This window comes from Peribacillus cavernae (assembly GCF_003989135.1).
Lineage (GTDB): Bacteria > Bacillota > Bacilli > Bacillales > DSM-1321 > Peribacillus > Peribacillus cavernae.
This window is the reverse complement of sequence record NZ_RYZZ01000002.1, coordinates 1-57,671: the sequence shown is the minus strand read 5'-3', so window position 1 is coordinate 57,671 and position 57,671 is coordinate 1. Positions and strand designations below refer to the sequence as shown.

Sequence of the window (57,671 nt, the reverse complement as noted above, 5' to 3'; positions counted from 1 at the left end):
TGTTCACATTTAGCACCCCTGCCGGCAATCCAGCTTCATGCAACATCTCAGCTAAAAAATAAAGAGGTAAGCGGCGTTTGTGCTGCTGGTTTTAACACGACCGTATTGCCTGCTGCAATTGCAGGGCCTACTTTATGAGCAACGAGATTCGTCGGAAAATTAAACGGAGTAATGGCGGCAACCACCCCAAGTGGTTGTCGAATCGTAAAGGCAATCCGGTCTTCCTCCTCCAGGCGCAGCATCCATAGGAATCGTTTTCCCGTGAATGCGCCTTGCTTCTTCAGCAGCAAATTTGTAGGTCATTATAGTCCGGGCCACTTCTAATTTTGCCGTTTTCCAAGGCTTTGCTGCTTCTAGAGCAATCAGACGAGCACATTCATCTTCCTTTTCTTCCATTAGCTTGACTAGCTTTTCCAAAATGGTAGCTCGTTGATGTGCAGGCATTTTAGCCACGATAGACCTCGCTTTTTCTGCCGCATTAATTGCCAAATCTACCTCTTCATTATCTGCAAAGGCAATCTCTGCTATCTGTTCACCACTATAAGGGCTATGCAAATAACGATATTCTTTGGCCTCTACCCATTCTCCATTTATAAATAAGTGTTTTTCATCATTTTGCCTCCCTATCCATTTCAACTTTTATGTACAGAAAGGAACCTGTACGTATTCTCTACAAATCTCAACACTACTAATTTATTATGCAATTTTCATGCCAAGTTTTAAAAATAGGTACCCTACGTCATCTAATACTATAGTGTGATGTGTTTATTCAATTTTTGAATTTGATGTTATTCAAAATTGAATGAATGTTATTCAACATTAAATGATTTAAACTTGATGGAGATGGGTGCAATTTTTCCGGTCCCTTAGTTTCCCCAACTTAACTAGAAGCAAAATTTAACCCTATTTCAATGGCATTAAACGTCAAAACTCTCATCACAAATTTAAAAGAGATTATTTAAGAATGAAGCGCATCAGTTACCCCTATCCTTGACTATTCTCTCCGATGGAAACTAAATAAGGAAGAACATATTGGGGAACAAGAGGAGACAATGTATGCTCTAACTAATTTAAAATGGTACCTCATCTTTCTTGTGAGAACCTTCAAGTATATACCCAATCCAAAATCGATTCGGATTCATCTTAATAAATCGGTTAAATCAGAGAACTTCTTTTGTCGTTCCTTCCTAGCTTCGATAGCTTTATCCATAGTAACCGCTAAAAATCGGGAGGTGGCCGAAGGTCTGGATAGAGCGATCAAATCTAAGTCAGGACTAATAACCGTTCCGATCGTGACAAATCCCCCTCCAGTTGTCCCATCATTTAATAAAACGATGACCTCGGCAGTCTGACCCCTTTTCCCTTTAAAATGAATACTTTATTGTGTATAATAAAGGGAAATTAATCTTATTAAGGGGTGGTATAATGAGTATTCGCAAAGAAGACCTTCATCTACTTGTAGACCTTGTGACTGATAATGATGCAAAACTCGTGTATGATCTAATCAGGGTTGTTATTGATAAAGACGATGAAAAAGATATTATTGTTGAAGCTGATAACTCATTAACAGATCAAGAAAAGAAAATATTAAAACAAGCAGATATTGATATTAAAAATGATGATCTCGTTGATTGGGACGATCTCCATGCCTAAGTATGATGTGAAAATTAGAAAGCCTGCAATTAAGTATTATGAGAAGTTACCACCTAGGTTACAAAACAAAGTCAAAGAGGTCATTAGTCAGCTTCGTGAAAATCCATATGCTATTGCAAATGTAAAGCCTTTAGAGGGGTCCGATCATGATGATTTTCGAATTCGTATCGGATCCCTTCGGCTTTGTATCGAATAGAGAATGATAAGTTGATTATTATTGTATTAGACATTGGACCCTGTGGAGATATTTACAAATGATGATCTAAACGTCAGTTGAGATAAAATAATCCTTACAGGGGACTTAAAAATAGTGGCCCCATCATGATCAATCTTATTAATTCACACCCTCTCCGTCTCCTCAAACCTCCGATATTCTTTGTGAAAGGCAAGTTTCACCGTCCCAATCGGGCCATTCCTTTGCTTCGCCAGGATCACCTCAACGATATTGTCTTCTTCGGAATCCATATTGTAATAGTCATCTCTGTACAGGAAGGCGATGAGGTCGGCATCCTGTTCGATTTGACCGCTTTCGTGCAAGTTGATAGCATCGGCCGTTTATTTTGCCGGCTTTCGACGCTGCGGCTGAGCTGGGAAAGGGCAATTACTGATACATGCAACTCTCTTGCCATGTGCTTCAAACCTCGGCTGATTTCACTGATTTCCGTCTGGCGGTTCTGTTTGTGTTTCGCATCCCCGACAATTAGCTGAAGGTAGTCGATCACAACAAGTATTCTTCTTTCTTCACCATACTCCCTTCTCGCCTTCCGAACCTGGGACGAGATATAGGGCATGTCCATTCCAGCCTTGTCATAGATTTGCAGATTGGCTGTGGACAGTTTCCCCATGGCCCTCGATAACTTCATCCAGTCCTCATCCTCAAACGTTTTTCTTGGGTTTCTCATCTTTTGGGTACTGATGTCACCAAGGAAACTTGTCGCTAAGAGTTGCTTTTTGGCCATTTCCAAAGAAAAGACAAGGCATACATCCTTGTTGGAAGCGTAAGCCGCGATGTTCAAGGCAAAAGCTGTCTTCCCGACGCTGGGTCTGGCTCCAATTACGATAAAATCAGATTCCTGAAATCCCCCTGTTAGCATGTCGAGCTTGCTGAAGTCAACAGGAATGCCCGTTATGTCCGCATACTCCGTTTCACAATCATTGTATATTTCGGTCAGGCAGGGTATAATGCTTCCGCCATCTTCCTCGTTTCTATTTTGATCAATCTTTATGAGCTCCTGAATTCCCTGTTGGATGGTGCTGCCAATATCCTCTGTTTTTGCCTCTTCGATAATCCTGCCAGCAACCTCGACTGCCTTTCGCTTTTGAGAGTATTCGAGGACCATGTCTTGGTAAAAGTGAAAATTAGCAGTAGGAACGCTGCCTGCCAATTCCGTTATATAGCTAACGCCGCCAATCTTATCCAGATTTTGTGTGCCAATCTGCTCCATTACCAAGATCACGTCAATAGGCTTCCCTTTTTCATCCACCCGCTTCATGGCCCAGAGGATCCGCTTTAGCCTGTTATTATATAATTGTTCCGGCTGGAAAATGCATTCCTTGATTATACCTTCCTCCAAAAAAAGTGATCCCACCAACGCCTCTTCCGCTTCTTGATTAAACAACCCGATTCCTTCCATCGCCTTCAGGCCCTCCTGATCCCGAGTATGTTTCTCATATTTGCTAATTCTTGCTGAATGACTTTATTGGCTGCTGGCTTCTGATGGGTTTTCAGGATGACAACAGTCTCCTGGTAATCAGGAATGGCACGGGAAACGGCCGCTCCTGATCCAGCGAGATCCGAGACTTTTGGCGGAAAAGTTGACACAGAAACGAATGACAGCAGTCGTTCCTTCACTTTTTCAAACGAACAGGTTCGCAATACTTCATGCCTGGCATCCACTTTCTTTTGATCGATTTCAAATTGGTCATAATACACAATAATTAATTCGAATATTGTAAACAGTTCATTCTTCGTCATGTAAATCAAAATCCTCCCTCCGCCATTTTTTCTTAGGTGGCTTTTGGTTCAAATAGGATTCAAATTTCGTCCCGAATAACGTCTCCGGCCGAAGATACTTGCTCCAATGCGGATCATTCAGCCATTCCACTGTTTTAAGGTCAATGACATTCTTAAAATCATCCAGTATAAACCCTTCTCGATACCTGGCTCTGATTAGTTCCTTGTTTTTTCTGGTAGTCGGTTTGTAAGCGGAATTCTTTTTTTGGTTCAGGTATTGAATGATTTCACGAACAGGCCTCTTTTTTCTCTGTTGTAGTCTCTGTAGTACTCTCTGGTATTGCTTGACTCACGCTACTACCTTCTGAGGCTCGTTCTGCCTCCGATAACACATCATCCTGGCACTCTGACAGACCATCATGAACTTCTCGAAGTTCCTCCTCCAATTCTGCAAACTTTTCATAATCAATCGTATACCATTTCGTTTGATCCATCTGGCTATAGTTAAACCTGTCCGAGATCAAGTACCCCATACCCTCCAGTGCCCTGACCGTCCGCTTGACGGTGCTCACCGACCAAAACGGCATCTGTCTGTTCCATTCTTGATACGTGTTGTACACCCATTTTCTCCCGCCGATCCAATGCTGGCTTTTAGACAACCAATAGTGGACCTGTTGAAGCATGATGGCCTCATTCAATCCAATTTTCAACGCTAAAGACGGAAAAACCAAAACCGGGGTGCCATTCAGGATTAATTTATTCATTTTACCTACTCCTTCCCGAAAATGTGTCATAGCCGAAACCCCAAACAAAGTAACCGGAATACAACGTTCGATTGTTTCGTCCTTCACCCCTTATATAACTTCAAACGGGTCAAAAGTAGCAGGTCGGATAAACTTTTTTTGTGTTCTAGGAATCATCTTATAGCAACTGATATATCTCAAATAATTGATGTTACCCATCAACCATTTTTAAGAAAAATATTCTTGAAGACTATGAAGCAAACATCATACTTAAAAAGGTTGAGGAATATTCCCCAACCTCAATACCCACCATATTTTTTTAATCAATTAGTCCAAGGGAATTCAATCCATTATAAACTCCAGCGTTAAGAACGTCGGTTGTTTTATTTTTCGCATAAGAAAAAAGATCAGTGTGTGCGTTTCCCATGGCAAAGCTTTCTCCGGCAAAAGCTAGCATTTCTTTATCATTTAAGCCATCTCCAAAAGCAATTGAATTTTCACGTTGTAAACCCAAATACTCTAAAAATGTCTTTACACCAATACCCTTATTTACATTGTCTCTGATTCCCATCAAAACAGTGATTCATTCCTTGTACCTGTGATAAATGAATACTATCATCTATCTTATAATGGCTATCACCAATTTCCGAGTCAGTAATTATTGTCATCGCTAAAATGTTATCTATGACTGAAGGGGTAATTATCTCATTTTTATTCAACTGAAATTCTGCTACAAACTGTTTCATTGGCTCAGAGTCAAGTGTGGTAAGGATATTTTTCTCGCTCGTATACAAGACAAGTTCATGACGTTTTATAATAGCTGTATCTACAAAATATCGAACGCTTTTCCTGTTCATTGGTTCTTTAAATATATCTTTTTGATTATAGATACAATAGGCGCCGTTATACCCAATAAAAGATTTTACATGGAGTTCTTCAGCTATATTTGCAATTTCGTGCAGTGGTCTTCCAGTGGCCAAGACAACTTCAATCCCTTTTTGCTGGGCCTGGAAAACTGCTATTTTGGTAGATTGTTCAATTGTATTATCGGGCCTCATTATGGTCCCATCAATATCCAAAAATAAAAGTTTATATTTACACATGAAGATCCTCCTCACTAATTATTCCTTCCCTTTCAATATATTAAGACCGTTCGAAAATTCAGGGATGGTCCCATAGCTTTATGGTTATAAAGCATCTTTTTAAATTATAACGCAGCGATTAGGTTGGTCGATGCTTGGATACCCATATTATCAATCGCCCCATGGGTTGATGCTGCGCAATGTGAGCCTATAATCAAATTGTCTAGTTCAAGAAGTTCCTTTTGAACCGGTGGTTCTTGTTCGAAAACGTCAATTCCAGCACCCCAGATTTTATTTCCTTTTAAGGACCGATACAAGGCTTCTTCATCAATCAAACCACCCCGGGCAGTATTTACAATAACTGCTGTTTTTTTCATCATTTCGAATTCTCTATCACTAATGATATTTCGGGTCTTTTCAGTTAAAGGTAAGTGCATACTGATAAAATCGGATTCCCTAATAATCGTATCAAAATCAACATATTCAATACCATTGGCGGCAGTATAAGCTTCATCCTTAACCAAATCATAAGCGAGTACTTTCATATTGAATCCTTTTGCTCTTCCGGCAACACCTTTTCCAATATTACCCAAACCAATCAAACCTAGTGTCTTACTCCACATATCTATTGTGGTAATTTTACTCCAGTTTAATTTTCTGCACTCTTTGTCAATATGGGTTATTCTCCGAGAAACCCCTAACATTAAAGCTATTGAATAATCGGCAACAGCATCCTGATTTGCTCCCTGGGTAGTTGTAACTGGAATGCCTAATTCTCTAGCAAATCCCATATCAATATTGTCTGTCCCCACACCGTACTTTGATATCACCTTTAGCTTTTTTGCATGATGTAAAACCTCTTTATCTAAGGGGTCAACGCCCACAATTATACCGTTTGCATCCTTAATTAAAGTTATCATTTCCTCTTTTGATAATATTCTGTTATATGGGTTCATGACAATTTCATAACCCTGATCTTTCAATAAATTTAGAGGAACCGAACTATTTTTACCAAATGAACGGGGGGTTACAAAAACTTTTTGGGTCATATCTACTCACTTCCTCATTTAAAATAACTAAATTATTGCCATTTAGGATTATTTACTACAACAGGTTTCTCATCTTGTTCAGCTACAATTTTTCTGAAACCATTGCTTTCTATAGTTCCGTAATCATGCCCCGCATCTGCCCTGAAAACATAAAACGTAATTAATGGCTCATTCCCGGTATTAATGCTTCGATGAGCATAACGCCCAGGAACATAAACTGCTTTTCCCGGGGTGAATTCTTGAATATCGCAATCTCCTTCTGGGCTTTCCATGAGCATGTATCCCTTCCCGCCAATGCAGTAGTATACCTCGGATGTATCAAGAATTGTATGAAAATGACCTTTTGTCATATAATATTCATTACCTACTTTGCCAGGATAAACAATACTCGTTCCAAATGCCAGATTTCCTGGTTTTTCCGGCACACCTAGTTCATGGAATTCATAAACCAGAGAATCCCTGTCTTTCAACATAAGGTCAAACGCTTGGTCATCGTTATACATTCCTTTCATTTGGGACAAATATCTTTTTAATGAGGGTTTAGTATCCGATAACCCATTATTCAAGCTAAAGTAAACCGAAAAAGGTTTTAACAATTGAGTTAATGTTTCCACAATTTATCCTCCTCGTAAAAGTTATAAAAACTACACTTTATTAAATAACTCTGTTATTTTAGGTTCATTTACGTTCGATTCTCATGAGGCAATCCAAAAAAGTTAGCTTTCTCCCTTGCCCTTGGTTCAAAGGAATGGAGCAACCCTTTAGTGCTGCTGAAATCCGTGTGAAACCTCACTTTCACACGAATGCAAAAATGGTTTTTATATCAATGTACTTTAACATATCCATAATCCTAAAAAACGAGCACTATTTAACTTTCTCTAATCTCAAGTCCATAGCGATTTTTTCTAGCTTTGCAAAAACATCCTTTTTAATTTCTTTATGAAAAACTTCCGAAATAACTTGTGTCCATCCATGAATGAAGTATATCCAACCGTCTTCTACATGTAGGTTTTTCTCTACTTTTTGCTTTAATGCCTGATGCATAAAATCTAATTCACCACGGTAATTAAGTTCCCAAACCAAGCTATTTTTAGGGAATTCACATTCATCAGTTAAAGGTGATCCAGGGCGGTCTTTCCCCAATCCAGTAGCATTAATCACCAAAGAGTTAGGTTTTAGACTTTTTAAAATGGCATCGTTTTCTGCCGGATTAGGACACAAATGATATTCAAATTTAACTTTGGTATCAATTTTGCTAAGAAGTTTTTCAGCTGATTTTAATCTTGGTTCACTACGGTTGGTGATAATAATTTTGGAAGGTGTATTGTCACCGTGTTTTTTTTCTGTTAAGTACGAGCTAATAGCTAATGCACTTCCTCCAGCACCCATAATAAAAACTTCACCATTATGTTTCTTCCAATAGTTATCTGGTATGAATGATTCTATAGATAAACCGCTGGAAATTGGATCTTTGGCGTATCCTTCCAGCCTATTGTCATTCTTTGAAATGGAAGAGATCTCATCAAACATAGTCGCATAAGGGTCCAAGTAATCAAATAAGTCTTTTGTTGCATTATACAAATCAATTTTGTGGGTAGTAACCAATGCACCCAATGACAGTGGATCATTTTTAATAAAGTTTAAGCAATCGCGATATTTTTTAGATTCAGCATGAATCTCAATATCAATACCTTCAATAACAGTATCTTTAAGCCCAAGTTCACTTGCCCATAACGGAAATAACTTCATAATCGAAGATTGGGTTGTCGTTACACCTATAAAATACATAGTTGGTTGCGTTGCCTTTTGTGGAAGAACCATTTTTTTCTCTCCTCTCAAAATTTACTAATATGATTTATAATGCTTCTCCTAAATTATTAAACTTTACTTTGTAATTTGGTGCCCTAAAATTCGTGATTCATTAAAAATAAAAGAAACGTCCTTGAATGTGATGAATACTCTAAGAACTGCTAGAGTTACTCCAGGTGTTTGCCTATTAAAAAACATTCGAACTACCTGTCATCCTACTCAGACATTGTTAACATTGCAATAAAAGCGCTTAACTATTAATTTCTTCTTGTATTCAATAAACTCTCGTCAATCAGCACTGTATTTTCTGATAAATAGGCGTCAAACTTTCAAGAATTTCTTTATATGACTCAGCATATTGCTTGTAAAAATGGTGATTTTCAACTTTAGGAACATATCTTTTATTTTTCCGCACAATTCTATTCATCGTTTGCGGAATATCTTGATAAAAACCTATTCCATATCCAGCAATTACTGCATTAGCAACAATCGCTGTATCATTGTTGTTCAGGGTTGTATACGGCACATTCAGCACATCGGCTTTCACAGAATTAAACAGATCGCTCTTTGCACCTCCACCTACAACGTTTACATTCGTAAACTCTATGTCTTTTATTAATTCTTTAATAGTATCAAGATAACACTTATACTCATATGCTATTGATTCTAGTATTGACCTGTACATATGGAACTTGTTATGTGACCAATCTAAGCCAAGCCAAGAGCCTCTAAGCAATGGATTGTTAGGGCATACTCTCCCTGCGAAATGAGGAATAAAGAATAGTCCGTTACTCCCTTCTTTTACTTGAGCTGCACCTGCGTTTAGTTGATCGAAACCTATTTTCTTTTGTTCCGAGTGTTGTAAGTCTCTGAACCACGCTAAACATTGTCCTCCTCCATTTATATAAGCAAGAGGAGTCCATAAAGATGGTAATACGGAACGGGCATAAATTAAGGTTTTGGTTTCAATATCAGGTTTATACTCATCAACGCAACTACTTAATACTGACGCGGTTCCTGCAACATCAAGAATGGTCCCCTTGGATGTAACGCCCGCCCCTAAAATTGTTGCAGCTGTATCACCACAACCAGCAACAATAGGAATACCCTCAACCAACCCACACTTTTCCGCATATTGTTTTGTTAAATGTCCAATAATATCCCACGGGCTTACGATCTTCGGCATTTTATCTTTATTTACTTTTAATGTCTGAAGTAAATCTTCTGACCAGGTGTTATGTAACAAGTCTCCGAAACCCGAGAAATGCAAATGGGTATAGTCAATATATGCGTTCTCCGCATTGAGACCAGCTAAACGTCCTGCAACATAAGCAGTGGGTAAAATAAATTTATCTATTTTTTTATATACATCGGGTCTTTCATATTTCCACCATAAAATTTTAGGACCATGCGCATAAGTAACTGGACAGCCTGTAATTCTTATAAAATCCTCTTCGCCCCATTCTTTAATCATAGGCATATACTTTTCGCATCGGGTATCAAGCCACGAATCATACGGAGTAACCGCATTCCAGTCCTGATCTATCCCCATAATTCCAGCCATTTGTCCGTCCATTCCAAGAGCAAGGATCTTTCTGATATCGATATTGGAGCGATTTATTACATCTTTAATTCCATTAACGACTGAGGAGAACATTTCTTCCGGATTCTGTTCCACAATTCCATTTCCCTGTCGAATAAGATTAGACGATTGAAAAGAACTGGTTAGTATAACACCATGGTCATTAATCAAGGAAACCTTTGTTCCTTGGGTGCCTATATCAACGCCAATAAAATATTGATTTTGGGCCATGTAAAAGCCACCCTTTCAATTTCATATAATTAAAGCAAGACGACATTGCCTTCCTTGATAGAACGATTGCCTGCATTGACAACTTTTACTGCTTCTTTCCCATCATAACCACATACTTTAGGCTTCTTATCTTCTAAAATAGATTCAATGAAATGAATATCCTCTGCGAGATAAGCGTCTTTATATAATGACCTCCAGCTATTCATAACGGGACGGGATAAACCCTTTTTGTTGGCAGTCAAGACTGTCTTTTCATGAACCTGACCGATAAAAATGACACCTTCAGTACCAAGGATTTCTACTCTAGAATCATAACCATATTTGACCGAAACGGCTCCATCAATGATTCCTTGCTTTTGATTGGTAAATCTGGCGTTTAGTACGACATTATCATAAAAATCCGGGTATTCTTCTTTTGCCTCAGGACACCTATAGTTACCCGCAATAGCATATACACTTTCAAAATCTGCACCTAGAAACCAACGAAGGGTATCAATATCATGGCTGTTTACCTCAGCAAGTGGTCCGTTACTTTTCTTCAGATCATACATCCACGGTTGTGGAGTACTTGGTCCCCTTGTTAACGATCTAACCATCACGACATCCCCAATTGACCCAGATTCTATTTCTTCCTTTGCCTGAATAAAGCTCTCATTAAATCTGCGCATGAATCCAATTTGAAGTTTTACGTTATTGTTTTCTGTTGCTTGGATTATTTCTTCGCATTCTTTTTCGTTCATCGCCATTGGCTTTTCGCATAATACATGTTTACCTGCTTCAGCAGCTGCTACTACGATATCCCTGTGATAAACTGTTGGAGTTACCACAACAACAGCATCAATCTCATCACTTTTTAATGCTTCCTTATAATCCAAGTAATATTTATCAATCCCTAAGCTGTATGTTGCTTCTCTTGCAACTTTTTCATTCGGGTCTACCATTGCAACTAAGTTAGCATTCGGTACATTTTTTCTAAAGTTTAATGCATGAATCATACCTGCACGCCCTGATCCGATAATGCATACTCCTAAGTTTCTTTTCATTTTGTTTTCTCCTTTAATAAAGTTTAATTAATTATGTGCATCTACGTTATCACTTGTTGTTACTTATTTTCATTTTATAATATTTATTACTGATCCGTCAACTAATTCGCAGAATATAATATAAATTTAAAATCTTCTAAAATTGAACAAATAAAAAAACATCCTTGCTCATCAAATAAACAAGAATGCCTTTTACAAGGTACACTAATTAAATTTAAAAGACCTTACTTTTCTCCTCTACCCTTTCCCAAGTTTGAGAAGATGTAGATTTGGTTACTGCATCAAGCACTCTATTGTTCATCCAACCATCATAGAAGTTTGGATATACTTGTTCATTATTCCTAATAGCTTTGAAAAAGTCTGCAAATTCATTTACAAATGTATTTTGATAGCCAATAATATGACCTGGTGGCCACCATGCACTGATATACGGATGGACACTTTCCGTAACCATTATTCTTCTGTAACCCTGCACTTCCAAATCATCTTCATTGGACCAAAATTCTAATTCATTCATTCTCTCAAAGTCAAAAACGATAGAACCTTTGCTCCCATTGATTTCGATACGTTCATGATTCTTTCTGCCACCTGCAAATCTTGTTGCTTCAAAAGTTCCTAATGCTCCGTTTTTGAATTTGGCAAGGAAGGCTGTTGCATCATCAACCGTGACATCTTGATATTGACCCATATCTCCATGTGCACTCAAGTCCGAGCTCAATTTTTTATCGATTGTCACTTTAGGACGCTTGTCAACAAATGTTTTGTCCATACCCACCACTGTATCAATTTCCCCAACTAAATATCTTGCCAAATCAATAAGATGAGCATTCAAATCCCCATGAGGTCCGGATCCAGCTATTTTCTTGTCAAGTTTCCAGCTCGCAGGGAAATTAGGATCAAGTAGCCAATCTTGAAGATACACTCCTCTGAAGTGATAGATCTCACCTAAGCGGCCTTCATCGATAAGCTTTTTAGCAAGACCTAATGCAGGAACTCTTCGATAGTTATGACCCAACATATGAACAATTCCAGCTTTATCAGCAGCTTCGAACATTTGTCTTGCTTCACTTGCGTTCATTCCTAAAGGTTTTTCGCAGAAGATATGTTTACCCGCTTTGGCAGCTTCAAGGGCTATCTCCATATGTGAGTCAGTCGGAGTAGCAATATCAATGACATGGATATCATCTCTATGAATTACTTCTTTCCAATCTGTAGCAAACTCTTCCCAGCCAAATTCTTCAGCAGCTTGCTTCACTAAATGTTCTGTTCTTCCAACTATTACTTTTTTAATAGGTTTGACACCATCTTTAAAAAAGAAAGGTGCATTATCAATAGCGTGGCTGTGGGCTTTACCCATAAACTTATAACCAATTAACGCAATATTTATTACCTGCATAATTTTCACCTTTTTATTTTAGATTGAAAGTGCCAAAATTCAGAATACGAATGAAGGAGGTTTCCTTCTTAACTTTAATGTCCTGCTACTGGCTGATCCTTCTTGTCTTTTTTGTCAAATACAGCTTCAATAACGATAATTTTCAACTCAGTATCACCGATGTTGCTGAAAGTATGCTTGCTCCCGCTTTTAGTCAAGCAAGCAGTGCCTGGATCCATTACAAATATTTCACCATCAACAATCATTTCTCCTTTTCCTTCGACAACGTAGTAAATCTCTTCATTTCCCTCATGAGAATGCAATCCGATCTTAGTTCCTACAGGCAATGTTGTTTCATGCATAAAGTTGATAAGAGAATCAAAATCCTTCGGATTACCTGGAACCGGCAACAAAGGTTCATATCCAAGAAGTTGTCTTACATAAATTGTTCCTTCTCCATCATGACAATCTTCCACCGGAAAATTCACTACATCTTTTCTTCCTCTTATTACATAAGCCATTTTAAATCATCTCCTTATTAAAATTTGAATATATTTAAAAAAAGCTAACAAACAATTCATTTTATTGCATACTAATTACATTCTTTAAGCCAATTCCTCTTGTTGCTTTTTCAAAAGCACTATTAATTTCATTCAGACTAAAATTATCAGATATCAATGGTTTAACATCAATCAAACCATTTTCTACAAAGTCAAGCGCCTTTCTGTACTGTAAAATACTAGATCTCGTGCTGCCTGTCACTACTAACTGTTTATAATGAATAATATTTGTATTTAATGGAACTATTTCTTTTTCTTTTGGGAGGCCACCAAAGAAATTTATTCTTCCGTTGATCGCCATAAGCTCAAGTGAAGCAGATTGAACTTGAGGGACAGGACATGCTGTAATTAGTACATCAAGACCTTCCCCTTTTGTAACATCCATAATATATTCCTTTAAGTCAGAATGGACTGTCGTAATAGAACTATCAATCCTCCGACACATTTTTAGTCGTTCTTCCGAAATATCATTTATTATCACTTTGGATGCGCCAGCCATTTTCGCAAGTTTTGCATGCATCAACCCAATAGGACCTGCACCTATGATTAAAACATAATCGCCAGGTTTGACTCCAACTTTTAAAAACCCGTTATAAACACATGCCAAAGGTTCAACTATTGCGGCTTCTTCAAAAGAAACATGGTCTTTTAGAGGGGTTATATTTCCTTGTCTTACCGCTGCCTCTGGAATCCGGACATATTGTGTGAATCCTCCATTGATATTGATTCCTAGAGCTTGGTATTCTCTGCAGAGATGCGTATCCCCATTAACACATTGTCTACATGATCCACATCCCATATTTGGCGCAACCGTCACCCTCATTCCAGGGTAGTATTTTTTTACATTTTTACCCACCTCTTTGATAACTCCACTTATTTCATGTCCTAATATTCTTGGTGTACTTTCCGTAATTCCTTTGTAACCGTATTTGTACATTCTGACATCTGTACCACATATTGCAGCTTTCACGACTTCTAACAGCACTTCATTTTCGTTTATTTCAGGTGTATTTATTTCTTCCAATCTTAGATCTTCTGGACCGTACAATAAAGCTGCTAACATTTTTGTATGCCTCCTTTTACGCGTTGTATTTTTTATTACTTTGAACTTCTTTGTTGTCGTATCTTATCTTTAATTATCGTTTATTATTTTTTATTATAGTTTAATATTCTTTGTTGGTCAATAAGATTTTCTGATAATTTTAATAACTTTGCAAACACTATATAAAATTAAAAATACCTTACATATAAATTACTTATCTCACACCAGTTTTCGCCAGGATTCAGAACGATGAAACCTGATTTATCGAAGGGTAAATCCAAATTTGGAGCATACTGGTCATAGGTACTTGACAAAGGGACCACTTTTTCCACCATTATTCCAAATCATCCAATGCCTATATTTAAATCCGACGTCATAAATCAAGCATACTTTTTCACTATTGTTAGTCAACAGCATATAATTTTTCGTTTATTCTGATCCAAATTCCATAATAATTGCCTTTTCATCATGCTTCAAATACTTTTTTCAAATTTATCATCCATTATATATAAAAGAGAATATACAACTTATAGCTTTATTTTAGTAATGAAATCCATTGCAATTAAATTAGATTAAAATGAATACTTCTTAAACCACTTCCAACTCAATACCTAGAATTCCGGCCATCAGATCCATTTCAACTTTTTTATGTCCCGGAATTAATGTCCCATGATGCGAATAGAGGGTATTCATTAATTTATGGCCGTCTTTAACTTTTAACAAACCTCCATTTCTACAATCAGAACCAGGGTATTGAACATATTCTTTTAATTCACTTTCAACTACTAGCATTTTTCCCATGGTAGGATGTAACTCTACTATAGTAAGGTCCCCAGTTGGATAACGAGCATCTATGGCTGTGGCATTTTCATCAACGATGCCAAGAACTTTCGGTCTTAAAGTCCATTCTTCAGCAAAAGACTTTGGCATTAATGCAAAATAACCACAATGTCCAGCCAATATATGGTTTTCCGGCTCTTCAACGTCAGGAAATTTATCGATACCCTCGTGTTTGATAGCTGCTTCTCCAGCAAGAAACGGATACAAATTCGTCATTACAACAGGCGCCTTTAACGCATTATGTATAATGAATTTGTTTAAAAGTGACAGTATATCACCTTCACATGCCCACATAATTCCCATTTCTTCGTATAGCATATTCCATGCAAGGCAAGGTGTAGTATCCGAATAGAAAGATTCATTAAGGCAGTTCATTCCTACTCCTTTTATGCTATCATCACTTTCTATTTCTCTCTTTACTGCAATATACATCTTTACTGAACTTCTAAAAGCTCTTGGGATAACACCCTCTGTATTAATATTCCATTCCTTTAACACCTTATCAGCATCTGAATCAGAAATCTCTTTTGCATCAGCAGCCAGTTTTTTAAAACTCCTTTTTACGATTTGTATACCGAAATTTTCTTCTATACGATTTATGCATTCTTCCTCCCACCAATAAAATCGTTTGAAGATACTAGCTTGCATGCCTTCTCCTGGGTTATCTTGAAAGATGAGAAATTTGGTCTGCTTCATTTCTCTTTTTAAAGCCAGGGTACGGCAAATGGTTTTAGTCAGATTCAAACTATAAGGCGCAAACGGTTGTATACCTTCAGATTTAAGGAATGTAATAATTTCCCAATCCCACATGGCCACAGTTCCAAATTCAGAAGTTACGATAAGGAAAGGCATATTAATCTTTTTAAAATGATTAATTTCTTTGTATGCCTCCCCTACGAGCTGCGGAAAAATAACAGCATCGGCCTCAGGAACCGGTGAACCAATAGCTACAGGATCCAAGAACTCAACTTCTTCAGACAACATTTCTTTCAATCTATCTAATTGAACATCAAATTCATTATTTTTCTCTCTCTCAGATTTAAAAAATAACGGTACAAGACGTGCTTTCATAGATATATCCTCCTCGTATATTTAATCAACTAAATGAAAATAGATATAATTGAAAATTCCTACATATTTTTCGTTGTTCTTTAATAGAATTTTAAAAAATTATATAACTTATTAATATATATTATTGGAAAGTGATCGAAGGCTAAACACCTATAATGTGTTTCTCCCAATTCAAAGCAATAATTTCTTTAAAAAGACAATGCCTTCTGAAGCGATAGAATCTTGTGACTGTGCTAAAGGTCTCCATTGCGAAACAGCTCTCGCAATTTCTTTGATATCTGTGTTAAAAGATTCAATGATTACATAACCATCGTATTCAATGTCTTTAAGAGCGATTTCAACTTCCTTCCAAGGTATATGACCGCTTCCGGGAATACCTCTGTCATTTTCGCAAGAGTGAAAGTTAAATATCTTTTCCCCTGCCATACGAATGGCATCCCCAATATTTTTTTCCTCTAAATTCATATGGAAAGTATCTAAAAGAAGACCGACATTAACTTCATTTATACCTTCAATGAGTTCCAACCCTTGCTCCACAGTATTCAAAAAATCTGTCTCAAATCGGTTTAAAGGTTCAACAGCCAATTTAACACCGTTTTCCCCTGCATAATTTGCAACCTTCTTTAAATTATCAATGGCCCAATCCCATTGCTGCTTTTTTTTACTATGTGATAATAAGCAAGTTTTTCCAGTTGCAGAGTACATTGGACCGGAGACAATCGGGGAACCAAGTTCAGCCGAAAAATCAATGCATTTTTTTAGGTATTCAACACCTTGCTCTCTTATGCTTTTATCGTCGGAACTAATATCTCTAGTAGGACCAAATGCTCCACAAACGAGTGCTTTTACCCCGTTTTTATCCAAGGTAGCTTTAATTCTATCAGTATCTATGGTATTAGGATCCTCAATACAAATTTCTAATATATCAAATCCGAAACTTTTCACTTTTTCAATAATATGTAATGTATCATTTGAAAAAGGTGATACCCAGATAAAAGTACTTGCTCCGAATCTCATTAAGTTATCTCCCTCTCAATAAAATAAACAGACACTAAGTCTTAATTGCTCTGTCCCCTCTTTGCAAGTAATAACCTTTTCACAAGGCAGTTTCGATGTTTTGAATTTTACCCTCATCTATATAACTTGCGGCTTCTTTATCTAGTAATACCACCAGATTAGGATGCAGTTGAAGAAATGATCCTGGACACTCTGTAGTAATAGGGCCAAATAACGATTGAAAGACAATTTCCGCTTTCTCTTTCCCACGGGCGACAAATACAATTTTTTGAGCTTTAAGAATATTGCCTATTCCCATGGTTATTGCATGAGTGGGAACTTTATTTAAACTTGAAAAATATTTGGAATTGGCGATACGCGTTTCCTCGGTAAGCTCAACTACATGTGTTCTGCTTGAAAGATAATTGCCGGGTTCATTAAATCCAATATGCCCATTATGGCCTATTCCTAAAATTTGCAAATCAATTTTGTTTAGTAAACGATCATATCTTATGCATTCTTCATTAAAGTCTGGGGCGATACCATCAGGTATATAGGATCTTTCGCTTGGAATATTCACATGATCAAAAAAACGTTGTTTCATGAACATGTAGAAACTCTGAGGATGCTCTTTGTTCAAACCAATATATTCATCTAAATTAAAGGTTTTTATTAACTGGAAACTAATAATGCCTTTTTTATATGCTTTAACAAGTTGTTTATAAATCCCAACAGGAGATTGACCTGTAGCTAGACCTAAAATAGCTGAAGGCTTCTTCATAAGAAGATCAATGACGACTTTCGCTCCTGCCTTATTCAATTCTTCTTCAGACGAAAAAGAGAAAATATGCAAAATATACAGTTCACCACCAATTTTATTTAGATGTTTATGCTTGACCAATCGATTTACTGCTATGGATAGTCATCATTCAACTTTCAATCTAGATAGTATAAATAGCCGCATTCTATCCAGTTGAATAGAAGCGGCTTTTGTTATAAAATTATTTATGTGCACCAGCAGGTTGTCTCCAACTTGCGATCCGATCTTTTTGCTCGGAAAGGATTTTTCGCATGTATTCAATTGATTGACGTGTGATACCGTCCGGATTGTGATCACGGCGTGGAAAACCAACTTCCATGGACAGCCATCCATCGTAACCAATTAATGCAAGCTCATCAACAGCCCCTCTAAAGTCTGTATGAGTACCAGGTGCGTCACGGTTTACGTCGGAAATATGCATATAACATAGACGATCGCCTGCTTCGTTAATTTGTTCTCTTATATCATCACCTCTATAGAAGACGTGAATCGTATCAAGCATAACGCCGGCGACATCTGGGCCAATACCTGCCGCTTCCATAAAGCGTAGGGAATCTCCAGCATGTTCAATAACATCGGATACTTCAGCTGTAGGTTCTACGGCAAGTTTAACTCCAAGGAAACGTGCAATCTCGGCATGTCTTTGAATACCTTCTACTGCATAATTCCAAGCTTCCTGACGAGGTTGCTTACTACGCGTCCAACCTGGCAACCAAAGAACGTTTTCACATTCGAGATCGTGAGCCATTTCAATACATCCTTTAATGTATTTATAATTAGCTTCTCTCTCTTCCTTATCCGGAGATGCAGGATTGTACCCTGGTCCCCCACCCAATGCAGGACATAAACCCGAAACCTGGATTCCTCTCCTTTTAACATGCGCAAGAATTTCTTTCCGACGAGCAGAACTAGTATGTTCAGGGAACGCATGCGGTGCCGCGGCGCCGATTTCGATTCCGTCATATCCCATTTCTGCCAAAGTATCAATAGTATCCTCCACAGAGCGACAAGGCATCCATCCAAAAGCTGAACCATACAACCAACTGTTAAAAGATAATTTCATAATAAATTCCTCCTATTTAGCATTTGCTAACTCATTAATATTTTCTTTATAAAACTTGGATAAATTAATTTTTTCCCCACCACATTTTGTAGATTCGACTGCAGCCAACACCAATCCCAAACTTCGTAGATTGTCTTTACCATGAGTTTCAGGTTGCTTGTTTTCTTTAACAGATGTGACAAACTCTCTTACTGTGCCCCATCTCTCCTCTTCCTCAACAGGATCCAGTGGAACTTCGAGAATATCATTAGCAATTTCCAATGTTCCTTTTCTGAACACAGTTTCTCCAATTACATTATCATGAGGATACAGCAGAACACGGTTATCATCCCATAAAATAGAAGCATGTTGGCCATGAATTTCCCAAGTTGCATCCCAGCCAGTATGCGGGCGACGAGAAACCCAGGAACCTGTGTAAGAAATCATTGTGCCATCACTTGTTTCAAATTCAACTAATGCTGACGCATTCCCCTTATACCAGCTCCAAGTAGGATTAAAACTGCGTGCCCGAACCCAATCTGGTTCGATTCCAAAAATACCACGTATGTAGTCAAAATGATGAATAGACATATCTACAATGAGTGGCTCTTGCATTTCGGTACGGAATCCTGTAAAAGGAGGCGCTTTTCTAAATCGTCCATAAATGGATTCAATTTTTCCAACTGCCCCTTCTTCAATCAAACGTTTTACAGTTCTAGGAGCTCTCCTGAAACGAAAGCTTTGGGTTATCATGACAAGCTTACCAACTTCTTCAGCCTTCTCCACTATCTTATTAGCAGCGGAGAGCGATGGCGCAAATGGTTTCTCAATCATACAATGAAGACCTGCTTCAAGGGCTTGGATCGCCACAGATTCATGAGCTTCTGGTGGCACAACAACCAAAGCTGCTTCAGCCTCAACAGTTTGTAGAGCTTGTGCAAGTGAGGTAAATCTCTTATTCTCTGGAATTCCAACCTGATCGCCAATTTCACTTAATATCATCTCGTTTAAATCTACGAGAGCGACAAGTTCGGTCCAAGGAGAATTTGCTATTACACTTGCCCATCCTCCTCCCCAGAAACCAGCCCCTACTTGAATTACACGCATGGTTATCCATCCTTTCTTTTTTAAAGAAAAATTGTTTCAATTTATAATAATTAGGGAAATACTGTAGAGAACCCTAAATATCACCAAATTTGTATCACTTTTTCTTTGAAGCCATAACATTACCCCAAAGATTAGGATCATCAACATTATTTTTATCTATGAGTACAGGCTCCAGCATCGTGTCTTTTGGATAAGATGTATCTCCATTAAAATACATTGCCATTCGTTCCGTCGCGACTTTGCCCATCTCTTTTGCGTCTTGGTTAAGTGAAGCGTCTTGGATTCCATCACGGATCCGTTCTAAACCTAGTGGAGTACCATCAACACCAACCATAACAATATGACCAGATTCCTCTACTTTTTTCAGTTTATCTAACTTTTTAAGAGCAGAAACGACTCCACGTAACATTTCGTCATTCGCTGAAAATGTACCAACAATATCTTTATGTGCAGTAAAAGCGTCCAATGTGTTAGAAAAGGCTTTATCCGCAACCCATTCATTGTTTAACGTAACTACTTTTATATTTGGATATTTCTTCATCCGCTTATTGAAACCTTCACTTCTTAAATCGGCTCCTGTGGCCCCAACCATTCCACGCTGTTCAAGTACCGTTCCTTTTTCCCCAACTACTTTAGCGATATAATCCGCTGCCATTTCTCCTGCTTTGTAATTGTCATAACCAACCCAAGTTTCATAGTCTTCGTCAAGTGGTTTTGATTCTACTCTAAAGACGGGAATACCGGCATTTTTTGCAGCCTTCGCGGATGGAATAATTAATTTTGCATCCACTGCACTTAATAAGATTGTATCTGGTTTAGTAGCAATAATATTCTGCATTTGGGTAGCTTGATTATCAGCATCCGTATTAGCGTCAAATACCTGCATATCCATTCCGTTTTCTTTAGCTGTTTCTTTAGATGAATCATTTAACATAACCATGAACTCAAAACCTAAACCCATTAATGCACTGCTAACTCTTTTTCCTTCAGTAGATTCTCCCCCAGAGGATGATGATTTTCCATTGTTATCCTCCTTTGTGTTTGATGAAGTTTTCTCTCCCCCACATGCTGAAAGAGTAAATGTTAACACTACTAGTAACACAATAAGTCCTAATAACTTTTTCATAAGACAACTCCCCTCAAAATTTATAAAATATGGTATTTTGATTTTGATATTCTTTAAGACTCTGTTTATCTATTGTGTGGGTTTCTATGATAATCTGGTGTATTTAAAATGCGTCTCGTAGGTGGGTTTTTATGAGTATGATTGAAGCTGAGAAGAATTATGATTTTCATCTTGAAGTATTATTAAGAAATTAAGTAGGGTTTAACAAAGACAATCAGATTACCTTGTCTCTCATTTGTGAACTAACTTACATTACTATTGTTTTGTTCGGTTTTAGGATTACTATTTTTGGCCACTTCCTTTCCTGACGAACTGCGTTTTAATCGGCTCATATTGGTTGTATTTTTTCCTTGACGGTAAATATCAAGCGCAGCCGCGATAGCAATGACTAATCCAGTAAACACCTTATCGTAATTTGGGGGTATAGAAAGCAAGACAATAGCATTTGATGCCATCGTAAGCAACAGTACGCCTAATACCGTTCCTATTACATTTCCTTGTCCTCCAAACAGACTTGTTCCACCAATTACAACTGCAGCAATCACTGTTAGTTCCATACCTGAACCGATAATAGGGCTGCCGGATTGTAAGCGTGCTGTCATCATAAGTCCGCCTACTGCTGCTGAAAGCCCGGAAATTACAAAGGCTATAACAATTACACGGTTTGAAGGAATTCCTGCAAGACGAGATGCCATTTGGTTTCCGCCTACGGCATAAATTTGTCTACCAAAACGGGTTTTTGTTAGTGTGATGTAAGAAATAATTATGAGAACGAGTGCAAACGGAATAAACACCGGGATCTGTCCTCCAAAAAATTGCGCATTCCCAATCGTTTCGAATACCTCGGGGACTGGGATAATGTTCTGCCCTTCTGAATAAACATAGGCCAATCCACTAGCTAAACTTAAACTCGCAAGTGTCACAATGAGTGATGGCATTCGTAACTTTGTAACAGCCAAACCATGTGCAAGTCCGAAAATGATTCCCAGAATTAGAGTAATAGTTATACCAAGCCATGGAGGCAATCCGTTATTCACCGTTAAGCCTACTGAAAGTACAGAACTTAGAGCGATAAGAGAACCGACTGATAAATCAATTCCCCCAACAAGGATAACAAAGGTTTGTCCAAGCGCAACTACCGCCACAATTGTTGCTTGGTATAAGATATTTACAATATTGTTCCCTGTAAGAAAATTATCAGACAATATGCTTAATACAGTACCAAGAACAAGTATAGCAATCAGTAAACCTTGTAAGTCTGAAAACTTACGACCAAAACTCCTCAAAATTTGAATAAATCCTGTTTTTGATTTTGAATTCATTTAATAAACTACCTCCTCTGCAGTTGCGAAACTAATCACACTTTCTGGTGAAACTTCAGATCTATTTAATTTCCCAGAAATCCGTCCTTCACGCATAACTAAGACACGATCACTTAATAGAAGGACTTCTGGCATTTCGGATGTTATCAGTAAAACTGCCATCCCGGATTCCGCAAATTCACCAATTAATCTATGAATTTCCGCTTTGGCGCCCACATCTACACCTTTTGTTGGCTCATCTAAAATTAAAACCCGTGGTTTCCTAGCCAGCCACCTTCCAATAACCACCTTTTGAGCATTACCTCCTGAAAGAGTCATAATATTGGCTTCCATAGACGGGGCCTTAACTTTCAGTGCGGCACTTTGTTCATTTGAAATATCTAATTCGCTTGTTTTACTTATAAAACCTAAATGAGTAACTTTATCTAAGAGACTTAATGTAAAGTTCTCCCTTACCGTGAGATTTCTTGCAAGTCCCTGGCCTTTTCTGTCCTCCGGTACAAATCCAATCCCTACTTTAACCGCTGCCCGGGGAGAGTTTTTTGGAATAGGTATGTTATCGATAAGCACCTCACCAGAATCGTAATCATCCACCCCAAAGATACAACGGGCAAGTTCTGTTCTACCAGCACCTACCAGGCCGCCAATTGTAAGAATCTCACCTTCGTGTAAGTCAAATGAAATATTCTGTAATACACCATCCTTACATAAATTACGTACTTTTAATATCTCTTTACCTGGGTTTCTTTTTTGAGGAGATAATTCAGGAACATCAGTGTTAACCATCATGCGTATAATTGTGTTTTCATCAAGGTTTTTAATATCTTCACTTCCAACATATCTTCCATCTCTAAATACTGTGACACAATCACAAATTTCAAAAATTTCCTCAAGCCAATGTGAAACAAAAATAATCCCAATTCCTTGACTTTTCAGGTCACGCATAACATTAAACAAACGCTCAATTTCTCTTGGTGATAAAGAGGTAGTAGGCTCATCCATAATTAATATCTTTGCTTCTTCTGATAATGCCCTTGCTATTTCAACCAACTGTCCTTCAGCGGGTGTAAGTTGATGCCCATATAGATCCAAATCTAAACCGGGTACAACTCGATTAATAGCGTTTAAAGCTTTCTTACGACATTCTTCCTCAGACACAACGCCGTATCGTCCAATCCATTGACCTAACATGACATTATCCACAACACTCATATGCGGAATCAAATTGTGTTCTTGATGTATAGTTGCAATTCCAGCTTTATGAGAGGCTTTCGGGTCATTGAATGGAATTTTTACTTCGTTAACAAGTATCTCCCCTTCGTCTGCAGCATGATATCCAGATACTATTTTGATTAGAGTTGATTTTCCTGCACCATTTGCTCCTAGTAGTGCATGAACTTCACCCGATTTCAATTCGAAGTTAACTCCCTCTAAAGCAACTACCCCTTGGAATCTTTTATGAATATTATTTGCTTTTAATAGACTCACATTATCCCCCCGTTTTAAGCCACTATCTGTAACTATCATTATGATGCGGAACTATTACTAATGTATTTATTAGTATTTAAGAATAATGTTACCGCTTTCATTTCATCTTAGCTTAAGCGCTTGTTACAAAAATTCTCAAAACAAATATCTCCATATCTAAAAATTATCATTCAGGTAATTGTAACTACTCCTTTTCATTTAATAGTAATATTGAAATTTTGTGTTATCAAATGTTGTTTTTATGTTTTAATTTATTTTTTTTGCTTGTGTTTATTGTAATTTATAAATATATTAACGTCAATATGTTTTTTAATAATTTTGAATAAATTTTAAAGTCGAATGTTTCAGACTAATTTACTTGTCCTATATATGGTTCACAGTCCGGTATATACCCTTGATGTTAAGCCATGGTATAAGGAAACTGTTATATATGTTCCAAATTATGAATATAAAAGGGGAAAAGCATGCAATACATTCACACTCTTGTTAAATTATTGAAGGGGAATTTAGGGAGATGAAAATAAAACGCTAAGATATGAAAGGAGATTAACAGAGGATTATTGCTTTACTTCCTCTTATAAAAGAAAAAACTCAGAATGTATTGACAATTTATCAGAAAAAAAACTAAAATGAAATTAAATGATAATATATAATATTTTTTAAAAAATGTTAATTGATTAGTAAGGAGGTGTAGGATTTGACAATAAATAACACCAATAACAATAAGGGGCATTTATTTGCGGAAGAAAGAAAAAATGAAATTGTTGAAATTCTAAATGTACAGGAAAAAATTCTGGTTCCAGAATTGGTTGATTATTTTCAAGTATCTGCGGCAACGATTAGAAATGATTTGAGGGATCTAGAACACGATGGATTATTAAAAAGAACCCACGGAGGAGCTCTTGCATTAGTCTTTCCCACTGTAGGTTTTGAAAAGGAGAGTGAAATTAAGGGATATGAATATCTGACACAAAAACATGCTATTGCGAAAAAAGCTTTTGAGTTAGTCGAGGAAGGAGATGTTATTGTATTAGATGCTGGTACCACGTCATTGGAATTTGCTAGGTTACTAAAGGAGATAAAAAATATTACTGTAGTAGTGAACGATTTAGAAATAGCAAGATGCTTTGACGATTCAAATGGGATACAAGTTTTAATTATAGGTGGTACCTTAAGAAAGAAATTTCATTGTACAGTAGGTCAGTTTGCTACTAAGACATTGAGTGAAATTAATGTTGATAAAGCTTTCTTATCAACAAATAGCTTTAGTTTAGAAAAGGGATGTACTACTCCGGATGTAAGCCAAGCTGAAATCAAAAAAGTTATGTCTGACATTGCATCTCAAGTCATCGTTCTTTGTGATAGCAGTAAAATTGGTATAACTTCCTTTGTGCAATTTGTGCCGGCTGCAGAAATAGATATCTTGATAACTGATAATGACATAAACCAGATAACGTTACAAAAACTTATTGATTCTGACCTCAAAGTAATTGTCGCAGATGGATAGTTCATGGACTATTTTGCGACAATTACTTGAACACCCAAATTTGTAATTTGTTCTACATCCGATTGATCTATTCCTTTGTCTGTAATTATCGTACTTATTTCGGTTGGAGAAGCAAATTGTATAAAGGAATTTTTTTTCATTTTGTTACTGTCACATAGCAAAATAGTTTCGTTTGCAACCTCAATCATTTTCTTTTTGATTTCTGCTTGGTTAATGTCTGGTGTAGTACAGCCACGAGTGATACTATAGCCATTAGCTGCTATGAATGCCTTATCAACATTGATTTCAGACAACATTTTTATTGCAAATGGACCTATAGTTGACCTGAACTTTTTTCTTAAAGATCCACCAATCAATATTACCTGAATATTTTCATATTCTTCCAAGCATCTGGCAATATCAATATCATTAACAATAATCGTGACATTTAGATCTTTTAAACTCATCGCTAATTCTAAGATTGTCGTTCCAGTATCAAAGATGATAATATCACCTTCTTCAATAAAATTCAAAGCTGCTCTGGCAATCGACCTTTTTTGTTCAACGTTTTCCACCATTTTTTGTTGAGTCACCGGTTCAAAAGCTACTTTTGGAGTTTCAACTCGAATGGCACCGCCATGTGTCCTTTTGATTAATCCAAGCTGTTCCAATTCGCGCAAATCATTTCTTATTGTAGCTGGAGACAGATTGAAATACTTTACTAATTCAGGAACAAGGACTTTTCCTTTTGAGTTAACCAATTTCACAATTTCACTTTTTCTTTCTTCTGCAAATAGTGTATTGGATTCACTTTCAGAATTATCAAATGCTTCTATGTCTTTCACATATATCATCCTTTTTTATTGTTTTATAATATATATTAGCATTATATTCAAAAAAATCAATTCTTAAGGAGTGCACCATTTCTTTGGGGTTATTAAATTATTTGTATATGATTCTTTATTTTAAAGGAGAAAATAAATGAAAAATAAGAGTGCAACTATTAATCAAATTTGTGAAACCGGTATTGTTAGTGTTGTAAGGGCAGAGAATAGCGAAAAAGGTTTTAGAATCGTAGATGCTTGCCTGGAAGGAGGAATTAATGCAATTGAAATAACGTTTACAATCCCCAATGCTCAGACGGTAATTAATGATTTGGCAGATAAATATTTGAGCAATGACATCATCTTAGGAGCTGGTACGGTTATGGATACTGAAACCGCAAGAATTGCCATTCTTTCAGGTGCTCAGTATATTGTAACTCCCTATTTCAATGAAGAAATAATAAAGATGTGCAATAGATATGGAGTTCCTTGTATTCCAGGTGTTGTAACATTAAAGGAAATGGTGGAGGCAATGGAATTGGGGGTTGATATTCTTAAACTATTCCCAGGTGAAATGTTTGGACCTAGTATAATTAAGACGTTCAAAGGACCTCTCCCCCATGTGCAACTCATGCCCACCGGAGGAGTAAGTCTTGGAAATGTTGAAGAATGGATTAAATCGGGAGCTGTAGCGGTAGGAGTTGGCAATTCTCTTACCAGTGGAGCAAATCAAGGTGATTACGCTTCAATAACAGAGACCGGAAAACAATTCATTCAGAAAATTACAGAAGCTAGATATCGATATAAAATTGGGTCGAGTTCATAATATCCCCTGTGGGTATAGCTCATTGGTTGTATAACGGAGCAAAACAAATTATCTCTATGTCTATTGCTTATATATTAGATTGGAAGTGGACTAAGTTAAATCCGCCAGGTGGGAATACGGACGACGTTTTATTTAACGAATTACCGCCTCTAAAGATACAGCAACTGGTTTTTATTTATTAAACTAAATTCTAAATGGACTAAGCATCCATTAGTGCCGAAAATAACTTTGAAAAACTTACTTGATGCCATTAAGAACTTATTAAAGGGAAGAGAGTGCAGTATATTGAAAAAAATATATGATATCTCATCACCAATTTTTGAAGGAATGCCCGTCTATAAAAACAGACCGGAAAAACAACCGAAAATCCACACTGTAACGAAAGGTCATGTCACAGAATCACGCCTTTCGCTCGATGTCCACAGTGGATCGCATATTGATGCTCCACTACATATGACAAATGAAGGAGCTAAGATAGAAAGTATCTCTATTCAAGACCTTGTTGGTCAAGCAAAAGTATTTGATCTCACAAATGTAAATGATTCAATTTCAAAATCAGATTTAGAAGTGCTTCCTATTAGAGCTAATGATTTCATTCTTTTCAAAACGAAAAATTCTTTTGAAGAGGAGTTTAATTATAATTTTGTTTACCTCAATGAAGAAGGCGCTAGGTATCTTGCCGAAATAGGAATTCGCGGAGTAGGTATTGATTCACTTGGTGTTGAACGAAGCCAACCAAATCATCCCACGCATAAATGCTTATTTTCTAATAATGTGATCATCATTGAAGGTTTACGCTTAAAAGACGTTCAACAAGGGGAGTATTTTATGGTGGCAGCTCCTTTAAAGTTAATCGGAACAGATGCCGCTCCTGCTAGAGTTTTGTTATTTGACTAGAAAACTAGAGCAGCAGAAACACATAATAATAATAGAGGAACAACCTTCAGTCAGTTGTTCCTCTTTTTTGACGTATTAAAAGGGAAAACAACTTTCCCATTAAAAGAAGATAAGATCAACACCACAATTCTTTAAATCAATAATTCACATTGGCTGTTGCTTGATATTAGAAATAGCATTTTACAGTAAACCGGACAACAAATGGAATAGGACTAAAGACCTATCCAGATATCGATGCTATTATTTGTCCGGATGCGACGGCCCTTCCTGCCATGGCTCAGGCAACTGAAAACCTGAAAAAAGCTGGAGATGTTGTAGTTACTCGATTTTCCACCCCGAATGTAATGAGAGATTATGTAAAACGAGATACAGTGAAACAATTTGGTTTATGGGACGTCAAAAAGCAAGGGCGACATATGTTGTTTATTTAATGACTATTGAAGGGAAAAAACTGAAAGTCGGGGATGAATTTGACTTTCCAAATGTGGGTAAAGTCAAAATCGAACCCAACTCCATTCAAGGATATGATTATGAAGCAGACGACAGCGGGATTATCCTATTACCAGAACGGGTTGTCTTCAAAAAAGACAACATCGATGATTACGACTTCTAATAACTCACGAATAACCTGGAGCTACTTTAAGCTTCAGGTTATTTTTACTTATTTATTGTACCTTATACTCATGAATTCATATATCTTCGGATACTGGAGAAAGATTAAGGATACACCTATCCTTTCATTGCAGGTCGATCTCCATATACGGTCAAGAAAGTTCTTTTGTGATAACCCTGATTGCCCGCAATGCATTTTTCCGGAGCGAAACCCGCGTTGGTCAATCCCTTGCCAGATGTACAAACATCCACCTATATTCCTTCACCAAAAAGGAAGAACCATTTTAACACCGATTATTACATTCGGCTTGTATTCTTCTTGCGTCATATCTTCTGCTTGTTCTATTTCCATCATCAATAAACATTTCTAACCGGTTGGTAACTTTATTTTATCTATTATTGTTGAAAAATAATTTCTGACAGTTCCAGTTGTGTTACTTTGCGGATTAGAGGTTTCATTTGTGGTTTGATGATCCGCCAGCAGTTCCAACACTTCCATTTCCCGTTCGTTATCGCTGGGGTCATCGTCCATTAGTTCAGGGGAGTAAATTCGCTTTCTCTCTATAATTCTGCGAATCGAGCAGGCTAACTCCTCGCTCGGGCTGTCCATCAATAAATAACCTCTTACATCAGCTTGCAATACACGTTGAAAACAACCTTTCCTTGCAAAGGTTGTTAAAATCATTACTTTACATCCAAATGGCTTTATAGCTTCTGCTGCCTCAAGTCCGCTCTTTTCAGGCATCTCTATATCCATGATACAAATATCCGGCTGTAATCGGTGCACAAGAATAAGTGCCTCTTTTCCATTGCTCGCCTTCCCAACCACTTCCATATCATCCTCCAAATTGAGCAGGGAACCAATTGCCCCTAACAGCATTTCCTGACCCTCTGCAATTACAATTCGAATCATGTACATTCCCTCCCTATCTGTCAGCTCCCTATTAAGCAAAGACTCCCCTTAAATCAAGGATTATAAAGGGGAGTCAGCCATATATGATTAAGTTATAGTTCAGGCTTTACTTGAACAGAAGCACTTTTTTTCGCTAAATATTTGACGTCTTTGAAGCCAACAAAATTCTTGTTTTGCTCATCCCATAAGCGGAAACGGATGGACCGCAAGCTTGTAGCAAGCGAAATCGTTGGTACGTTCTTTAAAGGAAGCGCATTATTGTGTGCCTTTTCCAGTTTATAGTTAGGTACCCTTGGACTTAAATGGTGGACATGATGGAAGCCAATATTACCAGTAAGAAATTGCATGAGTTTTGGAAGCTTATAAAAAGAACTTCCTTCCACTGCTGCTAGCACATATTCCCATTCTTTATCTTCTTCAAAATAAGAATCCTCAAATGTGTGCTGTACGTAAAACAGCCAAATGCCTACTGAACCTGAGATTAAGAATATGGAACCTTGTACTAAAAGAAACGACTGCCATCCGAGTGCCCAGCAGAGTAATCCTGCTAAAGCAACGATTAGAATATTCGTCAAATAAGTGTTCCTGCGTTCCTTCTTTCTGGCACCTTTTCGGTTAAATCTATTTTTAAGAAGAAAAACATAAATAGGACCTAATCCAAACATAACGAATGGGTTGCGATAAAAACGATAGGCTAAGCGAAGTCTAAGTGGTGCTGCCAAATATTCATTCACTGTAAGGGTCCAAATATCTCCTGTACCCCGCTTATCCAAATTACCACTTGTAGCGTGATGAACGGCATGCTCATGCCCCCATTGATCAAACGGAAATAAAGTTAGAACACCCATAAATGTCCCAACTATTCTATTGGCACGGCGGTTTTTAAAAAAGGAATGATGGGTACAATCATGAAAAATTATGAAAATCCGTGTCAAAAATCCAGCTGCTATCACAGCAGGAACTAATGTTACCCAATAAGAAACGGAAAGACTTATATATGCAAGGTACCATAAGATAATAAATGGCACTAACGTGTTAAAAATCTGCCATACACTTTCCTTTGTCGTAGATTTTTCAAAAGGAGCAACTTGTTTTTTCAGGTTTTTAGTATTTTGTAAGGACATTATTAGAATTCACTTCCTTTGGTGTTGTTAATTCAAATTATAAGGCAAGGTAAATGACATTGTTAGTACCAGGTGTCATGAGTTGGGTATGACAAATGTCATATACAAGTTGTTCTCACTTCCGTATTTTTGGTGAAGCTCCTCGGTAGTAATTATAGTAATAAAAATATCACGGGGGTTTTCCATTTGGACTTACAAGCCTTTTATAAAATTCCTCTCGATATAAGGCGGCAGCGACATTTAAGTTGATTTTCGTTATGGCCGTATTCAGTGGAATTATACTTCCTTGTTTACCATCTTTTTAGATATTGAATATGGAACGTAAGTTCGCATACAATATGTTTAAGGAGTTGATAAAGATGATCAATGACAGAGGCGCGAAAAAATGGACCTCCATCATGCTTCCTGAACATGTGAAGTTGTTATCTGCATGGACCGAAGAACAGAAACTTGTGGAGAAACCGGTGTTAGATGAACAAGAACTCGAACGGATCAGGATCCTGGTAATGGATTCACTCAACTACACGCTGCCTATCCGTGTTGTTTATTGGAAAGATGGTTTGTTTACAAAACGAACGGGAATCGTTGCCAAGGTAGATGAGCTAAACAAGCTGATCAAACTGGATTTATTGAGTGGAGAAACGTTCATACCTATTGATAGCATTAAGTCAGTGAGGATATGAATAATGATTCAACTATCTGAACGGGACCGTAATGCCTTGAGGCAAGCTGTTTTTCTGCCAATAGTGCTTAAAGTATTAGAAAAGGATCGATTGGTCATCGAAAAAGCGAAGTTTACATTCAGATTGTCCTATCTGCAGTTACTCGAACAGACCATAGCGGCCGTACATAAGGACATCAGGAAAACTAAGGAACATATGTGGGAGACCGGCATGAAGATCGAGGAAGAAAAACTGGATGATGGTACTAGCAGACATGTTTTCATCCATAAGGGGCAGCGTGAGTCCCATACTTACCCAGCCATAACCATCAGGAATAATGTGTACGATTTACTCGATTATTATCTGTTCGGCAGATTTGAGGAAAAGAAGGTTGAGGTTGAATATCCCGTAGAACCCGGACCAGGGACCATCAAAGTGCAGCTGACTGTCCACATGACAGGCTATTCAAGATCCTTGCACCAGGGCAGTTTCCCGGTTAATGCAAAAGAGTTTCGGAAGGATCCGCAATTTACCGCGGCTGTAGCTGCATATGAATTTGTCAGACAGATTAAGATGTCTGCGTTGGGTCATATGGAGTCTGAAATCGAGCAAGTGCTATATAATAATGAGCAGGATATTACAGAGGTTGTTAGGCAGGTTAGACCGATGACTTGCCGTTTTAAAAAAGAGATTAAGTCACACTTTTTAATCTAGAATCTCGATAAACTTGATCAAAGTCGATATACTAAATCATATAGGAGGTGTCTAGATATGGTCTCCATTTCTGATCATGAAATAAGTCGCGTCATTGACAGCATAAAAAAAGCAAAAGGAAAATTTTTATAGCTAAAGAATTGATCAAAAAGCTAGAAAATCATTTAGAATACCTTCTTGGATCATTTCCCCAATCTAAAAACTCTCACCTTCGACAAAACTCGGGGAGTGACATGCACCAGAAATCAAATTGCTAGTTCTTTCTTGGAGGGAATCCTACCCGCTAGTTCTTGAAGAACGGCCTTTGGAACATACACTTTGTCAAACAGCTCCCACAGCAGAGATAGCTTGCCGAGGATGGAGAGCGCGATGATTGGGCTGGTGTTTGTAATGATTGAATTCATCTCTATAATCCTTCCGTATACTTCTGTATCGCTTGTTCATCGTCTTCAAGATGCTCAGCGGTATATTCCATCCAAGGGATCTTTTTGCTTCGTAATATATCGATAAAGTTAGCCCTTGCCAGAAAACTCCGCAGCACGTTCTAACGTTACCGTCCGATCAACAAACAGACCGATAGCGAGCGATAAGCGTACTTTATCCTCTATGTTCTTTCCGTTGATGCTTTTATCTAAGATACGTATAATTTCATTAGGCAAACGGACATTCATATCATCTTGATTCAACATTGACTTTCACTCCCTTTTTTTGACTACATACGATTACAATTACAATTATCTTACCATATTCTCATTCAGTTCACCCGCTTTAAAATACCCTTACTCCACTAAGGAGCTAGGGTTTGTGAGTCTCACTAATTTAGGTTAGTCCACAGAGATTTTCTTTGTCATATGTGAGATTTAGGTCCATTCCCACCGCCCGTTGAATAATTCTGTGAACAAGATTATTCGGGAGAGTGACACCCAAAATTAGTGAATTTTTTGTGGGGGCATTTTCCTTCTTATAAATAAATGGATGGAACGAGATCCATTTATTTATTTATTTATTTATTTATTTATAAGGACAGCAAGCGGTAGCGCGGTAGAGTCTCACCAGAAGAACAAAATCGCTAACGCGACTTAATGACGCCCCAAGAGAGAGTATTCACTTGGGGCTTTTTCCCGCTCTTCGCATCGTCCCACCACAAACTGGACACACTGTTTCCACCTCTTCATTTCTTTTTAGAACCACTTGGAATTCATGGACGACATACTCAGGAATATCATCCTCCTCCCCGCATTCTAAACATGTGAATAGGATGGTTTTTATGTCCTCATTTAAACCAAAAGGATCCTCTTCATCTAGCCATTTTAACAATTCTTTGTTCAGCTCAACCGGCTCTTTGTCTTTTTTCATTTCCATCTATCCCCGATACTTTACGCATTCCATATCCTCCATATAATGATACAGGAATCCATAATCGGCATGCCATATTTCTACTAAGTCCATCTGACGTTGGCAGTACGGGCACAGAAATGGGTCTTGATCAAATGCTTCTACCATTCGTTGACGATATGTTTTCTTCTTCTTTTTTCTCTCTAAAAGGAAAGAGATCTGTTTGGTTCTAATGAATGCATATAAGCTTAATACGGTTTTAGCTCTTTGGTAGGTTCTTCTGCTATACAAACCAAATCGGCCACACATTCGAAAATGCTTGGGAGATATGTGCTGTATAAGATTAAAGATAAATGTATATACGGGTACCGTTTTATCTACTCTCTTTCCAGTTTGATGATCTTCATACCAAAAACGAACCGTCTTTCCGTCGTATTCTTCTATACGATATTCTGCAATTGCCGGTCTAGCCAAATATCTTCCTATGCATTTTGCTGCGCCTTTGGCATCCCTCATCTTCTGTTCTGCGTTCACATAGAATCCTTTTGGATATCTCTGGAACAACTCGTTGATTAATTTTTTTGCCTTTCGATTCTCCGGGAACCATTTCTTCATTAAATCTAACACGACCTTTTGCCAGGACTTCCTTACGTATTCATAAGGAATGTCGAATATTTTATAATTTCCTAAACAATAAAATAATCAATAAATTTTTCGAAAAATTTTTAAAAAATTGATTATTGTTGAGTGACAATAAAGTCCTTACTTTTGACTGTATAAAGCCGCATTCCTCTATTAAAAAATGGGGCTGCTTCAAAAAAAGCGTTTTTCTTTTAATTCTTAACCTAAAGAAGTACATCTCATATATTGAGATCACTTATAACGCATTTCTTTTTGTTATTTAATAGAGTAGGCGCATGATTTTCTTATGCACCTCAAACAGATCCGTATGGGCGGGTCCTCGCATACGGCTCCTCCACGATTATCCCTTCTAGAAATGTTGTCATTGTAAAAATCGAAGAAATACGAGACGATCATTATACTGTTTATTCATTCGTTAATCTTGCCTCTTAGTAAATATATGAAATATAGTAGAGGAAACAACATAAAATACCGTAGAAAAACGGGGGGGGGGGGGGATAGCTTGGTCATCTATGAGAGAGAACACGATTGGATAATGACGCCGCAGCATCATCACGGTCTGCTTTCGGGGCATATTGCCCGGCATTGGAATCCTGCTTATATCAAAAGAACCGAGAGATGGAGTGAGGTGATTTTTGCCATCTTCCAACATGACCGTGCCTGGATCGATCTGGATGAAACTCCTTTTTGGAATGATGGGACCAAGGAGCCGTATTCCTTCATCGACTTTCCTCTGATCCCTAAGCTTACCTTTTATAAAAAAGGAATCGATGAAGTTGAAAGGCAGTCCCCGTACGCCGGATTGCTGTGCAGTCTTCACTATGTTTCCTTTTTGGTCGGGTCCAAGGAGCCCGCCGCCATGGAATTCTCCAGACAGGAAAAAGCCCGGCAGCACCGTTTGATGGAACAATTGAACCTCTTTGAGGTACATAATAAAGACCTATTAAAAACTCACTTTCTGATGGTCCAATTTTGTGATGATCTCTCTTTATATTTGTGCATACAAGAACCTGGAACACCCAAGGCGGAAGAATTCCCTTGGTTTAAAAACGGATTTCGAGAAATCTTTCCGTTTACAGACGGGCATAAGATCATCGCAGAGTGGCTCGACTCGAAGCAAGTATCTCTGCGTCCTTTTCCTTTAGCCTTTCCGGCTGCTGTATCCATTAAAGTAAAGGAAGTAATGAAAGCAGATATCCATCAATGGGGGATTGAGAAAGCCTATAGGGATACGGATTGGAAAGAAAGAACGTTTACTTTGAAATAGGTTAGTTCAGAGCAGTATTACAAACAAGACCCTAATTATTGATTTGCTTCTGTTAAAAAGACGCTATATATTCAAACCCGTTGCGATATATACCTCTTGTTGACTTTGTTGAATATGTTGTTGGCTTCTTGGGTAAAATTACGTATAATTAGATGAAGAAGGAGGTATTTTACATGATTGTGAAAGAATCTCAAAGCGATAAGATGTGGGATGTAGCTCTTACTTTATCCCAATATGAAGATTATAGTAAGGTTACAACTGTTGTTAAACAAATTTTCATGGATATGTTTAATAAAATGAAAATTAGTTTAGTGGAGCCGTTGCCAGATCATCCTCTTGAACTAAATGAGCAGGAAATTTCTTATATGAAGCAACTAACTAATGAAATTGAGCAATTTCAGAAGGAAGGAAGGAAGGAAGAGTTAGCCGAAAACTTAACTGAATATATAGATAGGTTTACCCATCTATTCGCCAAGGATGAGCAAGAAGCCGAACATCTGCACAAAGTCCTTATGAAGAGTCTGCTTCAAATGATTATAGTAAATAATTACAGAAATTCTTTACAAGTACGTTATCCTGCACTTTTTTCAGACGAAGTATCCGCAGCAAACTTTTTACCTTTGGAAGAACATGATCACACCTTAAACTCAAATAGTGAATATTATTCTCCTCAAGAAGCAGCCGAAATTGCTGGTGTAAGTGATCAAACAATTCGCCGTTGGTGCAAACAAGGGGTTTATCCCGGTGCTGAACAAGGTCCAGGAAAACAGTGGAAAATACCTAAACAACATTTTAAAGTGTCACTTACTCAGGCAAGAGAAGCAGAGGCATTTCTTAATGACCTCCACAAGCGCAATAGAGAAATTGCCGGGGGGGAGATTGATGAGTTTGATCTTGAAACCTGAAACCAGAGTTATGCTTGATACTACCGTTCTCTGCAGTTCAATTCTTACTGATGGGCTAAATCTAAAACTGCTCAGAGCCGCGAGAGCCGGCAGGTATCAAGCTGTTATCTCAAGTATATGCCTGTTTGAATTCAGAAGGTACGCCTTAGAAGGTATTAAACAAGGCAAGAATTCTTTTCAGTTTACTGATTCATATTTCGAAAAGTTCATGGAGTTAGTTGTATTTCCCGCACTTCGTGGTCAACCTGTTTCAGAAAGTTTAGTTTCCCGTCATAGTTATGAAGTCGTAAAAATGGCAGATCATCGAACACCAATCGGTGATATGTTATATGAATTAACCTTAATGACACAGGAGCAGGTTGTATTTATATTAGAAGACAATAATATGACTAAACCCTTGTCTGAATTCGACCTCCAAGATGCCCATGTCTGGACTACCGCAGTGGCCACTGAATGCGAATATATCGTAACTTCAAATAAGAGAAAATTTCCTGAAACCATAGGAAATATTGAACGTATCCATCCTATTGATTTTGCTAAATTAATAGGAATTTGATAATATAGTAGCCTCGCGCTTAATAAAGACAGCTGTAATAGTTTTGTTACTTATTTCCTTTTCTATATAAGGCAATCTACTCTACAAAATTCATTTAAATTTTTCTCTACATGGGAAGTCCTATAAAAATTAATAGCCCTACTTTCTTTTTAATTATTACTTCTCTCCACTGGAATCCCTTCATATGAGCGGGCATTGCGAATAATTGAAATATATTCTTGAGCTTTTCGTGTAATCCTTTCAAAATCCGAGACTTCAATTGCTTTACGTTCTACAAGGTTTCCTCCTACTCCAACAGCAGTAGCACCCGCTTCAATAAACGAAGCTGCATTATCCAAATCAATCCCACCGGTAGGGATTATTTGAATATGCGAAAACGGAACTTTTACATCTTTAATATATTGGACACCTAATCCCGTAGCAGGAAACACTTTGACAAGATCAGCTCCCCATTCAATGGCGGTGATCATTTCTGTCGGAGTCATCACTCCTGGAATCGCAATTTTCCCGTATCTCAATGCTGTTCGGATTACATCTTCATTAAGACTCGGACTCAAAATAAATTCAGCACCACTGTCAATGGCTAATCTCGCGGACTCACTATCTAGAACAGTTCCGGCACCAATTATTGCGCGGTCTTCTAATAGATTGGATAGTCTATTAATTGAACTAAATGCACCTGGTGTATCAACAGTTACTTCAAGGGCTGTAACCCCTCCCTCTTGCAAAGCTTGACTTTCTTTAAATAAGACCGCAGTCTGATTATATTCATCAAATTTCACATGGGAGGTATCTACACCTGCCCCGCGGATGAAGTTACGTACAAATAATCCAAATTCATCGTTGCCCAGGCGGCTCATCCAGCTTACCTGATGGCCTAATCTAGATAAAGCGATTGCTACGTTTGCTTCCGCGCCATCGATCGTTTGTTTCAAATTGATTTGTAAACCGGAGCGGCGCGACCTTTGTAGGTACGAAAAATACCATCGTTTCCCCGAATGTTACGACATCCATATCTAATCCTCCTTTTCTATTGACATAGCTATGGCATTTTCCATTCCTGATTTCACAATGGCAGAAAGATTATGACAAACAGTTTCAGGTAAATCTGGTATCTCATTTAAATCCGTTCCCCATATTGATTGATTCGCTAAGATCGTTTTCACCAAATTCTCTATAGATTCATTTCCATTGTTGAGGTCACTCCAGCTTTTCATAAATAACTCAATAACTTCTGGTTGGTCCCGTATTATCTGGCTGCTTCCCTGCATTCGTTCTGGTTGGTAATATGCAATAAGAGCCGCAAGGGAGAAGGTTACAATTTCAGGCAGCTTTTTTTCTTGAAGAATCCTATCCTCCAATGTAGGAAGAAGTCTGCTCTTATATTTAAACGTGGCATTTAATCCTATATCACTGAGAAAGTGTTGATTAAATGGGTTGGAAAAACGTTCGATGACCGAGTCTGCAAACGCCTTTGATTGAGTCTCGTTTATCTTAATTACAGGAAGGATTTCCGTATAAATCCCACGATGGACATATTCCCGCAAGAGTTGATCCTCCATTACCTCGTGTACCGTCTTTTTGCCAGAGAGATATCCTGCTGCAAACATCATAGTATGAGCGCCATTTAATATCCTCACCTTAATATCGCGGAACGGCCTCACATCTGACCAGAAAACATTCAAACCAGCTTTATGAAAAGGAATGGTATTTGCCGTTTCCTCATCAGCTTCGATGGCAAATAGATGATATGGTTCCCCAACCGTAATCAATTCGTCTTCATAACCTAATCTAGTTCTGTATTCATCAATATGATCTTTTGGATAGCCCGTAACGATGCGGTCGACAAGTGTATTGCAAAATTGATTACTCTCTTGAACCCATTCAGTAAATAATTTCGGAAGCTTCCAATCGTCAGCTATTTTTAGAACTATTGCTCTTAATAAGGAACCATTATCCTCCAGCAACTCACAAGGAAAAATCTTCATTCCTGCATCTGGTGCACCATTCATCACCTTGTAGCGATGGTACAGAAATGCAGTTAATTTGCCAGGAAAGGAAAGCGGAGAAACTTCTGTTTTGTATTCCTCTGCCGAATAGCTTAATCCTGCTTCTGTGGTATTGGAAAAAACAAAACGGATATCCTTATTTTCCGCAACCTTTAATACTTCCTGCCAATCATTATAAGGATTGATCCCTCTACTAATAGAAGATACTACTTCTACCTCATCGATTATTTCCCCGTTTTCCATTCCTCTGAGTGCTACCGTATACAGACCGTCTTGTGCATTCAATTTAGGAACCACTTTCCCATGTGGAGTTGGTTGAATGGCGACTATTCTTCCATTAAACAACCCCTGTTTGTTCATTTGGTGAACCATCCAGTCAACAAACCCGCGCAAGAAGTTCCCTTCCCCAAACTGAATGATACGTTCTGGTAATTGATCCATGTGTTTATGTTCAGTAAACCATTGTTTACTTAGCCTCTTCATGCTAATCCACTCTCCCCCGAGTTTTTTAACTTAGAGAATGACACCATCCTTAAAGATGGCAATTTCTTTAAACCCAAACTGTTCATTGTTGGTTTGAGTTTCACCAGAAGCTACATTAATAATGTATTCAAAAAAATCATGCTTCAGAGTGTCCATATCCATTCCCTCGATCAACTGCCCCGCATTATAGTCAATCCAATTTTTCTTTTTCTCAAATAGCGCAGTATTAGTTGAAATCTTTACGGTTGGAACCGGACCGCCAAAAGGAGTTCCTCTCCCTGTAGTAAACAAAACGATGTGTGCACCGGATGCTGCTAAAGCAGTAACAGACACCAGATCATTTCCGGGTCCCTCCACAAGGTTTAATCCCGTTTTTGTAACCCGCTCTCCATAAGGTAAAACATCTACCACTTCACTAAATCCACCTTTTTGAACACAACCTAGAGATTTTTCCTCTAATGTTGTAATTCCACCTGCTTTGTTTCCTGGCGATGGGTTCTCGTAAACGACCTGGTCATACCGGATGAAATATTCCTTGAAGTCATTGACCAAATCGACTGTTTTCGAAAATACCTCTTTAGTCGTTGATCGGTCCATGAGTATTGTTTCTGCCCCAAACATCTCAGGAACTTCAGTCATGATCGTCGTACCACCTTGATCGACTAACAGATCAGAAAAGGCTCCTACAAGCGGATTACCGGTTATTCCAGAAAAACCGTCTGACCCTCCGCACTTTAGGCCGACCTTTAGCTTAGAAACCGGAACCGGCTGTCGTTTAAATCCTTCAGCATAATCGACCAATTCACTAATAAGAGTAAGTCCTTCTTCTAATTCATCGTCCACTTTTTGAACTTCTAGAAATTTAACCCGTTTGTTTTCATATTCTCCAATGGACTGTTTGAATAGCTCCACATAATTGTTCTCACATCCCAAACCCAATACGAGAATTCCCGCAGCGTTCGGATGATTCACAAGATTTGCTAATATTCTTTGCGTATTGATCAGGTCATCTCCTAGCTGGGAACAGCCGAACGGATGAGGATAATGAAACACTCCGTCTATTTCCCGTTCTTTATGGTTTTCCATGCCCATTTTCGCAAGAAGCTCAGCTGTTTTGTTAATACAGCCTACCGTGTTGATAATCCAAATTTCATTACGAATGCCTACATCGCCATTATTTCTTATATATCCCCGAAAGGTGCGATCAGAGGTTTTCACCTTTACATCGTTATTCGATCGTTGATTATACTGGTATTCCAGTGTCCCGGCTAAATTCGTTTGAACATTATGCGTATGAACCCATTCGCCTTCATGAATATCTGACTTGGCTGAACCAATGGGGTATCCGAACTTCATAATATTTTCCGTGATCCGGATGTTTTTAATGGCAATTTTATGACCAAAAGAAACATCCGTTTTCAGGTTAATATTGTTACCATTGATGATAATCTGTTCTCCCGCAGATAAATCCCTTAAAGCAACACACACAGAATCATCTGGATGAATGAGTAGATAAGAATCTTTATCTTTCATGATTACACCCTTTCAATAGAATTTAGACAAACAATAGACATAGCCGGATAAGTCTACTATGTCTATTGTCTAATTTCCTTACATATTTAAATTTAGAGAATGAACCCATTTATGATCTGGGTCATCAAATGGTTTCAACGTTCTTCCTTCCTCTCCAGCCATGAACCATAAATAATAAATCTGGTAGCCTCCCGCGGCATTTACGGGGTGATAACCCTTATCGATCGCAAAACTGTCGCCATTGCGAATAATATAAGCGTCATCAATGGAACCATCTTTTGTGTAATGAAGCTGTACACCAAACCCTTGCTCAGGGTTCGCTTGATAATGATAGATTTCCTCCAAATTTAGCTCTTCAGGATAATGCTCGCCATCATGCTTATGAGGTGGATAACTCGACCATTCACCTGCATGATTAAAGGTTTCCCCTAAGATCATCCGTTGGACTCTGCCATTTGCATTATCAGCGATAATGTCGTGCACTTCGCGTTTCCAATTGTTTTTTCCACGCTGATGGATAATGACTTCTTCTGGTTTGACTACAAAAGGCTCGAATTTTTGATCTGCCTTCACTTTACATACTGCCACATCCAAATCCGTTTCTGCCTTGATCTTGTACTGTGATTGACAAGGAAGATAGGCAGTTGTGGCCTTGCCGCTGAATACATTCTCTCTTCCGCCTAACTGCTCCCATGTCTGACCTTCGCAAGATAATACGGCAGTACCCTTTAATAGAACAAGGGCTGTTTCAAAATCGTTCGTTTGACTACTGTATTCTTGACCTGCTTTTAAAGATATTTTTCCAAAGGCTAAATATTTTAAAAGCGGACTATCCTCCTGGAATATTTCTTGATAGCCTTCGTTTTCCTTAGCTTTATAAAAACGTTCCATTCAACGAGTTCTCCTTCCGCTTATGCTATTTGATAGCAAGATGTACTACGTTCGAATAAATGATCCAAATCGCGTTAGCGCTATTACACAGTTTGAGCGATAGGATTCTTCTTCTCTTCAGAAACCCCAGCATTATTGGCCTCATGAAACAGGTTGAGAAGATCTTGATAGCTTGTTTGTCTCGGATTCGTTTCACTATTCTTATCCTTTAATGCATCCTCTGCTAAGATACTCCAATCGGAATCCTTAATATTGAACGTGTTAAGCGTAGGGATATTTGTGTCCTCCACCAATTTCTGCACCGCTACAACAGCTTTCTCTGCAGCTTCCATTGGAGACAGTCCTTCGATATTTTCACCCATCGCAAGAGCTATATCTGCAAAACGGCCTGGGCAAGCGATTAAATTGAACTTCATTACATAAGGCAATAAAATGGCATTTGCTACACCATGAGGAACATCATAGTGCCCGCCCAGCGGATGTGCTAGTGCATGGGCATTGCCTAACCCAACCTGTGGGAATCCAATTCCCGCAATCGTACTTCCCAACATTACTTTCTCTCTTGCTTCATAATTTTCCCCGCGTGCGTATGCTTCACGAAGATTAGCACTGATTAAACGTACCGCTTCAAGATTAAGTATGTCAGCAATAGGCGCTGCCCCATTTAAAGCCGCTTTTGTTGTATATGCCTCGATTGCATGGGTAAGTGCGTCGATACCAGTGGCCGCAGTAATGGCAGGTGGCAATCCCAGTGTAAGCATCGGATCAACCAGCGCAACCGCTGGAGCCTGTAAAGGACTGCCTATACTGGATTTCCAATTCTTCCTTTCGTCTGTAATTACAGCCCATTGAGTAACTTCACTTCCTGTACCTGAAGTTGTAGGGATTGTAATGACATCTGGCCCTTTTTTCGTAAACGTTTTACCGCCGTTATCATATTCGTTTATATCCCCTTCATTGACGGTCATCATACTAATCGTTTTACAAGCATCCATTGCGCTGCCGCCGCCCACGGCAACAAAAGAGTCACAGCCATTTGAACGGAAAACCTCTATCCCTTTTACAACCGTTGCAGAAGGTGGGTTTGGTGGAACTTCATCAAAAATAATATACTCAATGCCATTGCTTGTGATGGACTCAATGATTCCATTTAATAATCCAGCTTTTACAATTCCCTTATCTGTAACGATCATGGTTTTCTTATAATTCCTTTCAGCTAACACTTCTCCAGCTTGCAGTGATGCATCCTTACCAAAAACGATTTTAGTAGAACAAAGAAATTGAGAATTTTCTAACATAATGATCCTCTCCTTAATAAGTTTGGTTTTTAATAGTTTTTTTAGATTACCATTTATAGAAATTATTTCTTTTGCCAACATGAATTTGTACGGTCTTTACTTCAGAGAATCCATCTAACCCAAGTGTTCCAAGCTCTTTTCCGAAACCGCTCTGCTTGAAGCCACCAAATGGTAATTCAGAGTGAGCTTCCATATAATGATTCACCCATAGTGTCCCGGCTTTAATTGTTTGAGCTGCACGTAACGCTTTATCGATATCCTTTGTCCAAACAGCTCCAGCAAGCCCGAAGATTGTATCATTTGCAATTTCCATCGCCTCATCAAAGTCCTTAAAGCGAATGACTGACAATACTGGACCAAAGATTTCTTCTCGTGAAATTATCATGTCAGGTGAGACATCACCAAAAATGGTTGGTTCCATGTAGAATCCTTGATTATAGATACCACCAGTCAAGCGATTACCACCAGTAAGCAGCTTAGCGCCTTCTGAAACTCCTTTTTCGACATAACCAAGGACGGTGTTTAAATGGGATTCTGTAATAAGCGCTCCCATTTCAGTATCAGCATCCAAAGGATCACCGACTTTTATTGAGCTAGCTCTGGCAACTAATCTTTCTACAAACTCATCGTAGATTTCATCTTGGACTAATAACCGTGATCCAGAGGTACATACCTCCCCTTGATTAAAGAAACTGCCGAACAATGCGCCATCTAGAGCATCTTCTATATCAGCATCTGCAAATACGATATTAGGAGACTTTCCCCCTAATTCCATTGATAGCTTTTTCAAAGTATCTGAAGACAATTTCATTAGTTCCTGCCCGATTTCAGTAGAACCGGTAAACGCGATTTTGTCTACATCCGGATTGGTTGCAAGCTCTTGACCTGCTGCTCCGCCTGGTCCAGTGATGACATTCACCACTCCTTTAGGAAAGCCAACCTCTTCAAAGATTTTGGCGAACTCCACAGTCGTAATAGGTGTGGCACTTGCAGGTTTAATAATAACTGTACATCCCGCAGCTAGTGCAGCAGGCAACTTCTGCATAAGAGTGCCTAATGGGAAATTCCATGGTGTAATAATCCCAACAACACCGACCGGAATCCGCAGTGTCAGACCAAGAAGGCCGTCTTGAACTTGGTTCGATGTCTGCCCATAAATAGATCTGCTTAATCCTGCATAGTAGTTTAATATATTTGCAGCGGCACCAACCTCCCCTTTTGCTTCAGATAATGGTTTACCCATTTCTTTACTTAATAGTTCAGCGATTTCGTCTGTTTTTTCTACTATTTTTAAATAGGCGCGATATAGAAGTTCAGAGCGATCTCTGCCAGACATCTTCGGCCATTCGCCTTTGTCGAATGCCTGGCGTGCTGCTGCAATTGCCAACTTCGCATCTTCAACCCCAGCTTTTGCCAGTTCTGCGACAACTTCTCCATTTGCCGGATTTCTTCTAACGAATGTTTCGCCATTTGCGGAATCAGACCATTCTCCATTAATAAATAGTTGATAACTTTTGACTAATTGTTTTGTTGTCATACTATCACCCTTTATCTCCCTCAAAATGAAGGTTTAGTTTTTTAGTAAGAGGAATTTGGATCATACATATCTTTTGCATTCTTACTTGTGATAACTGGATTTTCAATATAATGAGTTGAAGGAACTTGTTTTCCTTGTACAACATCAATTGCCATTTTGACAGCATCAGCGCCCTGTACTCTTGGATCATTGCTGACTGTGACAACTAGACCGGACTTAGGTTCTTCCAAAATTCTGCGTATTGCGTCTTTTGTACCATCAATAGATCCGATAAGAACTTTCTCATTAAGACCTGTATTTTTCAGTCCGGTATATATTCCTGGTAACATGGTATCACTCATACAAAATACAACTTTTAAATCAGGATGAGCGGTTCCGATATCTTGCATCTCTGGAAGAGCTTTATCTGGAACCCAAGCTCCGAAACGTTCTGCAACTAAGTTTAAATTTGACTTTCCATATTTCTCTAACATGAAATCCGTCCAGCCTGATATCATACCGTTACGGCGGTATTGCGATACCAATTCTTTCGGATATCCACTGACCATGGCCGCTTTAATAACTTTATCACCATATTTTTCAGAAGCAGCTTTAGCCAATTCCCATCCGGTTTTATAACCGGTATCTCTTGGATCATCAGATACAAACGAAACAGCGTTTGCTTTTGCATCAAGGTTGCTGTTAACGGCAATCAATGGGATATCGTTTTGATTTAATCTAGTAGTTGCCGGGATAACACCTGATGGATCTTGTGGGTTCATGATTACCGCATCAACATTTTGAGCAATTAAATCCTCAACTCCGGATACTTGTTTTGCTACATCACCCTGGGCATCTAAAACTGTAAGCTCGACATCACGTCTCTTTGCTTCCTCTTCGGCACCTTTAATTAGGTTGGTATACCAATCACTGCCGGCGACTCTCCTTTGTGAAAAGCCGATTACAATTTTTTCTCCATTTTTTTTCTTTGCTGGTTCCGCTTTTGCTGGGGTTGTTTCCGTTTGTGAGTTCTTTGAGGTTGTTTGTTGTTTTGTTGAAGTTTCATTTGCAGGAGTACACCCCGTTAATAAAATGACTAAACAAGATAGAAATAGAGAGGCGACCTTCAAAACTTTGCCTTTTTTACCTTTCATAAATTCTCCCCCAACTTTAGGATTTTTTTATTTAAATCAATTTCCCCAGCTTCTTTTATAAGGGAAAAAGATAGGAACACTTAGGTTAGAATTTAAAGTCAAGCTTTTTTCCGAGCTGCTAGAGTGGTTAGAAGAACAGCAACAAGAATGATCAATCCCTGGATTACCATTTGCGGATATGAAGCAACTCCTGTCAAGTTCAGAATATTACGGATAATTCCGATTAAGAAAGCGCCAAGAACAGCGTTTAGAGCAAAACCTTTTCCACCCATTAATGATGCCCCACCCACTACCACCGCAGCGATAACATCAAGTTCATATCCCTGGGCATATAAGGCACTTCCGGTACTTAAACGAGCTGTCATTATCAATCCACCAAGCCCAGCTAAAGCTCCACTTATTGCGTACGCTGTAATGATATCGCGATTAATTGGGGCACCAGCCAACCTTGCAGCTTCAGAATTTCCGCCAATAGCGTAAAGTCTTCTACCAAATGTAGTCATTCGTAAGATAAAGATGAAAATACCTAGTGTAATGAGTAGAATAATTACTGGAGTATAAACTCCACCAATGATGGTCTTACCCGCTAAAATAGATAGGAATGTACGGTCTTCTATCGTAACTAGAGAACCTACCTGGAAAATATAAGCCAATCCCCTATAGATCGTTAATGTTGCTAAGGTAACAACGAAAGGGGTTATTTTTCCATATGTTACAGCCAGACCGTTTCCTAAGCCTGCAATTGCCATCAGAAGCATAACTAAAATAATAGATACAATCGGATCGACTCCCATACCTAATAACGATGCGGATAGAACACTGGCAAGAGCGGCTATTGATCCGACTGAAAGATCGATTCCACCTGTTATTACAACCATTAACTGCCCTAAAGCTATGATTGAAATAACAGAGTTTTGGAGAAGAATATTACTCAAATTATTAAAGGTTAAAAACTTATCCGAAATAAACGAGCAAACAATCACCAGTAAACAAAGAAATATAAGCAAGTAACTTTTAGTAATAAATTTTAAAATGGAATGCTGAAAACTAAAACTTGGCGTACTAAGTGTTGTTTCTTGATTAACTTTCAACCCATTCACCCCTTAAAACATATATTGAATTACTTTTTCCTCAGAAAATTCTTCATGTGGTATCTCGTTTACTATTTTTCCTCTGGCCATGACTAACAATCTGTCACACATTAAGACTTCAGGGAGTTCAGAGGAAATAACGATTACAGAACCTCCCTCCTTTACAAACTGATTGATCAGATTGTAGATTTCAGCTTTGGCACCTACATCAATACCTCGTGTTGGTTCATCGAATATTAGAACTTTTGCTCTATTATATAACCAACGAGCGATGATTAACTTTTGTTGATTTCCTCCGCTAAGTGTGCGAGTTTCCTGAGATAAACCGCTTACACGTACCTGAAGCTTTTTGACTAACTCCCTCCCATCTTCTTCTTCCTTCCTTTTGTTGAAAATTCCGAATTTAGAGAAATTATTTAGACCAGAAATTGTGATGTTTTCTAATGCTGACATCCCTAGAACCAGGGCCTGTTCTTTACGGTCCTCAGGCAATAGCGCGATTCCTTGATTGATTGCATCCCGAGGAGTTTTTACAGATAAAGGCTTGCCGTTAAGCTCCATTTCTGCGGTACATGGATCTGCTCCAAAAATCGCTCTGACTAATTCTGTCCTGCCGCTTCCAACCAGTCCGGCTATTCCTAAAACCTCACCTTTATATAAATCAAAATTGATATCTTCTAGTAAACTTGAAGTACTCAAGCCTCTTACGGACAAAACTTTAGTTTCATGGTTATCCACTGAACCTAAGCGCATGTTTGAAACCTCTCGGCCAACCATTAACTTAATTAATCGATCTCGATCCAAGTCTTTAGTATCACAAGTAGAGACAAGCTGACCATCCTTGAGAACCGTTACCCGGTCTGAAATTTGAAAAACTTCCGGAAGTCGATGTGATATGTATACAATTCCCAGGCCTTCACTACGCAATTTAAGCACTAAATCAATGAGTCGATCAACATCCTGATTGGCAAGTGGTGCCGTTGGTTCATCCAGGATTACCACTTTAGCCTTCTTATGAAGGGCCTTGGCTATCTCCACGATTTGTTGTTTAGCTATTCCAAGATCTCCTACGCGCTGGTCTACATCCATTTTGAAACCCATATCTTCCAAAACAGCTTGAGCGTTCTTTCTCATCTTTCGCCAATCGACTACACCAAGAAACTTTTGAGGATAATCTCCAATAAAAATATTTTCCGCGACGGTTAATTCAGGGACTAAACTTAACTCCTGGTGAATGATCGCGATGCCAAGTTTTTGAGCTACATCTGGTTTAGTGATGTGGACAGCTTCGCCTTGAAAGACAATTTCTCCCGCATCCGGCTTATAAATACCTGATAAAATCTTCATCATCGTCGATTTACCAGCACCATTTTCCCCACAAAGAGCGATTATTTCGCCTTTACGAATTGAAAAGTCAACATTACTGAGTGCCTTCACGCCTGGAAAGTTTTTTCCTATACTACGCATCTCTAAAAGTACTTCGTGAGAGTCCGTCATATTAATCCTCCCTTATTTACTTTCCTCTAAGGTTTTTTCCAAGAGCCTTAAAGGATGTTGTAGACCTTCCTTCCTTTAAGATCGGATATACCGTCGTGATCTTATCGAATGCTTCATTTCCTTTAATCATCTTGATTAAAATATTTGCGATTGTCTGGCCCATCTCAAATAGCGGTAAAGACATGGTAGTTAAGGAGGGGTTCATAAACTGCGAAATCTCGATGCCATCAAAACCGATCACGGATATGTCATCCGGAACGCTTAACTTTAAATCGGTACATGCCTGGATTACATGTGCGGCCGCCAAATCGTTATAGGTTGTAATGGCAGTTACTTGTTTCTTGATCAGCTGCTCTGCAATTTGATGGACACCTTTGTTATCAGCCTCTACCTGCATGATTAAATCAGTTTCTAGTGGAATATTAAATTCCTGCAGAGCCTTCTTATAACCTTCTAATCTCTGCATACTACTGTAAGCACGCGGAGGACCGGCAATGATTCCAATTTTAGTATGCCCCTGTTCAATCAAATACTTGGTTGCAGCGTAGCCTCCATAATTTGCATCAACAACGACGCAAGCAGCGCCATCTGTGTCAACATCACGGTTCAAAAGTACTACCGGTGATATCTTGGGAATCATCCTCCTCAGGTTTGCTTCATCGAGTCTCGGACTGCAAAGAATCATTCCATCCACATTGTAGTTTTGAGATAGTTGAATGAATGAGTTTTCTAATCCAACATCCTCTTCTGACGTCATAAGGAAAACATTCAGCTTATTTGCTCGAAGTGTCCGCTCAATGCCGCGTACTATTTCTCCGAAGAACGGATTTGCAATATCAGGCAACAAAACAGCGACCATATTCGTTTGTCTTGTTACCATGCTCCTTGCTTGAAGGCTGGGTTGAAAACCATGTTTCTCTATAATACGTAGAACATGGTTCCGGGTAACTGCGTTCACCTCCGGCTTATTGTTTAAAACCCTAGAAATCGTTTGACGAGAAACACCCGCCATCTCTGCAATATCATTAATCGTTAATTTTTTTTCCATAGTGTCAATTCCTTTTTTGTGAGCGCTCTCATAAAAGTAAACTAATTAACCTCATTGTTTCGTATCACAGTCTATCGATTTTTTGTGAACGCTCACATAGTGGGTATGGAATTAAATTAACACTAAACCTTGTGGAGTGTCAATACATGTTTTTTAAAGGTTTTGTTTTTCACAAATTTTCAGAGATTAGCTTGACTTTATCCTGGTACATCACATAAGGTTGAATTGTGAACGCTCACATGAGTGGAATTCAACTTTTATAAAATGCAATATTCAGTTTGAATCGACAAAATGAATGGAGGAATTAGTGATGACAGTTGGAGTACTAGCTACAGAATTTGAAAGAAGATTAGCACGTACGAGAGAGCAAATGAAGAAGGCAGGTATTGACGCCCTCTTTGTTTATAGTGATGAGTACCACCCAGGCTATTCATTCTATTATACAAATTTCCGTACCATAAACTGTATTGAAGAATCCGCACATGCCCTTTTCATTCCATTAGAAGGTGAAATTCAAGCATTCTTAGGAAACTTAAACCGTTTTGCAGCCAAGCGTTTCTCTTGGATCAAGAATGTTAACAGCATCTATGAAATGGAAGCGCTTTTACCGAAGTATGTGAGCGAGCTTACTTATGAAGTCAAAACAGTTGGTGTTGTTGGTGAAGAATTATTCCCGATTTCTTTATACCGTGATATGGAGAAAGCGTTTGTAAAAGATGGAATTAACATTATTGATGCTGGTCAGATTGTAGTACAGGAACGACTATATAAGAGTAAAGCTGAATTAGATTTAATCCGTAAGGCAGGAAAATTAGCTGATGACAGTATTCTAGCTGCGCTTGAACAACTGCAAATTGGAAAAACAGAGATCGAACTATCAGCAATCGGTGAGTATGTAACACGTTCCCATGGAGGAGAAATTGGATCCGCATATCTAGTAGTTTCCGGTCCAGACCATACGAATCTACCAACATGGAGACCTATGGAGCGTAATATTGAACACGGAGATTATGTTTGGTTCGACTTTAATCCTATGGTTGATGGCTACTGTTCAGATACTGGTATTACGGTTGCTATGGAAGGTGTCACTGAAGAACAGATCAGAATAATGAATTTTGCCTATGATACAAATCAACGTATGGTGGAATTTATTAAACCAGGTATAACAGGTAAACAGTTGTTCCAAGAAACACTTCGCATTTGTGAAAACGCTGGTTTAGCTGACTACTTTCTTCCATATACAAAAGGAATGAGAGCAATTGGACATGGAGTTGGTCTAGAAGTAGTAGAAACCCCTGACTTAGGACCTAACAGCGATTTCGTTTTCGAACCGAATATGTGTTTTGGAATTAAATTCGACCTTCATGGATTCCCATTTGGCGGTGTTCGCGTTGAACCAACCGTAATTATTACTGAGAACGGTGCAGAGCCAGTGAACGATCTCAGAGGAATGAGAGCTAAATACGAATCTAACTTTAAATAAGTTTTTCAATTCAATCAAATTGTGGAGTTTCATTTGGTAACTACATAACATTGTTGGATTCGTCCGACCATCCGCTCATGAATATGAATCTATCCGCATACAATAGTTATTTTTGACATTGGTGAGCAATCCATTCTTTCATGAATAGGTTTCCATCTGCCAATCAATCAAAAAAAATAAAATCTATTTCTAATTCGAAAAAAATGACTAAGAAGCAGCAAGTACCCTTCAAAAGTACTTGTCTGCTTTTTCTTTGAATACAGCAATCCAAAAGGGCCACTTGAGACAAATTTTTGAGCCACTTCGGACAGATTTCAGAGCCACTACCGTAAGGTAGTGGCTCTAGGTAAGCTTATTCTTTGATTCCATGCCGTTCTCTCATGGACATTTCCCCATCAATCAGAAGATTGTAGGAGTCATGAATAATCCGATCTAATATGGCGTCTGCTAATGTAGCTTCGCCAATTTTTTCATACCAGCCTTGCGTATCAAACTGTGAACAGAAAATGGTGGAGGCAACTTGATGACGCGCCTCGACGATTTCCAATACATCACGTGCTTCATTTTCTCTCAATGAGGTAAGAAGCCACTAGTCTATGATGAGAAGATTCGCTTTTTTGTAGGATTTCATCACCTTCTGATAGGTACCATCGCCTCGGGCGACCGCTAATTCATCAAGTAAGTCTGGCAGGCGAACGTATTTGACGTGATAGAATTGGCGACATGCAGCTACGCCGAAGGCGCAGGCAAGATAGGATTTCCCGTTGCCTGAAGCGCCTTTGATGATAAGGTTATGCTCTTCCTGAATATAGTTTCCGGATGCTAGTCGAAGGATCTGCACCTTATCCAACCGACGGTCCGCATGGTATTCAATATCTTCGATGCAGGCATGCGTGTAACGAAGATTTGCATTCCTTATGAGCCGGTCGAGTTTGTTGTTTTTTCGGGCCCATTCCACATAGACCAGTAGACTAAATCGATCTTCGAACGTTAATTCATTGTATTTCGAGTTGAGGAGTTGGTCATTATACTGTTCCGCCATCGAATTTAAGCGCATTTCATGTAATGTGTGCTTTCTTTGGTCATTTTTCTTTCCTCCCGTAATAAGCTGCGCCTCTAATAAAGCTGTGTGTGTTCACTTGAGTTTCACTTTTAGCCGCTGGATTTGAAGCAGCTGTTTGTAATTTATCCTGTCCTGTTTTCAAGATGGTTTTAACGCTATTCACATTAGGCCTTGGCGAATACTCCAGCGCTCGCTCACAAGATGATTCCAACCGTTCCACCGAGTATTGATCCGCTAACTTGGTAAGCGCCAGACAAGATTTAAGCGCCTGTTTCTCCACTTTATACGACGCTAAAATCCCTTTCATCATCATCAAGGTATGAAGACCAACGCCCTCAGCCCACTCTAAGAAATAATCACGATTAAAGTCCACGTACATTTTATGATGGGCCGGCATGTGCTCCGGAAGGGTGGAAAATTGACCTTCTTTTCCGTGAAGCCGCATGTGGGAAGCAATACGGAAGCTTTTGAAAAACACTTCGATGATTGTTCGTGTCACGCGTACATCGATTTGGTGTTTGATGTATTCGTAGGGAACGGAATAGTACATCTTATCAACGGATATGTGATAATCATATTGTACGGTTGCTTTTTTCCAGGTAGCTAACTCGTAAACGGAAGCAGGCAGGGGAAGGAGCGCAAACTTCTCTTCCTCCAAAAATGCAGTATGCCTGCTTCCGCTTTTCTTTTGAAAATCTTTCTGATTAAATTCGGTCAGCTTCTTGGCCTCATTTAATTCCCGTAACGAAAAGAATTGCTGGTTTCAGAGAGACGCAATGATCCACGTTGAAATGACGCCGACGGCGCCTTCTACATTGGGTTTGTCTTTCTTATCCAGAATTATTGATAAGAAAGATTATTCCGAAGTTTTTGTTATCCCGAATATTTAACTGCTTTATCCTATTTATCACGTTAAGACAGTTGAATATTCGGAATAATTGTTGCCAAATTATTTTGACACTTCCATAATTAATTTGGGATTTTCCCTAATTTAATTATGGAGGCGAAATACGATGAAAGAAATTTTACCGAAAGAGTTGGTTACCCGAGCTCAGGAAGCAATAAAGCCTATCCAACATAGTGCATCTACAGTCTATCAGTATGGACTGGCATGGGATGAACTGATTCATTTTTTTGAATCAAACGGGCAATTATACTTTTCCGAAGAATTGGCAAATCGTTTTGTGCAAGAATCAAAGGATGGTCTGGACAAAGGACTAAGAACTGGCGTTATAAGCTCAGACGCCTTTCTGTACAGATTCTTCTTGAAGTACTAGAAACTGCTAGTTACAGCTGGAAATCCCATTGTGCGGATGCCAATAGCCCCCTTTCTGCCGGAATGAAGCAGTTGCATGCCGAATATGCGGAAGCACTCATCCGTTCTGGGAAAGGTAACGGTACACGCAGGTGCTATGAGACACTTGCGAGGCAGTTTTTAAAATATGTACAGGCAGAGCTTAATAAAAATATATCTGATCTCCGGCTCGATGATGTTCGAAAGTTTATTCCTTATATAGCAAGGTCCTATCAAAGCACCAGTATGCGAACAGTGCTATCTGCACTTCGTCCCTTTCTGACAGTGGTTCCAGAAAAACCGCAGTTGTACCAACTATTTCAAAGGACGAAGAGAACCGTTTGCTTAAGTTAATCGACCGTTCTACCTGTATAGAAAAGCGTAACTATGCCATGGTGCTTTTGGCAATGCGTACAGGCCTTAGAAGCATTGACATTACAAATTTGGAATTATCCAGCATTGACTGGCGGAATAAGACAATCGCCATTGTACAACAGAAAAATGGAAGGCCCTTAATGTTACCTATTCTTACAGATGTCGGTAATGCACTGTCTGACTATATATTAAATGCAAGACCTCAAAGCAGCCTTCCCTATGTTTTTCTGAGATGTCAGTCACCATACACCAAATTGTCTCGTTCCAACTGTTATGCCATCAGTTGTAGCATCATGAAAAAGGCGGACATCCGGCAGTCAGGCCATCAACGGAAAGGATTCCATATTTTCCGCCATACTGTGGCTGCAAGAAATGCTGTCACAGGAAATATCGCTCTGTGATATCCAATACATTGGGACATGGCTCCATGTCTTCCAGCAAGGTATATCTTTCAACAGACGAAAAACATCTGAAGGCGTGTGCCCTCACCTTACAGGGAATTGAAGTTACAAAGGAGGAACTGTTATGAAGTATCCCTATTATGGTAACTTCAAGGTCTATATGGAAGGTCTGGTTGAACAGAAGCAATCCCTTGGATATCCTTATGTCAGCTCAGGAAGAATCCTACGCATGTTTAATGAGTATTGCATAAAACACTTCCCTAATGAACATACATTAACATCTGACATTGCCATGGGCTGGGCTTCATTAAGAGAAAATGAACACCCAAATGGGCTTTTGCGTAGAACTACACCTGTAAGACAGCTGGCAAAATATATGAACAGCATTGGCGTTGATGCGTATGTCATACCCTCCAATATACCGAAAAAGCAGATACGCTATGTGCCACACATATTTAGCAGTCGGGAACTGTCTGCTTTCTTCAAGGCAGTAGATGCCTGCCAGGCCAGCCCTTTCAGTCCAGGACGCCATCTGGTCATACCTGTATTTTTAAAATGGATACCTCCCTTTTATGGGCAATAAAAATCTCAAAATCAATCTATCATTCTACAATTTTCGACAAATTTCGGGTGGTGACAGGCACTGAGACTCGAAATGGGAGAGTAAATCGATCGGGATTTATGATGAGCTGTTGATAGTGGTTTGCTAAATAAAAGTAATTGGCCAGTAGCTTGCTGAAGAATTGTCTTGAAGTTGGATTGAATTCTTTTAGATATGAAGGCAAACTTACTAAGTTAAAAAAGTCAATGAGATAGCTAAAATCAAGAGTTGACAACCGGTATTTATTTCCTTTTCGGAGAACAGCATATTCATAAAAAAGTGGTTTAAGATTCTCAGGAATAACCGTTGATGAACAAATCTTATTCACTACGGTTCTTGCTTCCCTCATAACCATCACTTGCCGGATATGCAATGGAATGCGAATGTCTGCAATACATTCCTTAATCTTATTCTGTGTCTGATTTGTCATCCTTGCAACTTCGGCAATCTCCATATTGTGGTCATAGATTAACCTCATTACATGTTCGTTCTTAAATACCCAAGAAGTTCTTTCAAGAGGAAAGGTTACACTCAAAATATGAATGAGCCTCTCCTTTTCCGAAGTTTCCGGCTTAAGATATGCCAATACAGTTATTTCCGGATGGACTTTTCGAAATGCTGAAAACGCACTAAATCCATTGACAAGTATATACTTTCCAGAGATCGTTTGTTCCAAAACAAAATGAATCATTTCTGATTTGCGGAAAGCATGAATCATCCTTTTTGCTCGATCTTCATTTATAATTTCATCAATATAATAGGCCTCAATATCATTCAAACTTACCAAAACCGTTTTTTCAAGCATCCTGCCATCACCTCTATTTAAAGATATGAGATGATTAGCATGTCTGAAAACCAAAGGCATATAAAACTATTTTACAGTATGAAAGTTAACAAAACGTATCCAGTCAGATGCCGTACTACATCATGAAATGCTAACAACAACAATCAAGCGTTTAAGGCTATCTATTGTGAGTGGGAGACTGGACTGACCCTGAACTTCGAGGAGATTATAGCATACCGATAACGCTAAGAAAGTGGGTAGTACTTGCTGCCTATGGTTACTTGACAGGCATTATTAAAAAAACCCCCTTCAACACAACATACTAAAAACCTACATTATTGAATGAAACCTGTATTATTCCACCGTCCCAACTTGATCTCCTTGATCCACTCTCCCCCTCACTTCTTCACAGTATTTCTGACCCTTTACTTCCATTGCCCCCGTATAATAGTCCAATATCACTTCCTCGATATACCACGGTTCTGTAATATGAAACACGCTTTCAATATCTTGAACTTCTATTTCCATACTGGAACACCCACCGATTCTACTAGTTTAGAAATCAGTATGGGCAAGGGTGAATCATTTTAAACAGCGAAGAAGCCAATTAAATGCCTCTCTGCCTCTATCAATCTTTCGACAAATTTCGGGTTGTGACAGGCACCCAAAATTTAGTTCCTGGAATTTTAAAAGCTATGCAGTCAAAAACCCTTGCATAGCCTATTTATCATGTTTTGAATTTTTAGATCTGAGAGTAAAGCATTAAAACTCCTTCAATCCCCCGCCTGGAAAGTGATCGCGTGGAACAAAGAGTTGTGAAAGGCACCCTATATTTTGGCTTAGAAATATCTATATAATTACGTTCCCTCGCCTTGCAAAATAGCATCCTTTAGGATTTTTTCAAGATATTGATAATTCCTTTTCTTTTCCAAGCCTTCATCTTCAAAGACGGATGCTACTAATGCCTTGCGCATATAACCAGCATGTTTAACAAATAAAGAAGTATCAAGTGGAATTCCTTTGTAGTGGGCAAACTCACTTAAAAAGGTTATTGTCGTTCGTGAGTTTCCTTCTCGAAAAGCATGTGTTCTCCAAACTTCTGACATGATACGAGCTAATTAATGAGTTTGTTCAACCACATTAAAGGATTCCCATTGGTATTCATTCATCAGAGAAAAGATCCAAATTAAGTGAGCACGTACCGATTCATAGTCCATAAATTCTAGAGGATACCCATTTAATGCTGCCTCATTCTTAACGATATTAATGGTACGGAATTTCCCCGCCCAAGGATAAATATCTCTAAAAATATAGTGGTGAAATTGCTTGTAATGATCTACATCATAGAACCCTTCAGTCAACAGTCCGCTTGCTATATCCTTTAACCGTACGGTGGTGATTTCTTTCTCAACAAATTCTAAGTGATTATACTCTTTTATATTTAACGTGTTGACTAAAATATTAGTCCCCTTGTACACATATGGATCTTTCATGTTATTCCGTTTGCTTGTATGCTTGCTTTAATTTTTCCACAATCTCGTCTGAAGAAAGATCACCATGAATTTCTTTTTCCATCATATCGGATAATAAAGGACTTGGTTCATACGCTCCGTCTATTTGGTTTAATTCAAGGGCATACTCCCAGGATTTTCGCTTTTCCTCTAATTCCTCTAACTTTCGAAGCCGGCCATATAGTTCTTCATAGTATTTATAATCCAAAAGAACTTCCCCTACTACGCCATTCTCCGTAATAAATTGAGGTACCTTCTTTGACTTTTTTCTTAGGGAACCAAAACTTTTTGCAGCAACAGAAGCTGAAATTAACTGATCAGCCGTAAACAATGGCTTTTCCATTTGTAAATCACTCACTTTCCTTTCTTTATCCACCTTATCATTATATATTTTCCTTACTTATATTATACACCATATAATGCGTAAGATGTTACGGATTTATAAACATTACTAATGTTATTACATTTATAAACACTTGGATAACCCTATGACTTTAAAGTCCATTTTATAATTGTTTTTTCTCTTCTTCTTTAATCGGTGATTTTACCCTTCCCCTTCTTACCCTTTGACTACCACAAAGACTTTTCTTCATCATATTTGAGATTTAGGTCCATCCCCACCACCTGTGGAACATTTCTGTAAAATAAGGATTATCCGGATGGTGACTGGCACCGAACCCAATTAATCTTCCTATACTTCGGGTGATGACAGGCGCACCCAAACAACAAAATACTTCAGGATAGATGCAGAAATTAAGTTTCTGGAATATTAAAAGCTATGCAGTCAAAAACCCTTGCATAGCCTTTATCATGTTTTGAATTTTAGATCTGAGAGTAAAGCATTAAAACTCCTTCAATCCCCCACTGGAAAGTGATCGCGTGGAACAAAGAGTTGTGAAACAAGAAAATTCGGGTGGGTCGAGTAGGAGGGAACCTTTCTG

At 38.5% G+C, this 57,671-nt stretch carries 60 protein-coding genes and 4 pseudogenes (1 of these 64 running past the window's edge); 15 read left to right on the top strand and 49 right to left on the bottom strand.

The features are described from left to right. Together ELQ35_RS02150 and ELQ35_RS22935 are read right to left on the bottom strand one after the other, a co-directional pair. A pseudogene (locus ELQ35_RS02150) lies at window positions 1-627 on the bottom strand (aldehyde dehydrogenase family protein) (it extends 739 nt beyond the left edge of the window). 511 nt (window positions 628-1,138) lie between these two features. Beyond that, window positions 1,139-1,336 (bottom strand): hypothetical protein, encoded by a 198-nt coding sequence (locus tag ELQ35_RS22935; RefSeq protein WP_281278093.1) that lies wholly within the window; start codon window positions 1,334-1,336, stop codon window positions 1,139-1,141. Window positions 1,337-1,425: 89 nt separating this feature from the next. On the opposite strand from ELQ35_RS22935, the gene ELQ35_RS02140 reads away from it, so the two are divergent. Continuing rightward, window positions 1,426-1,653 (top strand): hypothetical protein, encoded by a 228-nt coding sequence (locus ELQ35_RS02140; protein WP_126863212.1) that lies wholly within the window; start codon window positions 1,426-1,428, stop codon window positions 1,651-1,653. Window positions 1,654-1,992: 339 nt separating this feature from the next. Here the strand turns inward: ELQ35_RS02140 and dnaB are convergent. The 22 genes and pseudogenes from dnaB to ELQ35_RS02035 form a co-directional block, all read right to left on the bottom strand. Further along, window positions 1,993-3,287, bottom strand: a pseudogene (gene dnaB, locus ELQ35_RS02135) (replicative DNA helicase). Window positions 3,288-3,292: 5 nt separating this feature from the next. Beyond that, window positions 3,293-3,628, bottom strand: coding sequence for a hypothetical protein (locus ELQ35_RS02130; protein WP_126863211.1), 336 nt, complete (start codon window positions 3,626-3,628; stop codon window positions 3,293-3,295). Further along, the gene (locus tag ELQ35_RS22930) at window positions 3,615-3,881 is read right to left on the bottom strand and encodes a conserved phage C-terminal domain-containing protein (protein WP_246025941.1); all 267 of its coding nucleotides are present in this window, start codon (window positions 3,879-3,881) and stop codon (window positions 3,615-3,617) included. Before ELQ35_RS22930 ends, ELQ35_RS02130 begins: the two co-directional genes overlap by 14 nt. A 13-nt stretch (window positions 3,882-3,894) precedes the next feature. After that, the gene (locus tag ELQ35_RS22925) at window positions 3,895-4,371 is read right to left on the bottom strand and encodes a hypothetical protein (protein ID WP_126863210.1); all 477 of its coding nucleotides are present in this window, start codon (window positions 4,369-4,371) and stop codon (window positions 3,895-3,897) included. Window positions 4,372-4,669: 298 nt separating this feature from the next. Continuing rightward, window positions 4,670-4,921, bottom strand: a complete 252-nt coding sequence (locus tag ELQ35_RS23375) for an HAD family hydrolase (protein WP_281278092.1) — start codon at window positions 4,919-4,921, stop codon at window positions 4,670-4,672. Continuing rightward, window positions 4,896-5,453 carry an HAD hydrolase family protein gene (locus tag ELQ35_RS23370; protein WP_281278091.1) on the bottom strand — a complete coding sequence of 186 codons (558 nt, stop codon included), beginning with the start codon at window positions 5,451-5,453 and terminating at the stop codon, window positions 4,896-4,898. Before ELQ35_RS23370 ends, ELQ35_RS23375 begins: the two co-directional genes overlap by 26 nt. Window positions 5,454-5,557: 104 nt before the next feature. After that, the gene (locus tag ELQ35_RS02110) at window positions 5,558-6,481 is read right to left on the bottom strand and encodes a phosphoglycerate dehydrogenase (protein ID WP_126863209.1); all 924 of its coding nucleotides are present in this window, start codon (window positions 6,479-6,481) and stop codon (window positions 5,558-5,560) included. A 32-nt stretch (window positions 6,482-6,513) separates the two neighbouring features. Then, window positions 6,514-7,095 (bottom strand): glucose-6-phosphate isomerase, encoded by a 582-nt coding sequence (locus ELQ35_RS02105; protein WP_221884949.1) that lies wholly within the window; start codon window positions 7,093-7,095, stop codon window positions 6,514-6,516. Between the two features lie 250 nt (window positions 7,096-7,345). After that, complete coding sequence (locus ELQ35_RS02100; RefSeq protein ID WP_126863208.1) at window positions 7,346-8,302, bottom strand: shikimate dehydrogenase family protein; 957 nt, start codon at window positions 8,300-8,302, stop codon at window positions 7,346-7,348. 280 nt (window positions 8,303-8,582) lie between these two features. After that, window positions 8,583-10,103 carry a xylulokinase gene (locus tag ELQ35_RS02095; protein WP_126863207.1) on the bottom strand — a complete coding sequence of 507 codons (1,521 nt, stop codon included), beginning with the start codon at window positions 10,101-10,103 and terminating at the stop codon, window positions 8,583-8,585. A 29-nt stretch (window positions 10,104-10,132) separates the two neighbouring features. After that, window positions 10,133-11,146 carry a Gfo/Idh/MocA family oxidoreductase gene (locus ELQ35_RS02090; protein WP_126863206.1) on the bottom strand — a complete coding sequence of 338 codons (1,014 nt, stop codon included), beginning with the start codon at window positions 11,144-11,146 and terminating at the stop codon, window positions 10,133-10,135. Between the two features lie 214 nt (window positions 11,147-11,360). Beyond that, window positions 11,361-12,542 carry a Gfo/Idh/MocA family protein gene (locus ELQ35_RS02085; protein ID WP_126863205.1) on the bottom strand — a complete coding sequence of 394 codons (1,182 nt, stop codon included), beginning with the start codon at window positions 12,540-12,542 and terminating at the stop codon, window positions 11,361-11,363. Window positions 12,543-12,616: 74 nt separating this feature from the next. Next, window positions 12,617-13,042 carry a cupin domain-containing protein gene (locus ELQ35_RS02080; RefSeq protein WP_126863204.1) on the bottom strand — a complete coding sequence of 142 codons (426 nt, stop codon included), beginning with the start codon at window positions 13,040-13,042 and terminating at the stop codon, window positions 12,617-12,619. A 61-nt stretch (window positions 13,043-13,103) separates the two neighbouring features. Beyond that, entirely contained in the window at window positions 13,104-14,144 is a 1,041-nt protein-coding gene (locus ELQ35_RS02075) for a zinc-dependent dehydrogenase (protein ID WP_126863203.1), read from the bottom strand. Between the two features lie 567 nt (window positions 14,145-14,711). Beyond that, window positions 14,712-16,034: a hypothetical protein gene (locus tag ELQ35_RS02070; RefSeq protein ID WP_126863202.1), complete on the bottom strand. Its 1,323-nt coding sequence runs from the start codon at window positions 16,032-16,034 to the stop codon at window positions 14,712-14,714. A 171-nt stretch (window positions 16,035-16,205) separates the two neighbouring features. After that, on the bottom strand, window positions 16,206-17,051 hold the full coding sequence (locus ELQ35_RS02065; protein ID WP_126863201.1) for a sugar phosphate isomerase/epimerase family protein: 846 nt from the start codon (window positions 17,049-17,051) through the stop codon (window positions 16,206-16,208). 79 nt (window positions 17,052-17,130) lie between these two features. Then, window positions 17,131-17,883, bottom strand: coding sequence for a glucosamine-6-phosphate deaminase (gene nagB, locus ELQ35_RS02060; RefSeq protein ID WP_126863221.1), 753 nt, complete (start codon window positions 17,881-17,883; stop codon window positions 17,131-17,133). Between the two features lie 148 nt (window positions 17,884-18,031). Further along, window positions 18,032-18,829: a sugar phosphate isomerase/epimerase family protein gene (locus tag ELQ35_RS02055; protein ID WP_185861631.1), complete on the bottom strand. Its 798-nt coding sequence runs from the start codon at window positions 18,827-18,829 to the stop codon at window positions 18,032-18,034. 96 nt (window positions 18,830-18,925) lie between these two features. Beyond that, the gene (locus ELQ35_RS02050; protein WP_126863199.1) at window positions 18,926-19,999 is read right to left on the bottom strand and encodes a Gfo/Idh/MocA family protein; all 1,074 of its coding nucleotides are present in this window, start codon (window positions 19,997-19,999) and stop codon (window positions 18,926-18,928) included. A 94-nt stretch (window positions 20,000-20,093) separates the two neighbouring features. After that, window positions 20,094-21,125, bottom strand: a complete 1,032-nt coding sequence (locus tag ELQ35_RS02045; protein ID WP_126863198.1) for a sugar ABC transporter substrate-binding protein — start codon at window positions 21,123-21,125, stop codon at window positions 20,094-20,096. 242 nt (window positions 21,126-21,367) lie between these two features. Next, entirely contained in the window at window positions 21,368-22,447 is a 1,080-nt protein-coding gene (locus ELQ35_RS02040; RefSeq protein WP_126863197.1) for an ABC transporter permease, read from the bottom strand. Next, complete coding sequence (locus ELQ35_RS02035) at window positions 22,448-23,935, bottom strand: sugar ABC transporter ATP-binding protein (protein ID WP_221884948.1); 1,488 nt, start codon at window positions 23,933-23,935, stop codon at window positions 22,448-22,450. A 697-nt stretch (window positions 23,936-24,632) separates the two neighbouring features. Between ELQ35_RS02035 and ELQ35_RS02030 the strand changes: the two genes are divergently transcribed. Then, window positions 24,633-25,442 carry a DeoR/GlpR family DNA-binding transcription regulator gene (locus tag ELQ35_RS02030; RefSeq protein ID WP_246025938.1) on the top strand — a complete coding sequence of 270 codons (810 nt, stop codon included), beginning with the start codon at window positions 24,633-24,635 and terminating at the stop codon, window positions 25,440-25,442. Window positions 25,443-25,450: 8 nt separating this feature from the next. On the opposite strand, the gene ELQ35_RS02025 is transcribed toward ELQ35_RS02030, so the two are convergent. After that, window positions 25,451-26,266: a DeoR/GlpR family DNA-binding transcription regulator gene (locus ELQ35_RS02025; protein WP_246025937.1), complete on the bottom strand. Its 816-nt coding sequence runs from the start codon at window positions 26,264-26,266 to the stop codon at window positions 25,451-25,453. A gap of 136 nt (window positions 26,267-26,402) precedes the next feature. Here ELQ35_RS02025 and ELQ35_RS02020 point away from each other — a divergent pair, with 136 nt between their 5' ends. From ELQ35_RS02020 to ELQ35_RS02010, 3 genes and pseudogenes are all read left to right on the top strand, one after another. Continuing rightward, window positions 26,403-27,071, top strand: coding sequence for a bifunctional 2-keto-4-hydroxyglutarate aldolase/2-keto-3-deoxy-6-phosphogluconate aldolase (locus ELQ35_RS02020; protein WP_126863194.1), 669 nt, complete (start codon window positions 26,403-26,405; stop codon window positions 27,069-27,071). Between the two features lie 285 nt (window positions 27,072-27,356). Next, a complete protein-coding gene (locus tag ELQ35_RS02015; RefSeq protein ID WP_126863193.1) occupies window positions 27,357-27,968 on the top strand; it encodes a cyclase family protein in 612 nt (203 codons plus the stop codon). A gap of 212 nt (window positions 27,969-28,180) precedes the next feature. After that, window positions 28,181-28,581: pseudogene (locus tag ELQ35_RS02010) on the top strand (substrate-binding domain-containing protein); the annotation flags it as partial. 366 nt (window positions 28,582-28,947) lie between these two features. Here ELQ35_RS02010 and ELQ35_RS02005 read toward each other — a convergent pair. Together ELQ35_RS02005 and desA are read right to left on the bottom strand one after the other, a co-directional pair. After that, complete coding sequence (locus ELQ35_RS02005; RefSeq protein WP_126863192.1) at window positions 28,948-29,493, bottom strand: response regulator transcription factor; 546 nt, start codon at window positions 29,491-29,493, stop codon at window positions 28,948-28,950. A 92-nt stretch (window positions 29,494-29,585) separates the two neighbouring features. Continuing rightward, window positions 29,586-30,617, bottom strand: a complete 1,032-nt coding sequence (gene desA, locus ELQ35_RS02000; protein WP_126863191.1) for a Delta(5) desaturase DesA — start codon at window positions 30,615-30,617, stop codon at window positions 29,586-29,588. A 359-nt stretch (window positions 30,618-30,976) separates the two neighbouring features. Between desA and ELQ35_RS01995 the strand changes: the two genes are divergently transcribed. Both ELQ35_RS01995 and ELQ35_RS01990 read left to right on the top strand, forming a co-directional pair. Continuing rightward, window positions 30,977-31,300, top strand: coding sequence for a YolD-like family protein (locus ELQ35_RS01995; RefSeq protein WP_126863190.1), 324 nt, complete (start codon window positions 30,977-30,979; stop codon window positions 31,298-31,300). A 3-nt stretch (window positions 31,301-31,303) separates the two neighbouring features. Then, window positions 31,304-31,993, top strand: coding sequence for a YhjD family protein (locus ELQ35_RS01990; RefSeq protein WP_126863189.1), 690 nt, complete (start codon window positions 31,304-31,306; stop codon window positions 31,991-31,993). Window positions 31,994-32,238: 245 nt separating this feature from the next. Here ELQ35_RS01990 and ELQ35_RS22470 read toward each other — a convergent pair whose 3' ends face one another. The 4 genes from ELQ35_RS22470 to ELQ35_RS01975 all read right to left on the bottom strand — a co-directional run bounded on the left by ELQ35_RS22470 (window position 32,239) and on the right by ELQ35_RS01975 (window position 33,943). Then, on the bottom strand, window positions 32,239-32,397 hold the full coding sequence (locus ELQ35_RS22470; RefSeq protein ID WP_185861630.1) for a PIN domain-containing protein: 159 nt from the start codon (window positions 32,395-32,397) through the stop codon (window positions 32,239-32,241). Between the two features lie 108 nt (window positions 32,398-32,505). Next, entirely contained in the window at window positions 32,506-32,682 is a 177-nt protein-coding gene (locus ELQ35_RS22920; protein WP_246025936.1) for a UPF0175 family protein, read from the bottom strand. Between the two features lie 415 nt (window positions 32,683-33,097). Further along, entirely contained in the window at window positions 33,098-33,349 is a 252-nt protein-coding gene (locus ELQ35_RS01980; RefSeq protein WP_126863188.1) for an FmdB family zinc ribbon protein, read from the bottom strand. A 6-nt stretch (window positions 33,350-33,355) separates the two neighbouring features. Then, window positions 33,356-33,943 carry a transposase gene (locus ELQ35_RS01975; RefSeq protein WP_126863187.1) on the bottom strand — a complete coding sequence of 196 codons (588 nt, stop codon included), beginning with the start codon at window positions 33,941-33,943 and terminating at the stop codon, window positions 33,356-33,358. Window positions 33,944-34,472: 529 nt separating this feature from the next. Here ELQ35_RS01975 and ELQ35_RS01970 point away from each other — a divergent pair. The 3 genes from ELQ35_RS01970 to ELQ35_RS01960 all read left to right on the top strand — a co-directional run bounded on the left by ELQ35_RS01970 (window position 34,473) and on the right by ELQ35_RS01960 (window position 36,698). Further along, window positions 34,473-35,237, top strand: coding sequence for a DUF3891 family protein (locus ELQ35_RS01970; protein ID WP_185861629.1), 765 nt, complete (start codon window positions 34,473-34,475; stop codon window positions 35,235-35,237). 173 nt (window positions 35,238-35,410) lie between these two features. Further along, complete coding sequence (locus ELQ35_RS01965; RefSeq protein ID WP_185861628.1) at window positions 35,411-36,142, top strand: helix-turn-helix domain-containing protein; 732 nt, start codon at window positions 35,411-35,413, stop codon at window positions 36,140-36,142. Further along, window positions 36,120-36,698, top strand: coding sequence for a PIN domain-containing protein (locus tag ELQ35_RS01960; protein ID WP_185861627.1), 579 nt, complete (start codon window positions 36,120-36,122; stop codon window positions 36,696-36,698). The genes ELQ35_RS01965 and ELQ35_RS01960 overlap by 23 nt, the downstream gene beginning before the upstream one ends. 149 nt (window positions 36,699-36,847) lie before the next feature. On the opposite strand, the gene ELQ35_RS01955 is transcribed toward ELQ35_RS01960, so the two are convergent. The 11 genes from ELQ35_RS01955 to ELQ35_RS01910 all read right to left on the bottom strand — a co-directional run bounded on the left by ELQ35_RS01955 (window position 36,848) and on the right by ELQ35_RS01910 (window position 49,218). Continuing rightward, the gene (locus tag ELQ35_RS01955) at window positions 36,848-37,633 is read right to left on the bottom strand and encodes a bifunctional 4-hydroxy-2-oxoglutarate aldolase/2-dehydro-3-deoxy-phosphogluconate aldolase (protein WP_246025935.1); all 786 of its coding nucleotides are present in this window, start codon (window positions 37,631-37,633) and stop codon (window positions 36,848-36,850) included. Continuing rightward, window positions 37,581-37,712: a hypothetical protein gene (locus ELQ35_RS23365; RefSeq protein WP_281278090.1), complete on the bottom strand. Its 132-nt coding sequence runs from the start codon at window positions 37,710-37,712 to the stop codon at window positions 37,581-37,583. Before ELQ35_RS23365 ends, ELQ35_RS01955 begins: the two co-directional genes overlap by 53 nt. Window positions 37,713-37,714: 2 nt before the next feature. After that, entirely contained in the window at window positions 37,715-39,190 is a 1,476-nt protein-coding gene (locus ELQ35_RS01950) for a tagaturonate reductase (protein WP_126863183.1), read from the bottom strand. Between the two features lie 30 nt (window positions 39,191-39,220). Further along, window positions 39,221-40,723 (bottom strand): UxaA family hydrolase, encoded by a 1,503-nt coding sequence (locus tag ELQ35_RS01945; protein WP_126863182.1) that lies wholly within the window; start codon window positions 40,721-40,723, stop codon window positions 39,221-39,223. A 78-nt stretch (window positions 40,724-40,801) separates the two neighbouring features. Further along, window positions 40,802-41,614, bottom strand: a complete 813-nt coding sequence (gene iolB / locus ELQ35_RS01940; protein ID WP_126863181.1) for a 5-deoxy-glucuronate isomerase — start codon at window positions 41,612-41,614, stop codon at window positions 40,802-40,804. Between the two features lie 83 nt (window positions 41,615-41,697). Continuing rightward, the gene (locus ELQ35_RS01935) at window positions 41,698-42,912 is read right to left on the bottom strand and encodes an iron-containing alcohol dehydrogenase (RefSeq protein WP_185861626.1); all 1,215 of its coding nucleotides are present in this window, start codon (window positions 42,910-42,912) and stop codon (window positions 41,698-41,700) included. Between the two features lie 46 nt (window positions 42,913-42,958). Further along, window positions 42,959-44,449 (bottom strand): aldehyde dehydrogenase family protein, encoded by a 1,491-nt coding sequence (locus ELQ35_RS01930; RefSeq protein ID WP_126863179.1) that lies wholly within the window; start codon window positions 44,447-44,449, stop codon window positions 42,959-42,961. Between the two features lie 41 nt (window positions 44,450-44,490). Next, window positions 44,491-45,582 (bottom strand): substrate-binding domain-containing protein, encoded by a 1,092-nt coding sequence (locus ELQ35_RS01925; protein ID WP_126863178.1) that lies wholly within the window; start codon window positions 45,580-45,582, stop codon window positions 44,491-44,493. Window positions 45,583-45,680: 98 nt separating this feature from the next. Beyond that, on the bottom strand, window positions 45,681-46,673 hold the full coding sequence (locus ELQ35_RS01920) for an ABC transporter permease (RefSeq protein ID WP_185861625.1): 993 nt from the start codon (window positions 46,671-46,673) through the stop codon (window positions 45,681-45,683). A gap of 12 nt (window positions 46,674-46,685) precedes the next feature. After that, window positions 46,686-48,170: a sugar ABC transporter ATP-binding protein gene (locus ELQ35_RS01915; protein ID WP_126863176.1), complete on the bottom strand. Its 1,485-nt coding sequence runs from the start codon at window positions 48,168-48,170 to the stop codon at window positions 46,686-46,688. A gap of 16 nt (window positions 48,171-48,186) precedes the next feature. After that, window positions 48,187-49,218, bottom strand: coding sequence for a LacI family DNA-binding transcriptional regulator (locus ELQ35_RS01910; protein ID WP_126863175.1), 1,032 nt, complete (start codon window positions 49,216-49,218; stop codon window positions 48,187-48,189). Between the two features lie 310 nt (window positions 49,219-49,528). Here ELQ35_RS01910 and ELQ35_RS01905 point away from each other — a divergent pair, with 310 nt between their 5' ends. Then, window positions 49,529-50,701, top strand: coding sequence for a M24 family metallopeptidase (locus ELQ35_RS01905; protein ID WP_185861624.1), 1,173 nt, complete (start codon window positions 49,529-49,531; stop codon window positions 50,699-50,701). Between the two features lie 352 nt (window positions 50,702-51,053). Here ELQ35_RS01905 and istB read toward each other — a convergent pair. Both istB and ELQ35_RS01895 read right to left on the bottom strand, forming a co-directional pair. Continuing rightward, window positions 51,054-51,758, bottom strand: a pseudogene (gene istB / locus ELQ35_RS01900) (IS21-like element helper ATPase IstB). 25 nt (window positions 51,759-51,783) lie between these two features. Next, window positions 51,784-52,422, bottom strand: coding sequence for a Mu transposase domain-containing protein (locus ELQ35_RS01895; RefSeq protein ID WP_221884947.1), 639 nt, complete (start codon window positions 52,420-52,422; stop codon window positions 51,784-51,786). A gap of 355 nt (window positions 52,423-52,777) precedes the next feature. Here ELQ35_RS01895 and ELQ35_RS22795 point away from each other — a divergent pair, with 355 nt between their 5' ends. From ELQ35_RS22795 to ELQ35_RS01885, 4 genes are all read left to right on the top strand, one after another. Next, a complete protein-coding gene (locus ELQ35_RS22795) occupies window positions 52,778-53,041 on the top strand; it encodes a hypothetical protein (RefSeq protein ID WP_221884946.1) in 264 nt (87 codons plus the stop codon). A 62-nt stretch (window positions 53,042-53,103) separates the two neighbouring features. Continuing rightward, window positions 53,104-53,412 carry a site-specific integrase gene (locus ELQ35_RS23640; protein ID WP_370873514.1) on the top strand — a complete coding sequence of 103 codons (309 nt, stop codon included), beginning with the start codon at window positions 53,104-53,106 and terminating at the stop codon, window positions 53,410-53,412. Beyond that, on the top strand, window positions 53,400-53,834 hold the full coding sequence (locus ELQ35_RS22785; protein ID WP_221884944.1) for a tyrosine-type recombinase/integrase: 435 nt from the start codon (window positions 53,400-53,402) through the stop codon (window positions 53,832-53,834). The genes ELQ35_RS23640 and ELQ35_RS22785 overlap by 13 nt, the downstream gene beginning before the upstream one ends. A gap of 124 nt (window positions 53,835-53,958) precedes the next feature. Continuing rightward, a complete protein-coding gene (locus tag ELQ35_RS01885) occupies window positions 53,959-54,417 on the top strand; it encodes a hypothetical protein (protein WP_185861623.1) in 459 nt (152 codons plus the stop codon). Between the two features lie 19 nt (window positions 54,418-54,436). Here ELQ35_RS01885 and ELQ35_RS01880 read toward each other — a convergent pair whose 3' ends face one another. From ELQ35_RS01880 to ELQ35_RS01865, 5 genes are all read right to left on the bottom strand, one after another. Beyond that, window positions 54,437-55,240, bottom strand: a complete 804-nt coding sequence (locus ELQ35_RS01880; RefSeq protein WP_126863173.1) for a hypothetical protein — start codon at window positions 55,238-55,240, stop codon at window positions 54,437-54,439. 333 nt (window positions 55,241-55,573) lie between these two features. Next, window positions 55,574-55,747, bottom strand: coding sequence for a hypothetical protein (locus ELQ35_RS22465; RefSeq protein WP_185861622.1), 174 nt, complete (start codon window positions 55,745-55,747; stop codon window positions 55,574-55,576). A gap of 329 nt (window positions 55,748-56,076) precedes the next feature. After that, window positions 56,077-56,325, bottom strand: a complete 249-nt coding sequence (locus ELQ35_RS01875; RefSeq protein ID WP_126863172.1) for a hypothetical protein — start codon at window positions 56,323-56,325, stop codon at window positions 56,077-56,079. 12 nt (window positions 56,326-56,337) lie between these two features. After that, window positions 56,338-56,712 (bottom strand): hypothetical protein, encoded by a 375-nt coding sequence (locus tag ELQ35_RS01870; protein ID WP_126863171.1) that lies wholly within the window; start codon window positions 56,710-56,712, stop codon window positions 56,338-56,340. 1 nt (window position 56,713) lies between these two features. Continuing rightward, window positions 56,714-57,088: an antitoxin VbhA family protein gene (locus ELQ35_RS01865; RefSeq protein WP_126863170.1), complete on the bottom strand. Its 375-nt coding sequence runs from the start codon at window positions 57,086-57,088 to the stop codon at window positions 56,714-56,716. Window positions 57,089-57,671: the final 583 nt, after the last annotated feature.

What these genes read in the sequence shown, in the direction of transcription:
- ELQ35_RS02140 (WP_126863212.1), top strand. Translation starts at nt 1,426, where the DNA reads ATGAGTATTCGCAAAGAAGACCTTCATCTACTTGTAGACCTTGTGACT.
- ELQ35_RS02130 (WP_126863211.1), bottom strand. Translation starts at nt 3,628, where the DNA reads ATGACGAAGAATGAACTGTTTACAATATTCGAATTAATTATTGTGTAT.
- ELQ35_RS22925 (WP_126863210.1), bottom strand. Translation starts at nt 4,371, where the DNA reads ATGAATAAATTAATCCTGAATGGCACCCCGGTTTTGGTTTTTCCGTCT.
- ELQ35_RS23375 (WP_281278092.1), bottom strand. Translation starts at nt 4,921, where the DNA reads ATGGGAATCAGAGACAATGTAAATAAGGGTATTGGTGTAAAGACATTT.
- ELQ35_RS23370 (WP_281278091.1), bottom strand. Translation starts at nt 5,453, where the DNA reads ATGTGTAAATATAAACTTTTATTTTTGGATATTGATGGGACCATAATG.
- ELQ35_RS02110 (WP_126863209.1), bottom strand. Translation starts at nt 6,481, where the DNA reads ATGACCCAAAAAGTTTTTGTAACCCCCCGTTCATTTGGTAAAAATAGT.
- ELQ35_RS02100 (WP_126863208.1), bottom strand. Translation starts at nt 8,302, where the DNA reads ATGGTTCTTCCACAAAAGGCAACGCAACCAACTATGTATTTTATAGGT.
- ELQ35_RS02095 (WP_126863207.1), bottom strand. Translation starts at nt 10,103, where the DNA reads ATGGCCCAAAATCAATATTTTATTGGCGTTGATATAGGCACCCAAGGA.
- ELQ35_RS02090 (WP_126863206.1), bottom strand. Translation starts at nt 11,146, where the DNA reads ATGAAAAGAAACTTAGGAGTATGCATTATCGGATCAGGGCGTGCAGGT.
- ELQ35_RS02085 (WP_126863205.1), bottom strand. Translation starts at nt 12,542, where the DNA reads ATGCAGGTAATAAATATTGCGTTAATTGGTTATAAGTTTATGGGTAAA.
- ELQ35_RS02080 (WP_126863204.1), bottom strand. Translation starts at nt 13,042, where the DNA reads ATGGCTTATGTAATAAGAGGAAGAAAAGATGTAGTGAATTTTCCGGTG.
- ELQ35_RS02075 (WP_126863203.1), bottom strand. Translation starts at nt 14,144, where the DNA reads ATGTTAGCAGCTTTATTGTACGGTCCAGAAGATCTAAGATTGGAAGAA.
- ELQ35_RS02070 (WP_126863202.1), bottom strand. Translation starts at nt 16,034, where the DNA reads ATGAAAGCACGTCTTGTACCGTTATTTTTTAAATCTGAGAGAGAGAAA.
- ELQ35_RS02065 (WP_126863201.1), bottom strand. Translation starts at nt 17,051, where the DNA reads ATGAGATTCGGAGCAAGTACTTTTATCTGGGTATCACCTTTTTCAAAT.
- ELQ35_RS02050 (WP_126863199.1), bottom strand. Translation starts at nt 19,999, where the DNA reads ATGCGTGTAATTCAAGTAGGGGCTGGTTTCTGGGGAGGAGGATGGGCA.
- ELQ35_RS02045 (WP_126863198.1), bottom strand. Translation starts at nt 21,125, where the DNA reads ATGAAAAAGTTATTAGGACTTATTGTGTTACTAGTAGTGTTAACATTT.
- ELQ35_RS02040 (WP_126863197.1), bottom strand. Translation starts at nt 22,447, where the DNA reads ATGAATTCAAAATCAAAAACAGGATTTATTCAAATTTTGAGGAGTTTT.
- ELQ35_RS02020 (WP_126863194.1), top strand. Translation starts at nt 26,403, where the DNA reads ATGAAAAATAAGAGTGCAACTATTAATCAAATTTGTGAAACCGGTATT.
- ELQ35_RS02005 (WP_126863192.1), bottom strand. Translation starts at nt 29,493, where the DNA reads ATGATTCGAATTGTAATTGCAGAGGGTCAGGAAATGCTGTTAGGGGCA.
- desA (WP_126863191.1), bottom strand. Translation starts at nt 30,617, where the DNA reads ATGTCCTTACAAAATACTAAAAACCTGAAAAAACAAGTTGCTCCTTTT.
- ELQ35_RS01995 (WP_126863190.1), top strand. Translation starts at nt 30,977, where the DNA reads ATGATCAATGACAGAGGCGCGAAAAAATGGACCTCCATCATGCTTCCT.
- ELQ35_RS01990 (WP_126863189.1), top strand. Translation starts at nt 31,304, where the DNA reads ATGATTCAACTATCTGAACGGGACCGTAATGCCTTGAGGCAAGCTGTT.
- ELQ35_RS22470 (WP_185861630.1), bottom strand. Translation starts at nt 32,397, where the DNA reads ATGAATTCAATCATTACAAACACCAGCCCAATCATCGCGCTCTCCATC.
- ELQ35_RS22920 (WP_246025936.1), bottom strand. Translation starts at nt 32,682, where the DNA reads ATGTTGAATCAAGATGATATGAATGTCCGTTTGCCTAATGAAATTATA.
- ELQ35_RS01980 (WP_126863188.1), bottom strand. Translation starts at nt 33,349, where the DNA reads ATGAAAAAAGACAAAGAGCCGGTTGAGCTGAACAAAGAATTGTTAAAA.
- ELQ35_RS01975 (WP_126863187.1), bottom strand. Translation starts at nt 33,943, where the DNA reads ATGAAGAAATGGTTCCCGGAGAATCGAAAGGCAAAAAAATTAATCAAC.
- ELQ35_RS01965 (WP_185861628.1), top strand. Translation starts at nt 35,411, where the DNA reads ATGATTGTGAAAGAATCTCAAAGCGATAAGATGTGGGATGTAGCTCTT.
- ELQ35_RS01960 (WP_185861627.1), top strand. Translation starts at nt 36,120, where the DNA reads ATGAGTTTGATCTTGAAACCTGAAACCAGAGTTATGCTTGATACTACC.
- ELQ35_RS23365 (WP_281278090.1), bottom strand. Translation starts at nt 37,712, where the DNA reads ATGGATGTCGTAACATTCGGGGAAACGATGGTATTTTTCGTACCTACA.
- ELQ35_RS01950 (WP_126863183.1), bottom strand. Translation starts at nt 39,190, where the DNA reads ATGAAGAGGCTAAGTAAACAATGGTTTACTGAACATAAACACATGGAT.
- ELQ35_RS01945 (WP_126863182.1), bottom strand. Translation starts at nt 40,723, where the DNA reads ATGAAAGATAAAGATTCTTATCTACTCATTCATCCAGATGATTCTGTG.
- iolB (WP_126863181.1), bottom strand. Translation starts at nt 41,614, where the DNA reads ATGGAACGTTTTTATAAAGCTAAGGAAAACGAAGGCTATCAAGAAATA.
- ELQ35_RS01935 (WP_185861626.1), bottom strand. Translation starts at nt 42,912, where the DNA reads ATGTTAGAAAATTCTCAATTTCTTTGTTCTACTAAAATCGTTTTTGGT.
- ELQ35_RS01930 (WP_126863179.1), bottom strand. Translation starts at nt 44,449, where the DNA reads ATGACAACAAAACAATTAGTCAAAAGTTATCAACTATTTATTAATGGA.
- ELQ35_RS01925 (WP_126863178.1), bottom strand. Translation starts at nt 45,582, where the DNA reads ATGAAAGGTAAAAAAGGCAAAGTTTTGAAGGTCGCCTCTCTATTTCTA.
- ELQ35_RS01915 (WP_126863176.1), bottom strand. Translation starts at nt 48,170, where the DNA reads ATGACGGACTCTCACGAAGTACTTTTAGAGATGCGTAGTATAGGAAAA.
- ELQ35_RS01910 (WP_126863175.1), bottom strand. Translation starts at nt 49,218, where the DNA reads ATGGAAAAAAAATTAACGATTAATGATATTGCAGAGATGGCGGGTGTT.
- ELQ35_RS01905 (WP_185861624.1), top strand. Translation starts at nt 49,529, where the DNA reads ATGACAGTTGGAGTACTAGCTACAGAATTTGAAAGAAGATTAGCACGT.
- ELQ35_RS22795 (WP_221884946.1), top strand. Translation starts at nt 52,778, where the DNA reads ATGAAAGAAATTTTACCGAAAGAGTTGGTTACCCGAGCTCAGGAAGCA.
- ELQ35_RS23640 (WP_370873514.1), top strand. Translation starts at nt 53,104, where the DNA reads ATGAAGCAGTTGCATGCCGAATATGCGGAAGCACTCATCCGTTCTGGG.
- ELQ35_RS01885 (WP_185861623.1), top strand. Translation starts at nt 53,959, where the DNA reads ATGAAGTATCCCTATTATGGTAACTTCAAGGTCTATATGGAAGGTCTG.
- ELQ35_RS01880 (WP_126863173.1), bottom strand. Translation starts at nt 55,240, where the DNA reads ATGCTTGAAAAAACGGTTTTGGTAAGTTTGAATGATATTGAGGCCTAT.
- ELQ35_RS22465 (WP_185861622.1), bottom strand. Translation starts at nt 55,747, where the DNA reads ATGGAAATAGAAGTTCAAGATATTGAAAGCGTGTTTCATATTACAGAA.
- ELQ35_RS01875 (WP_126863172.1), bottom strand. Translation starts at nt 56,325, where the DNA reads ATGTCAGAAGTTTGGAGAACACATGCTTTTCGAGAAGGAAACTCACGA.
- ELQ35_RS01870 (WP_126863171.1), bottom strand. Translation starts at nt 56,712, where the DNA reads ATGAAAGATCCATATGTGTACAAGGGGACTAATATTTTAGTCAACACG.